Raw genomic sequence first — 57,671 nt, 5'->3', positions numbered from 1 at the left:
CAATCAGTGCACGTTTTTCGGCGCGGTCGCGGTCCTGCTCGATGGCATCATCCACAGCTTTGGCCAGGCCACAGCCTTCCAGCAGACCGACCTCGCCCTGACGCGCCCGAGGGAAACGATTGCCGGTATCGGCAACCACCGCCACAAAGCGCACTGGCTGGTCGCCCAGCAAGCCATCGGCGACCTTGAGCGAGGCAGGCAGACCGTCAACTTGCGTAGCACCTGCGCTCAACGCGTTGAACCAGTGCAAACCCCGTTGTGAATAGCTCATGACCGGGCTCCTTGATAAAGGGTACGTACACTCTGCGGATCGATTTGCGCTTCGGTGTGGAGGCTGGTGAGGCGCTGCAAAAACAGTTCGTACTGGCTGCTGCGATGCGCTGCCGGTACGCCCTGCTTGAGCCAGCCGCTGACCTGCTGCCGGATATCGGCCACATCGTCTGCGGCAAAACCGTCCACCAGATCACTGGCAAACCGCTGCTCGCCACCGGTCAGGCTCCAGATAAACGGGCGGTCACGGGAATCGTATTCTTCTATGCCGGCTTCCTGCTCGATCACCTGCGGGCCGTTCAGGCCCAAGCGGGCTTCCTGGGTCACCAGCAAATAGCTGCACAAGCCCGCAGCAATGGACATCCCGCCAAAACAGCCGACGCTGCCCGCCACTACGCCGATTACCGGCTGGTACTGACGCAAGTCGACCATCGCGGCATGAATCTCGGCAATCGCCGCCAGACCCAGATTGGCTTCCTGCAAACGCACACCACCGGTTTCCAGCAGCACGATGGCTGCGGTGGGAATACCGTTGCGGTTGTCTTCGGCGGCCAGCTCAAGCGCACCGGCCATTTTCGCACCGCCGACTTCGCCCATGCTGCCGCCCTGAAACGAGCCTTCAATGGCCGCAATGACTACCGGCCGCCCGTCAACAGTGCCCTTGGCAACCACCACGCCATCGTCAGCTTGAGGGACAACGCCTTGTCTGGCAAGCCAGGGCGACATGACGCGATCAAACGGGCCAAGCAATTCGCGGAAGCTGTCGGCATCCAGCAGAGCGCGGGCGCGCTGCCGGGCACCGAGCTCGATGAAACTGTGCTGGCTCAGCAAACGTGCGTTATCAGTCATGACCGATCTCCTCGAAGCCCTGATCCAGACGCAAGCGCACCACGCCGGGCGTGGCCCCGAAGTCGTGGATGTCGATGCTCAGCGCAGGCGGGGTCTGGCCGTCGAACATGCGCTCGAAAAGATGTTTCCAACGCAGCGAGGCACCGTTGACCGAGGTCACCACCTGAATTGATAGCTTGCCTGGCGAACCGGGCTCCAGCAGCACTTCCAGATCGCCCGAGCCAACCACACCTACCAGCGCGCGGCCTTTGGGCGGCTGTCCGGCAGGGAATTCAAAAGACAGGGTTTCCATTTCAGACACTCCTCGAAACACGGCCGAGCGCAGGCTCCAGGCCGTCGATAAACAGGCAGGCAGCCAGCAGATCAGCCGCGCCGCCAGGCGAAGCATTCAGCGCCAGCAGTTGCTGATCCAGTTGGTTCAGTGCGCGGCGCCCGGCAAGGCTGGCACTGCCGCCAACGTCCAGCACGTGCTGAGCGCCGCGCTGCATGGTGTGCAAGCCTTCGATACCGGCACGATGCAGCACGCAGGTGTCGGACAGGGTGGTCATGATCGCCAGCAGCGCATCCAGCCGGGCGTTCTGCTCGCCACTGCCCGCCGCGCGACTGCGTTGCAGTTGCGGCAAGGCGAAATCCCTGACTGCCGGGAAGCCTTGCTGCGCCTGTTCCCGGGCGCCCATTACACCGTAACGGCGAACCACTTCATTACCGTGACTGCCTTGCACGAGCACCTGGCGGTCCTTGATCTGCGCCAGGCTGGCAGCCCGCGCGAAGACGGCTTCGGGTGCGCAGTTGCGGGCATCCAGCGCGGCAGCTGTCACCAGCAGGCCCAGCGCCCAGATCGCACCTCGATGAGTATTCACGCCCAGGGTGGTGCGCAGCATCGTCGCTTCACCTTCGCGACCGAGACGGCCGAGCGCCTCACGTAATGGCTGGCCCACTGTGTTGAATTGCCCAGCGGCGTCAGCCATTAACTTGAAGGTCGGCCACAGTGACAGCGCCGAGGAGTGCATCAGGCCCAGGTGCAGGTCGGTGTGTGCGCCGCTGCCACGCCGGTCCACCAGTGCAGGTTTGGGCGACAGGTCGGCTTCGGCGATCAGGGCATCGACGGCCAGATCGGCCAGTCGCTCGGCAAGCGAAGCAGCTAGCGGTGTCAATTGAAGTGCGCTCATCACCAACTCCTGAATTTGGCAGGCGGGCTGTACAAACCACCGGACCACTGAACCAGATCGGCAATGCTCTTGGCCGCAAGCAGTTCACGGCTGGCATCGGTGCGCCGGATGCCGAGGTCTTCCGGCAGCGCGATCAACCCTTCACGACGCATACGTGCGGTGTCTTTCGGGTTATGGCGCAAGCCGATCACGGTCACGCCCGCCACGGCGGCAATCATCGCCTGACGCTCTTCCAGGCTGCGCGCCTTGTAGAGGTAGGCGATGCCTTCTTCGGTCAACAAATGAGTGACGTCGTCGCCGTAGATCATGATCGGTGCCAGCGGCATGCCGCTTTTCTTCGCCACTTCTACAGCGTCCAGCGTTTCAACGAAGGTCGGCTTGCCGCCCTCCTGAAACGTCTCGACCATCTGCACCACGAGCTTTTTGCCGCGCTCCAGATAGGCATCCGGGCCGCTCTCGTTCTGTTGGCGCATGTCCAGCCATGCCGGGGTGGCATGACGTCGGCCGCGCGGATCATGGCCCATGTTCGGTGCGCCGCCAAAACCTGCCAGCCTGCCACGGGTGACGGTCGAGGAATGCCCGTCTCCATCCACCTGCAAAGTCGCGCCGATAAACAGGTCAACGGCATATTGGCCAGCCAGCTGACAGAGTTGGCGATTGGAACGCAGCGAGCCATCGCGCCCGGTGAAGAACACATCCGGGCGCGCAGCAATGTAGTTTTCCATGCCCAGTTCGGTGCCGAAGCAATGCACGCTCTCGACCCAACCGCTTTCGATGGCCGGGATCAGTGTCGGATGCGGGTTAAGCGTCCAGTTACGGCAGATCTTGCCCTTGAGGCCCAGCGACTCGCCGTAAGTCGGCAGAATCAGTTCAATGGCTGCGGTATTGAAGCCAATGCCGTGGTTCAGCGACTGAACGTTGTGTTTTTCGTAGATGCCGCGAATCGCCATCATCGCCATCAATACGTGCACCGGCTTGATGTGGCGTGGGTCGCGGGTGAACAGCGGCTCGATGTAGAACGGCTTGTCGGCCACCACCACAAAATCGACCCACGAGGCCGGAATGTCCACCCGAGGCAGTTCGCTGACGTCATCCACCAATTGATTGACCTGAACGATGACGATGCCATCGCTGAACGCAGCCGGCTCGATCAGCGCGGGGGTGTCTTCGGTGCTCGGGCCGGTGTAGATGTTGCCTGCCCGGTCGGCCATGAAGCCTGCGGCCAGCACCACGTTGGGGATCAGGTCCACCACCAGCCGCGAATACAGTTCGATGTAGGTGTGGATCGCACCGATTTCCAACAGGCCGTCTTCCAGCAGTTGGCTGATGCGCAGGCTTTGTGTGCCGGCAAACGAGAAGTCCAGTTTGCGTGCGATGCCTTGCTCGAAAAGGTCCAGATGCTCGGCGCGGCCAACGCTCGGCATGATCATGTGCAGGTCATGCACCTTGCCCGGATCGACTTTGGCCAGCGCGCGGGACAGGAAGTCCGCCTGCTTCTGGTTGTTGCCCTCAAGCACCACCCGATCACCGGAAACCAGCAAGGCCTCCAGCGCCGCGACAATCTTGTCGGTCGGCAGCACTACGCCATCGGCCAGCGCCCGCACCTGCTCCAGACGCCGCTGCTTCTCGGTGCGACGACGTGTCCAGTGTGCGTCGGGGGAAGTTGTTGTTGTCATGATCGCTCCACGATTTTGCTGTCGTGGGCCACCTTAGGAGCGATAGGGGCACGCATCAATCAAGCAGCGAGGCGAATCGTTACGGCTGGAGTAACGATAGTAAAAGTGTTCGTTTTTTGATCACCTTTATTGGTGCCCGTAACATCCGCGAAACGCCCTGCTGATCTTTGTGTAGGACCGGTCTTTAACAGAACTTCTGCGCACCTGAGTAGCGGTTTTACGCCTAGCCTTCAGGCTTCCAGAACTCAAAGGAAGCACTGCCATGTCGTTCATAGTCAGGGAAGGCGATCTCACCACCACGGGCGGCTTTGTGCTGGCCGCATCGGCAAGCGAGGTCATTGACCTGCGTCGCGTGGCCCGCATGGGCGACCCGGTGTGGTGTCCGGCATGCGGGGAAATTGGTTTCATTGCCCAGGGCAACCCGACATATGTCGACGATCTGGTGGCGGTTGCCACGCAGGGACATGCAGTGGAGTGCGGCTGCAAACCCGGCAGCAACCGCCTGAGCGCCTCGCAGGAACACGTTCAGGCCGACATGGACGCTGCTGTCACCATCTCCACCGAACTGGCCTCGGCCGCGCGGCTGCATGCAGAGCACCTGGCCTGCTCATTGAGAGACGGCAGCTATACGCCCGAGGTGCTCCGGCCACGATGATTTCTGTGTCTGAGCGTTATGCATAAGTCTTGAGATGCTCACAGATTGGCTTCTGCCCGCAGGGCGTGGGAGCGAACTTGTTCGCGAATACGGTAGTTCAGACGATACATTTTCTGTGACTATACCGGCCCTTTCGTGAACAAGTTCACTCCCACGGCCTTCGGCCAGAATCAAAAGCGGACTTGTGTATAACGCTGAGTGCTACGCGCGGTGCATACCCATCACGGATGGGCATTGGTCTCCAGCAAGTGATGCAGGTCAACGAACTGCTGCGTCAGCTTGTGACGGGGGTCCAGGTGGATCAGCAGCAGGCTGGCCTGATGCGACTCACGCATTTTCACCGATGCGCCCAGGTAGACCGGCAACACCGGCAGCCCCTCGGCTATCAGCTCGTCGAGCATCTGCTGCGGCAGGCTGGCTCGGGGCTGGAACTGGTTGACGATGATGCCTTCAACCTGAAGATCTTCGTTGTGATCCTCTTTCAGCTCCTCGATCTCGCGCATCAGTCCGTACAGCGCCTGTCGGGAAAAGCTGTCGCAGTCGAACGGAATCAATACACGATCAGACGCAATAAGCGCCGAAACCGCATAAAAGTTCAGTGCTGGCGGCGTATCCAGATAAATCCGCTCGTAATCCTCACTCAGTTCGTCGAGCAGTTTGCGCAGCTTGTTGATCTTGTGCTTTGCCTCAAGTTTGGGCTGCAAGTCGGCAAGCTCGGCAGTGGCCGTGACCACATGCAGGTTATCGAACGGTGTTTCATAGATATCGACGTGGTTTTTCTTGGCGAACGGTGCTGCTGACAGTGTGTTCTTGAAGAACTCGGCAATACCCATCGGAATATCCTGACCGGTAAGGCCGGTGAGGTACTGAGTCGAGTTGGCTTGGGCATCGAGATCGATCAACAACGTCCGATAGCCTTCGTGAGCGCTGACTGCAGCCAGATTGCAGGCGATGCTCGATTTGCCTACACCGCCCTTCTGATTGAATACCACGCGACGCATGCTTTGGGTTCCTTGACAGATGAAGAAACAGCAGGTGTGGCCGATAACGACCTTAAGAGGTGTAGAGTCTAGGCAGTACATATGACAACAGCGAGCTTATCGCAAAACGGCACGTACCTGCCTGTCATCCTAAAGCCAGACTTGAACTTTAAAATACACGTCTGTAAACGATTTTTATGTAACAAATTTGCTAGTAATGACCCCCATCGGGATAATGCGCGCACTCGGTCAAATTACCGCACCCAGGCTGATATCTACCTGATATCGATGTAGCGAGAAACGAGCCCGCAGGGGCGGGAAGAGAAGTTTTGATCACCTTCAACATTGCACGATGGCATGCCTGGGCTCCGGGCCTGGCGAGCGCGGACGACTGGCTGCAATGGAGCCGCAATCCGACGCTACTGGAAACCAGTGATGCCGCGCCAGACGTGTCTTTCCTGCCTGCCATGCAACGTCGCCGCCTGGGCCGCATGGCCAGAATGGCATTTGCCGTCGGCTGGCCATTGACTGAAGGCTTGGGGCGCGTACCGCTGGTGTTTGTCTCGCGCCACGGAGAAACCCCGAGAACGTTTGAAATTCTGCGCGATCTGGCTGCGAACGAGCCGGTTTCACCGACCCAGTTCAGCCTTTCAGTGCATAACGCAGTGATTGGCCTGTGGTCGATCATGCGCGGTGAAACAAGTGAGATGACAGCCCTGGCCGCCGCAGGCGACGGGCTGGAGTATGGAGCGTTCGAGGCCGCAGCGTTGTTGGCCGAGGGTGCAGAAGCAGTATTGCTTGTGGTGACTGAAGAGCAGCCACCACACGCTTATGCACAATGGATTGATGACGTGCCCTTTCCCTACGCGGTCGGCTTGCTGCTGACGCCCGGCAACGAGTGGGAATTGTCTTTGCACAGCGACACACAAGGGAACCCGCAGACTCGATGGCCCCACGCATTGAATCTGCTGCAAGCCTTGCACACTGATCAATCCGTCTGCCTGCACCCCTGGAATAACCGGTTATGGAACTGGCAACGCAAGAACTGAAAAAACGTCAGGATGCTTATTACTGGCGTTTGCTGGCAACCGCCTTCAGCTTTGCCCTCTTCGGGCTCAGCGGCCTGTGCCTGCGCTTGTTCGTTTTTCCGGTACTGAGTTGCCTGCCCGGCAGTGTAGCCAGTCATCAGCGCCGCGCCAGGCGGACCATCAGCCGCCTGTTCTGGCTGTTCATCCGCATCATGGCGCGCATGGGCGTGTTGACCTACGAGGTACAGGGTGCCGAAAAGCTTGGCCGCCCCGGGCAGATGATCATTGCCAACCACCCGTCATTGATCGACGTGGTGTTCCTGATCGGGCTGGTGCGTGACGCCAATTGCGTGGTCAAGCGCAGCCTGTGGGAAAACTCGTTCACCCGTGGCCCGGTGCGCTCCGCAGGTTACATCAGCAACGACGGCAGCATGGACATGCTCGATGCCGCCGTGGAGCGCCTGCAAAGCGGCCAGACACTGATTATTTTCCCCGAAGGCACCCGCACCCAGCCGGGTCAGCCGCCGGTCTTTCACCGGGGCGCGGCCGCCATTGCACTGCGTGGCGCGAGCATGATCACTCCGGTGACCATCAAGGTCCAGCCGACCACTCTGACCAAGGCCGAGCCCTGGTATCGCATTGCACAACGCCGCGTGCACTTCAGTTTGCGCGTCGGTGCCGATATAGACCCCACCGCCTTCAGTTCGCTGGGTCCGCCGCCCGTGGCGTCCCGCAAGCTCAACGATTACCTGCATGACTATTTCACCAAGGAGCTCGCCTCAGATGAGCGATCTGCACCAGGACATTAAATTGTTGATCATCGATGCCCTGGGCCTCGAAGACATCACTCCGGAAGATATCGGCAACGATATGACGCTATTCGGCGAAGGACTGGGACTGGACTCGGTGGATGCGCTCGAACTGGGCCTGGCCATCCAGAAGCGCTATGGCATCAAGATCGATGCCGATGCAAAGGACACCCGTAACCATTTCGCCAGCGTCGACAGCCTTGCGGCCTTCGTCAGCGCCAGACAACCGGCCTGAGAATTGAACATGCAAACCCGTGAAGACATCTTCGAAATCCTGCGCGCCGCAATGGTGGAACTGTTCGAACTGGAGCCTGAGAGGGTCACACTTGAAGCCAACCTGTATCAGGACCTGGAAATCGACAGCATCGATGCCGTGGACCTGATCGACCACATCAAACGCAAGACCGGCAAGAAGATTGCCGCTGAAGAGTTCAAGTCAGTCAGAACCGTGAACGACGTGGTAGAGGCCGTCTACAAACTGGTCAACACGGCCGAATGAAGCGGCTGATTGGCCTGATTCTGGTGCTGGCCGGTGTGCTGTATCCGTTTGCCGTCTACTGGGGAACCGAACACTTCGCCCCGTGGCAGTTCGCGCTGCTGCTGGGCAGCCTGTGGCTGGCGCGCGCACTGACCGGCGAGCGCAAGCCCGGCAGCCTGGCGATGGCGCTCGTCGCCCTGGTTTTTTGCGTGGCGCTGGGCGTAATCGACAGCCACCTGATGTTGCGCTGGTATCCGGTACTGGTCAGCGCGTTCATGCTCGGCCTGTTCGGTTCAAGCCTGGTCTACGGCCCGCCTATCGTAGAAAGAATGGCGCGCATAAACCGCCCTGAACTGCCCGATTCCGGCATCCGCTACACCCGTAAAGTCACGCAGATCTGGTGCCTGTTCTTCCTCGCCAATGGCCTCACGGCAGCCATACTGACGCTCTGGGCACCGTTGTCCTGGTGGACGCTGTACACCGGCCTGGTTTCCTACGGATTGATGGGCCTGTTGTTCGCTGTTGAATGGATCGTCCGCCCACCCTCTGCGGGCGGCAAATGAAATGGATCGCATGAACTGGTTGAACCTTGAACACCTGCTGCTCGACGCCCTGCCCGACCGGCTGCTGACGCTGGCCCCGACCCTGGATCACACGCAATTTCGTGATCAGGCATTGAGTGTGGCCGCAGGACTGCAAGCCCGCGGTATCAAAAACCTCGCGGTACACCTTGAAGATGCCGCTGACCTGGCTGTCGCCTTGTTCGGTGCCTGGCGCGCCGGTGTGCACGTGTTGCTGCCCGCGGACTTGCAAGGCCAGACCCGCGAGCGCTGGGCCAATCAGGTCGACCTGTGGCTGACCGACCTGACGCAAGACACGCATTTAAGCGATCTGCACGCCGCGCAGTTGGCTCCGGCAGCGCTTGACCTTGACCAGTGCCGGTTGAGCCTGTGCACCTCGGGTTCCAGCGGCGAGCCCAAACTGATTGAAAAACGCCTGCGCCAGCTGGCCAACGAAGTCTGCGGGCTGGAACAGCTGTGGGGCGCGCAGATTGGTTCGACATGCATGATCGGCAGCGTTGCGACGCAACATATTTATGGGCTGCTGTTCCGTTTGCTATGGCCGCTGTGCGCCGCGCGCCCGTTCGTGCGCCGCCAGTTGCCGTTTGCCGAAGACCTGCAACGCGCCAGCCGCGAATACCCGTCCTTTGCCTGGGTCGCCAGCCCGGCACTGCTCAAGCGCATGGGCGACAACCTCGACTGGAGCAGCCTCAGTGCCGTGCGCCGGGTGTTTTCATCCGGCGGCGCATTGCCAGCCGAAGCGGCGCAAAGTCTGCAACAACGTCTTGGCCAGTGGCCGACGGAAATTCTCGGCAGTTCGGAAACCGGTGGCATCGCCTGGCGGCAGGGCGAACAGCACTGGCAAGCCTTCGACGGCGTAGAGCTGAGTCAGAACAACGAAGGGGCGCTGCGCATCAGCTCGCCCTATCTGCCGCCCGGTCACGTAGAGCAGACCGCCGATGCCGTGCAGATTGGCAATGATGGGCGATTCGAACTGCTGGGCAGGCTGGACCGCATCGTCAAACTCGAAGAAAAGCGCGTGTCGTTGCCACTGATCGAGCAGGCCCTTACGACTCACGAGTGGGTAAATGAAGCGCGCCTTGGCGTGGTTCAGGAAAACCGTGCGTCGCTTGGCGCGCTGCTGGTGCTGAGCGATGCGGGCTTGCTGGCCCTGCGTAATCAGGGCCGTCGAGCGCTTACCGAAGCCTTGCGCCAGTATTTGCGACCGCACTGCGAAACCATCGCTCTGCCGCGGCGCTGGCGTCTGCTGCGGCAAATGCCCCTCAATGCCCAGGGCAAACTGGCGCAGATGGACGTGCAGAACCTGCTCATGGCCTCACGCCCCAGGCAACCGCAAGTGCTTGACCAACAGACGGTCGACGGCGAATTGCACCTGCAACTGATGGTCCCGCCAGATCTGGCATTTTTCAGCGGCCACTTTCCCAAGGCACCGGTCTTGCCAGGCGTGGTTCAGGTCGAATGGGCGATCAGTCTGGGGCAGCGCCTGTTGAATCTGCCAACCGACTTTGCCGGCATGGAAGTGCTCAAGTTTCAGCAACTGGTGCGCCCCGGCGACCGCCTGAAACTGACCCTGCGCTTCGATGCCGCTCGCTCAAAGCTGCATTTCGCCTTTCACAACAGCGAAAACGCACCCTGCTCCAGCGGCCGGATTGTGCTGGAGGGAGATCATGCATAAGCCTTGCGTGATCATTCCGGTGTTCGACCACGAACTGGCCGTGCCCAGCGTGGTCAAGGCCGTCCGCAACGCAGGCTTGCCCTGCATATTGGTGGACGATGCCAGCAGCCCGGCTTGCGCCGCAGTGTTACAGCAGCTGGCGCAGGGTGAGGGTATTTACCTGTTGCGCCTGCCGGTCAATCAAGGCAAGGGCGGCGCGGTCATGGCCGGGTTCCGCGAGGCGGCACGCCTGGGTTTCAGCCATGCGTTGCAGGTCGATGCCGATGGTCAGCATGACCTGAACGATATTCCGGTGTTTCTGGAGCAGTCACGCCAGTACCCGCAAGCGTTGATCTGTGGCTATCCGCAGTACGACGAAAGCGTGCCCAAAGGCCGCCTGTACGCCCGTTATCTCACCCACGTCTGGGTATGGATCAACACCCTGTCACTGCATATTCGCGATTCCATGTGCGGCTTTCGGCTCTACCCGCTGGCCCCGGTTCTGGCGCTGATCGACAGCGTGCAGATCGGCAGGCGCATGGACTTCGACTCGGAAATTCTCGTGCGCCTGTCATGGCGTGGCCAGGCGATGCGCTGGCTGCCGACCCGCGTTCACTATCCGCAGGACGGCCTGTCGCATTTCCGCCTGTTTCACGACAACGCCCTGATCTCGAAAATGCACGCCAAGCTGTTCTTCGGCATGCTGATGCGTCTGCCGGTGATCCTCTGGCGGCGGTGGCGCTCATGACCATTGAAAAGTCGCCCAAGGAACATTGGGCCAGTCACGAAGAGCGTGGCAGCTTCCTGCTCATGAAGCTTACCGCCTGGGGCATGCGCGTGCTCGGTCGTCGCCTGCTCAGCCCGGTGCTGTATGGCATCGTTCTATATTTCTTCGCCTTCGGCCGCCGTGCCCGACACAGCATCTGGGAATACCAGCAGCGCCTGGCGGACTGGAGCGCCAGACCCGAACTGCGCCCCAGCCAACGGCGCGTGTTTGGCCAGTTCATGGCCTTCGCCGAGGCACTGCTCGACAAGCTTGATGTGTGGAACGGCAAGCTGGGCATCGAGCAGATCGAGATCATCGACCCAGCCCTGCTGCGCCACAACCTGCGCGGCGAGCGCGGACAAATGCTGGTCGGGGCACATCTGGGCAACCTTGAGGTGTGCCGCGCACTGGCCGAACTCGGCGAAAAAGTTACCATGAACGTGCTGGTGCACACCAAGCACGCCGAACGCTTCAATCGCCTGCTCGGTGAAGCCGGAGCGACCAACCTGCGGCTGATTCAGGTCAGCGAACTGGACCCGGCGATCATGCTGCAACTCAGCCAGCGTCTGGACGAAGGCGAGTGGCTGGCCATCGCCGGTGACCGCGTTGCCCTGCACGGCGGGCGCAATGTGCGGGTCGACTTTCTGGGCAAGCCCGCGACGTTTCCGCAAGGCCCGTGGCTGCTGGCCGGTCTGCTCAAGTGCCCGGTCAATCTGTTTTTCTGCCTTAAAGGCCCGAACGGCTATCGGGTGATTCTCGAACCGTTCTCCGACGCCATCGAATGGCGACGCAGCGACCGAGCCCAGGTCATCGCCCACTGGGCCACGCGTTATGCCGAGCGTCTTGGGCACTACTGCCTGGAAGCCCCGCAGCAGTGGTTCAATTTCTACCCATTCTGGAAGTCCGATGATGATTCAAGCTCCTGACCCGATCATTTTCGGCGAGCGCGCCCTGTGTATCGAAGACGTGCTGGCCCTGGCCAATCGGCAGGCACCGAGTGCGTTGCAAGGCGACGCTGAATTTCGCGCACGCATTGCCAGGGGCGCGCAGTTTCTCGATTCGTTACTGAACAAGGAAGGCGTGATCTACGGCGTCACCACCGGCTACGGCGACTCCTGCGTGGTGGCCGTGCCATTGGAACATGTCGAGGCGCTGCCGCAGCATTTGTACACGTTTCACGGCTGCGGGCTGGGCAAGCTGCTGGACGCCCAGGCCACCCGCGCAGTGCTGGCGGCACGTTTGCAGTCACTGTGTCAGGGCGTTTCCGGGGTGCGCGTCGAACTGCTTGAGCGTTTGCAGGCGTTTATCGATCAGGACGTGCTGCCGCTGATCCCGGAAGAGGGCTCGGTGGGTGCCAGCGGTGATCTGACCCCACTGTCTTACGTGGCCGCGACCCTGTCCGGCGAGCGCGACGTGATGTTCCGTGGCGAGCGCCGTCCGGCCAGCGACGTGCACCGCGAACTGGGCTGGACGCCGCTGGTGCTGCGCCCCAAGGAAGCGCTGGCGCTGATGAGCGGCACCGCCGTCATGACCGGCATCGCGTGCCTGGCGTTCGCCCGCGCCGATTACCTGTTGCAACTGGCGACCCGTATCACCGCCATGAACGTGGTGGCGCTGCAAGGCAACCCGGAGCACTTCGACGAGCGCCTGTTCGCCGCCAAGCCGCATCCGGGCCAGATGCAGGTAGCCGCGTGGTTGCGTCAGGACCTGGCCATCGACGCGCCAACCGCCCCACTGCATCGTTTGCAGGACCGCTATTCGCTGCGCTGCGCACCGCATGTGCTGGGCGTGCTGGCCGACAGCCTGAACTGGCTGCGCTCGTTCATTGAGATCGAGCTGAACAGCGCCAACGACAACCCGATCATCGAGGCCGAAGCAGAGCGCGTGTTGCACGGCGGGCATTTCTACGGCGGGCACATTGCTTTTGCCATGGACAGCCTGAAAACGCTGGTGGCCAATGTCGCAGACCTGCTCGACCGGCAATTGGCGCTGCTGATCGACGAACGTTACAACCACGGCTTGCCGAGCAATCTGTCAGGGGCCAGCGCCGAGCGGGCCATGCTCAATCACGGTTTCAAGGCGGTGCAGATAGGCACCAGCGCATGGACCGCCGAAGCACTGAAAAACACCATGCCGGCCAGCGTATTCTCGCGCTCCACCGAATGCCACAATCAGGACAAGGTGAGCATGGGCACCATCGCTGCGCGTGACGCCATTCGGGTGCTGGAGCTGACCGAGCAGGTTGCCGCCGCCACGCTGATCGCCGCCAACCAAGGTATATGGCTGCGCAGCAAGGCTGCCGATGCGCTCCCGCTGCCACCAGCACTGGCGGCCATGCACCAACAGCTGGGCGAGGACTTTGCCCCTGTCATCGAAGACCGGGCGCTGGAGAATGAACTGCGCCTGCGCCTGAAACATATTGCCAACCGCCGCTGGAGCTTGCATGCGCAGTAAGGGTTTTCTGCACGTCGACACCGAAATCGTGGTGCCGTTTTTCGACGTCGACATGATGAACATCGTCTGGCACGGGCATTACGTCAAATACCTGGAAGTCGCACGCTGCGCATTGCTCGACCACATTGGTCATAACTACATGCAGATGCTCGAATCCGGTTATGGTTGGCCGGTGATCGACCTGCAACTGCGCTACGTGCGCAGCGCGGTGTTCGGCCAGACACTGAACGTACGCGCCAGTCTGGTGGAGTGGGAGAACCGTCTGAAGATCAACTACCTGATCACCGACGCACACACCGGCGAACGCTTGACCCGCGCCAGCACCGTGCAGGTTGCGGTCGACAGCCAGAGCCGGGAAATGCAACTGGCATCGCCCCAGGTCTTTATCGATGCCGTGAAGAGAGCTTTGCCATGAACCGTCCGTTTCGCGCCTTGCTGCTATTGGGGTTGCTGTGCCTGTCTTCACTGGCGCAGGCTTTCGATCTACAACAACTGAGTGATCAGCTCGCTAAACCTGCGGTGGTGCAAGGGCGCTTCATTCAGGAAAAACACCTGCGCGCCCTGCCGCAACCACTGCTCAGCAAAGGCCGCTTCGTGCTCGCCAGGGATTTCGGGCTGCTCTGGCTGCTGGAAACACCGCTGAAACAGGATTACCGCATCAATGCCAGCGGCATTTCCCGCCGCGAAAGCGTGGGCGACATCAGCACCTGGAAGCCCGTACCAAACAAAAATGCCGGGGCCGAGCAGAACCGCTTGTTCCTTGCTGTACTGCAGGGCGACAGCAGCGGCCTGCAACGGGATTTCGACTTGCAGCTCAAGGGCGACGCGAACGCCTGGCAACTCACGCTCACACCGCGCTCGATGCTGCTGCAACAAGTGTTCAAACAGATCAACATCGATGGCGGAGAACTGGTCCAGCGTATCGAGTTGCTGGAAACCCAGGGCGACAGTACCGTCCTGAAAATGCTCGACAGCAGCAGTGCTTCCTCCCTGACCGATGCGCAGCGCAATGACTTCAACGACTGAGCGGCTATTGCCGCGACTGTTCCTGCTGATTCTGGCAAGCGTGCTGGCGCTGGCCGGCTGGCAGTGGCACGACCGCTCGCCGCTGTCGGCCAACCTCATGGAACTGGTGCCGGGCACTGACAACGACGAACTGGTGGTGAGCGCCGAAAAGCGCATGCAGGAACCGCTCAATCGCGAAATGCTCGTGCTGGTGGGTCACACCGACCGCCAGCAGGCTGTGGAACTGGCTCGCACGCTGGCGGAGCAATGGCAAGCGAGCGGCCTGTTCGAGAAGGTTCAGTGGTCGCTGCAAGCCGATCTGCCCGCGTTGCGCACCCAGTTGCTGCAAGGGCGAATCGCGATGTTGCCGGCAGCGGATCGCGCTCTGTTGATCGATGAGCCGAAGACTTTCATCGAGCAGCGTGTACAAACTCTCTTCGACCCGTTTGCCGGGTTCAGCCTGGTGCCGGGTCAGGATGACTGGCTGGGGCTGACCGGACGTATCCAGAACAGCTTGCCGAAACAGGGCTCGGTCGAGGCGGATCTGGCCAGCGGCGCGCTGATCGCCAGCGCCGAGGGCAAAAGCTGGGTACTGCTGCGTTCGCGAACCCGAACCGATGCTTTCGATCTGCACCTGCCCGGTCAGGTCGCCGACCTGCTGGCGCAAGCGCGGGTGCAGGCGCAGCAGGCCGGTGGGCAATTGCTCGCCGCCAGCGGCCTGCTGTACGCCGCCGACGGGCAGAAGCAGGCCAGCCGGGAAATCACCTGGGTCGGCGGGGGCGCCACACTCGGTATTCTGTTGCTGCTGTTGCTGGCATTCCGACGCTGGAGCGTGCTGCTGGCGTTTGTACCGGTGATAGTCGGCATGCTCTTCGGTGCAGTGGCTTGCGTGGCGCTGTTTGGCAGCATGCACGTCATGACGCTGGTGCTGGGTTCCAGCCTGATTGGTGTGGCGGTGGATTACCCACTGCATTACCTGTCCAAGAGCTGGAGCCTGAAACCCTGGCGCAGTTGGCCCGCCTTGCGCCTGACCCTGCCGGGCCTGACGCTGAGCCTGATCACCAGTTGTATCGGCTATCTCGCCCTGGCCTGGACGCCGTTCCCGGCACTGACACAAATTGCCGTGTTCTCCGCTGCGGGCCTGATCGGCGCTTACCTGACTGCGGTGTGTCTGCTGCCCGCGCTGCTTGCAAAGGTCGAGATCAACCCCGCGCAATGGCCGCTGAAACTGGCGAAACTGATGCTCGATTGCCGCGCAGCGCTGTTGCAGCGCATCAGCACGCCGATTCTGCTGGCGCTGCTGCTGGCCTTCTGCGGCGGCGGGCTCTGGCACCTGACCACCAAGAACGATATCCGCCAATGGGTGGCAGCACCTCAGGCGTTGACCGATGAAGCCCAGGCCATCGCACGGATCACCGGTTATCAGCCCACCAGCCAGTTTTTTCTGGTGCGCGGCAAGGACCAACAGCAGTTGCTGGATCGGCAGTCCGAACTGACCCAACGGCTCGACCAACTGGTCAGCATGGACAAGCTGCAGGGTTACATGGCCCTCAACCAGTTGCTGGATTCGCCTGCCGAGCAGCAACTGACCCGTGATGCACTGGGCAAATTGCCGCAACACTGGGAGCCACTGGTACAGCTTGGCGTTCCGGCCAACGCACTGAAAACCGAACTCGCGCAATTGCAGGCACTGCCAACGCAAGACATTGATCAGGCGCTTCAAGGCCCGCTCAGCGAACCGTGGCGCACGCTCTGGCTAGGCGCCAGCGAAGATGCCGAAGGCGACGCTCAGGTAGCCAGCATCGTCAGCCTGCGTGGCATGAACAGCATGGCGTTGCTGCGCGTGCAGGCCATCGGACTGGAGGGCGTGCAACTGGTCGACCGCCTGGGTGAGCTCAACGAGGTGTTTGCCCACACGCAGATCAGCGCAGCGGAATTGAAACTGGCATCGTGCGTACTGATCGTCCTGCTGCTGATCGCTCCGTTTGGCTTCGGCGGTGCGTTGCGCATCGTCGCCCTGCCCCTGCTGGCGGCCCTGTGCAGCCTCGCCAGCCTGGGCTGGCTCGGTCAGCCGCTGACTCTGTTCAGCCTGTTCGGCCTGTTGCTGGTCACGGCGATCAGCGTCGATTACGCCATCCTGATGCGCGAGCAGATAGGCGGCGCGGCGGTCAGCCTGCTGGGCACGCTGCTGGCAGCGGTCACCACGTGGCTGTCGTTCGGCCTGCTGGCTGTTTCCGGCACCCCGGCGATCAGCAATTTCGGCCTGTCGGTCAGCCTGGGGCTGGCCTTCAGCTTTCTTCTGGCACCGTGGGCCAGCCCGCGTAAAGCGCTTCATTCGCCAGCCAATGCTGAAGGGCCACACGCATGAGTCTTGCAGCGTTGTCGTCACTCCCTGCCACCGCCCAATCGGAAAGGAATACCTGTGCCCATCACTGATAGGGAAATTCGTCAGGTCGTCGTCATCGGTGCCGGCCCGGCCGGTTGCATTGCGGCAGCCCTGCTCAAACGCCAGGGCCACGACGTGCTGATTATCGAGCGTCAGCTGTTCCCGCGCTTCTCCATCGGCGAAAGCCTGCTGTGCCATTGCCTGGACTTCGTCGAAGAAGCCGGGATGCTCGACGCCGTGCAGGCCGCCGGTTTCCAGCTCAAGAACGGTGCTGCCTTTGCGCGCGGCGAGCAGTACAGCGATTTCGATTTTGGCGATACCTTCAGCAACGGCAAGCCGACCACCTTTCAGGTGCAACGCAGCGAGTTCGATAAGCTGCTCGCTGATCAGGCCGAGCTGCAGGGTGCGGAAATCCGCTATCAGCAGGAAATCATCAGCGCCGACTTCGACAGCCTGCAGCCGGTATTGCGGGTAAAACGCGAGGACGGCAGCGAATACAGCGTGCAGGCCAGCTTCGTACTCGACGCCAGCGGCTATGGCCGCGTACTGCCGCGCCTGCTGGATCTGGAAGCGCCGTCGGGCTTTCCGGTGCGTCAGGCGGTGTTTACCCATATCGAAGACCATATCGAAAGCCCGCCCTTTGACCGTCAGAAGATCCTGGTCAGCATCCATCCGCAGCACAGCGATGTGTGGTTCTGGTCGATCCCGTTCAGCGAAGGTCGCTGTTCGATAGGCGTCGTGGCCTCGGCCGAGCGCTTCAAAGACAAGCCCGATGACCTGGACGCCTGCCTGCGCGCCTTTATCGATGAAACACCGCAACTGGCCAGCGTGCTGAAAAATGCGGTCTGGGATACACCGGCAAGGACCATCGGCGGCTACTCGGCGAACGTCACAACCCTGCATGGAAAGGGCTTTGCGCTGCTGGGCAATGCGGCGGAATTCCTCGATCCGGTGTTTTCGTCAGGCGTGACCATCGCCATGCGTTCGGCGAGCATGGCCGCTGGCGTGCTGAATCGACAATTGCAGGGTGAGAGCGTGGACTGGGAAACCGAGTTCGCCGTTCCGCTGAAGCGTGGCGTCGATACCTTCCGGGCCTATGTCGAAGGCTGGTACGACGGCTCGTTCCAGAGCGTCATTTTCTACCCGGGAAGCGCGCCGGATATCCGCCGCATGATCAGCGCCATTCTGGCTGGCTATGCCTGGGACGAGCGCAATCCGTTTGTCAGCGAGCCCAAACGCCGCTTGCGCACGCTCTCGGAAATCTGCGCGGACGGTGACTCATGAATCGACCGTTCCTGAGTGACAGCTATGTCGAGGAAACCCGCTTCGGCCTGTGGTTTCTGCGCAGCCATACTTGGCAGTACCGCGTATTGCGTGTGGCGATAGACGATTTGCGCAGCCTGTTCGATAGCGCGCTTCCGGCCGCACCGGTTTTGCTCGACGCCGGTTGCGGGCAGGGCAAGTCGTTTCAGCACCTGAGCAGGGTTTTTCAGCCTTCAAGGCTGATTGGTGTCGATGCCGACCTGCACAGCCTGGAGATGAGCCGTCAGGAGGCGCGCGCCAGAGGCATAGAGGTCGAGCTGATCGGCAGTGACTGCGCGGCGCTGCAAGTGCCGGACGCCAGCGTCGATCTGCTGTTCTGTCACCAGACCTTTCATCATCTGGTCGAGCAGGAACAGGCGCTGGCCGAGTTTTATCGCGTACTCAAGCCAGGCGGTTACCTGCTGTTCGCCGAGTCCACCGAGGCCTACATCGACACCTGGGTGATTCGCTGGCTGTTCCGCCACCCGATGCACGTTCAGAAAAGCGCGGCGCAGTATCTGCATATGATCCGCGACCAGGGTTTCGAGTTCGGCGCACAGCATGTTTCGTACCCTTACCTGTGGTGGAGCCGCGCCAGGGATTTCGGCCTGCTCGAAGCCTTGAAACTGCAAAAACCCAGGCCGTTCGGGCAACGGGAAGAAACGCTGGTCAATGTCGTGGCCCGCAAACCGCTACAAGGTGGCGCATTATGATCCGGGTATTATTTCTGGCCTTTCTGCTGCTGGGCGGCTGCGCTGCACAGGCACCGCTGCCGACTACCGCACCGACGATGCAATTGCCGATGCAGCTGCACATCGAACGCCGACAGGCTGATCAGCGGCAAGACTGGATGCTGGTCATCCAGCGCGAAAACGCCGGGTTGCGCTGGTCGATGATGGACCCGCTGGGTATCCCCCAGGCTCGCCAGTTGCTGATCAACGGACAATGGCAAGCCGACGGTCTGCTGCCCCCCAACCCCGAAGCACGCGAGCTGTTTGCGGCAATAATGTTCGCCATGACCTCGGATCTGGAAATGCATGGCCGCTACCCCACGGCGTACCGCCAGGGCATGCAGCGGCGTCTGGATGATCGCTGGCTGGTCGAATATCAGTCAGCCAACGCCTACACCATCCGTCTCAAGGACGGGTTGAGCTACAGGGTTACACCGCTGAACGACGAGAGCATGCCATGACTGCCTATCTCAATGCGCTGGGCCTGATCTGCTCGCTGGGCGACAGCCGTGAAGAGGTGTCGCGCAGACTGTTCGCAGGCGACAGCTCGGGCATGGTGTTCGAAAGCGGCTGGGTGCCGGAACGCGCATTGCCGGTCGGCGCGGTAAAATCCGCATTGCCGCCCATTCCGCCCGCCATGCAATCGCAGCGCAGCCGCAACAACCAGTTGCTGCTGGCCGCGGCCTTGCAGATCGAAGATGACATTCGTCAGGCTATCGCGCGCTACGGAGCCGGGCGGATTGGCGTGATCGTCGGCACCAGCACCTCGGGTATCGATGAAGCAAGCGAGAGCATGGCAAGCTGGCTGCGTGATAAGACCTTCCCCGACGATTACGATTATCGCCAACAGGAACTGGGCGCACCGGCGAACTTCCTGGCCGGCTGGCTGCAATTGAGCGGCCCGGCCTATGTGATTTCCACAGCCTGCACGTCCAGCGCGCGGGCGCTGCTCAGCGCACGACGGGCGCTGGACATAGGCCTGTGCGATGCGGTGCTGTGCGGCGGCGTCGACAGCCTGTGCAGGTTGACCCTCAATGGGTTCTCGGCGCTTGAAGCCATGTCGCCACAACTGTGCAATCCGTTTTCCACGCACCGCAACGGGATAAACATCGGCGAGGCGGCAGCGCTGTTTCTAATGACCCGCGAAGCTGGCAACAGCCACTCGATTGCCCTGCTGGGCGCGGGTGCCAGTTGCGACGCCCACCACATCTCGGCCCCGGAACCTACCGGCCGAGGTGCGCAGGATGCCATGCTGCAAGCGTTGGGCAGTGCCCGACTCGATGCCGCACAGATCGGTTACCTGAACCTGCATGGCACCGCTACGCCACATAACGATGCGATGGAAAGCCTGGCCGTGCAGGCGGTATTCCCGAACGGTGTGCCTTGCTCGTCGACAAAGCCGCTCAGCGGCCACACGCTGGGTGCCGCGGGAGCGCTGGAAGTGGCGTTTTGCTGGTTGAGCCTGGCACCGGACAACAGCGAACAGGCCCTGCCCCCGCACCTGTGGGACGGCGAAGCTGACCCGCTATTGCCTGCACTGCAATGGACACTGCCAGGTTCGCGCCTGGCACCTGCAAATGCTCGTTACATGATGAGCAATTCGTTTGCCTTCGGTGGCAACAACATCAGCCTGATTATCGGAGATGCCCCATGACCGAGTGGTCGCTCGCCGAACTCATACCCCATGCTGGCGACATGATTCTCATCGATCAGGTGCTGAGTTTTGACCAAGAGCAGATTCAAACCCGCCTGACCGTGCGCGCCGATGGTCTGTTCAACCAGCCGGACGGCAGCCTGCCCGCCTGGCTTGGCATAGAGCTGATGGCCCAGAGCGTCGCGGCCTATGCCGGTTGCCAGGCGCGCACCAAGGGTGAAGCGGTCAAGCTCGGGTTTCTGCTCGGCAGCCGCAAGTTCGAATGCAACGTAGCGCGCTTCCCGCTGGGCAGCGAACTGCATATCCATGCCGTGCGCTCCTTGCAGGACGACAGCGGCATGGGCGTGTTCGAATGCACCCTGACCGGACCGGATATCAAGGCTTTTGCCCGACTCAATGTATATTGCCCGCCCAACACTGCTGACTATCTGGCTGAAGGAGCCCCGGCATGACTGAATCGATACTGGTCACCGGCTCCAGCCGTGGCATCGGCCGCGCCATCGCTCTGCGTCTGGCCCAGGCCGGATACGACCTGATCCTGCATTGCCGCAACGGCCGCAGCGAAGCCGAAGCCGTGCAGGCCGAAGTCGTTGCGCTGGGCCGTCAGGCACGCGTTCTGCAATTCGATGTCTCGGACCGTGCCGCCTGCAAGGCAATTCTGGAACAGGATGTGGAGACGCATGGCGCCTATTACGGCGTGGTACTCAACGCCGGGCTGACCCGCGACGGCGCGTTTCCGGCACTCAGCGATGATGACTGGGATCAGGTGCTGCGCACCAATCTGGACGGTTTTTATAACGTGCTGCACCCGCTGACCATGCCGATGATTCGTCGTCGTGCGGCGGGCCGTATTGTCTGCATCACCTCGGTTTCCGGCCTTATCGGCAACCGTGGCCAGGTCAATTACAGCGCCTCCAAGGCAGGCCTGATCGGTGCCGCCAAGGCCTTGGCCATCGAACTGGGCAAACGCAAAATCACTGTCAACTGCGTCGCTCCGGGGCTGATCGACACCGCAATGCTGGACGAGAACGTGCCAGTCGACGAACTGATGAAGATGATCCCGGCGCAACGCATGGGCACGCCCGAGGAAGTGGCGGGTGCCGTGAATTTTCTGATGTCGGCCGAAGCGAGCTACATCACTCGTCAGGTGCTGGCCGTCAACGGAGGGCTGTGTTGATGAAGCGTGTGGTCGTCACCGGGATGTCCGGCATTACCTCGGTGGGCAGCGACTGGCCGACTATCGATGCGAGCTTCACCGCCAATCGCAGCGGCATTCGCCGAATGGACGAGTGGAACCGTTTCGCCGAACTGAATACCCGACTGGCTGGCCCCATCGACGATTTCGCGGTGCCCGCACACTGGACACGCAAGCAACTGCGCAGCATGGGCCGCGTATCGCGACTGGCAGTGGCTGCTGCGGAACAGGCGTTGATCGACGCCGGGCTGCTGAATGATCCGCTCATTCGCGATGGGCGCATGGGCACCGCCTGCGGCTCGTCAACCGGCAGCACCGACGAGATCAAGGCCTTCGGCAACATGCTGATCAACTCGGTGGCAGTAGGCCTGAACGCCAACTCCTACGTGCGGATGATGCCGCACACCACCGCCGCCAACATCAGCATTTTCTTCGGCCTGACCGGACGCCTGATTCCGACTTCCAGCGCTTGTACCAGTGGCAGCCAAGGCATTGGCTATGCCTACGAGGCGATCAAGTTTGGCCGTCTGCCGCTGATGCTGGCGGGCGGGGCCGAAGAGCTGTGCCCGACCGAGGCCATGGTGTTCGACGCGCTGTACGCCACCAGCCTCAAGAATGACGCGCCACACAGCACGCCACGCCCCTACGACAGCGGGCGAGACGGACTGGTGATCGGTGAAGGCGGCGGCATGCTGGTACTCGAAGAACTTGAGCACGCTCAGGCACGTGGCGCGCACATCTATGCCGAAATCGTCGGCTTCGGCAGCAATGCCGACGGCGCCCACAGCACTCGTCCCGAGCAGGCCACCATGCGTCGCGCCATGGAACTGGCCCTGGAAGATGCCAACCTGTCGCCCGACGCCATCGGTTATGTAAACGGTCACGGCACTGCCACCGAACAGGGCGACATCGCCGAAACCCTGGCCACCAGCAGCCTGTTCGGCTCACGCATGCCACTGAGCTCACAGAAAAGCTTCCTCGGCCACACACTGGGAGCCTGCGGCGCACTGGAGTCATGGTTCAGCATCGAAATGCTCAACAGCGACCGCTATATCCACACGCTAAACCTGGTCGACGTCGACTCACAGTGCGGCGAACTGGACTACATCGTCGGAGAACCCCGGCGGATGAGTAATGAATATGTGATGAACAACAACTTTGCCTTGGGCGGGGTGAATACGTCATTGATATTCAAGCGTTGGGGGTGAGATCACGCACGTCTCAACTCTCTTACGTCGCTCCGCGTCGCATGCCGTTCTGAACGCTCTGCGTCCGGTCTTGAGTCTGCGGCGCGGCGCAGATTTGTGACGCAGAGCGTCACGACAGGCATTCCCACGCAGAGCGTGCGGAACGATAACCTCATCTATCGTGCGGCGCTCCGCGTCGCATGCCGTTCTGGACGCTCTGCGTCCGGTCTTGATTCTGCAGCGCGGCGCAGATTTGTGACGCAGAGCGTCACGACAGGCATTCCCACGCGGAGCGTGCGGAACGATAACCTCAACTATCGTGCGACATTGCGCGTTAAAAGCTCGGTAAACGCCTTGGCCATCGGTGACTGTTCGTCCTTGCGCTGTACCAGCCACACCGCGCTTGTAGCGCCGGGGTCGAGGACATTGCGATAGACCACGCCGTCGATGCGCATTCGGCGGTAGGACGCTGGCAGCACGGTGACGCCCAGTCCAGCCGCCACCAGGCCGATGATGGTCATCACTTCACCCGCTTCCTGAGTGATCAGCGGGCTGAAACCCGCGGCGCGCGCCAGACTCAGAACCTGCGCGTAAATGCCGCTGCCATAAGTGCGCGGGAAGAACACGAACGGCTCAGCGGCCAGGGCCGACATATAGATCCCGTTCTCGCTTTCTGCCGCCAGTGGATGGTCAGCACGCATGATCGCCACCAGTGGCTCGTTCAGCAGTTCAAACACCACCAACGAATCGGGTAACGCCAACGGGCGCATGATGCCGACCTGAATGGTCTTGTCCTCAAGCCCTGCTGCCACTTCCTGGCTGGTGATTTCGGTCAGGGTCAGGTGCACATCCGGATAAGCCTGACGGAAGGCAAAAATCGCCTGTGGAATGCTGGAAGTGAACGGTGCCGACGAAGTAAAGCCAATCTTCAGCTCGCCGATTTCACCCAGTTGCGCACGCCGGGCAACATCAGTGGCTTTATCGACCTGCGCCAGCACCAGACGCGCCTCATCCAGAAACAACCTGCCGGATTCACTCAGCTCGACACGCCGGTTGGTGCGATCAAACAGACGCGTGCCCAGCTCCTGCTCCAGCGTCTGGATCTGCTGACTCAGCGGCGGCTGGGAGATACCTAGCGCCTGTGCCGCACGACCGAAATGCAACTCTTCGGCAACCGCGATGAAGTAACGCAGATGGCGCAATTCCATGCGGCCTCCATTAAGTCGTTTTACCTATCAAACAGGTCGAACAATATATTGGATGGAATGATTGGCGGGCTATATGATTTTTTCATTGCCTGCCCAATCGTGCTCCGAGGTTTCCCTTGAATCCTGCCGTCGCCCCGCCCACCACAGACTTGAATGCCTCCGCTAAACCGTCTGGCGACACTTACATCGAGAAAAACACGCCGCTTTTCAAACGCACCGCATTGGCGCTTTTCGCTGGCGGGTTCTCGACATTCACCCTGCTGTATTGCGTCCAGCCGATGATGCCAACGCTGTCCGGCGAGTTCTCCCTTTCGGCAGCCCAGAGCAGCCTGATTCTGTCCGTCGCCACGGCGATGCTCGCCATCGGCCTACTGATCACTGGACCGATATCCGACCGGCTGGGGCGCAAATCGGTGATGGTCATGGCGCTATTCTGTGCATCGCTGTTCACCATCGCCAGCGCGCTGATGCCCAGCTGGGAAGGCGTACTTATCACACGGGCAATGGTGGGCCTGTCGCTGAGCGGTCTGGCGGCAGTGGCGATGACTTACCTGAGCGAGGAAATCCACCCCACGCATCTGGGCCTGGCAATGGGGCTGTATATCGGCGGCAGCGCGGTCGGCGGGATGAGCGGGCGGCTGATCGTCGGGGTCATGATCGATTACGTAAGCTGGCACGCGGCGATGCTGGTGGTCGGTGGGCTGGCCCTGATCGCAGCCGTGGTGTTCTGGAAGATCCTCCCGGAATCGCGCAACTTCCGCCCCCGCTCACTGCACCCTCGCAGCCTGCTGGACGGCTTTGTGGTGCAGTTCAAAGACGCCGGGTTGCCGCTGCTGTTTCTGGTCGGGTTTCTGCTGATGGGCGCATTCGTCACGCTGTTCAACTACATCGCCTACCGCTTTTTGAGCGCCCCCTACAACCTGAGCCAGGCCGTGGTCGGGGTGTTTTCCGTGGTGTATCTGTCGGGAATTTACAGCTCGGCAAAGATCGGCTCATTGGCCGACCGTCTTGGCCGCCGACGGGTGCTATGGGCCGTGATCGTGATGATGCTGGCTGGCCTGCTGCTGACCCTGTTCACACCGCTGCCACTGGTTATCACAGGCGTACTGATATTCACCTTCGGCTTTTTCGGTGCGCATTCGGTAGCCAGCAGTTGGGTGGGACGCAGAGCAGCAACGGCCAGAGGTCAGGCTGCTTCGCTTTACCTGTTCTGCTATTACGCGGGCTCAAGCGTAGCCGGAACCGGTGGCGGAGTGTTCTGGCATTACGCGGGCTGGAACGGCATCGGGCTGTTTATCGGGGTGTTGCTGTTGATTGCCCTCGGGGTAGCGTTGCGGCTGGCGAGGTTGCAGCCGCTGGGGGCGAAGGTTTAGTCACAGATAGGGCGATGGCGGATAGAGTGAGCCAAGGTACACTGGCGCATCCGCCAGTTCTGGTAAAGGAAACCGACATGCGCCTCGACCACCTCCATCTGCAGAATTTTCGTTGTTACGAAGATGCTCATTTTGATTTCCAGCCGGGGTTCAATTTGGTGGTGGGGGTTAATGGCAGTGGGAAGACGTCGCTGTTGCTGGGTGTCGCGGGATGCTTCGGGAATTTACTTGGAAGCATTGGCGTCCATCAGCCATCGATAGCTGAGTCCGATGTTCGGTTCGCGTTAGTAAAGTTCGAAGACAGGATTCGTTTCGAACGCAGCTATCCTCTTGTATTGACTGCCCAAGGTGGCGCGTTTGAGCGTCAGGAATGGCACGTATCGCTGGAACGCAGCAGTCTTCAGACAAATTTCAGCGCGCTGAACAGTCTCGTATTTTCGGAAAATCTGATTAGCATCGATGTAAGTACCCACGGGGATTTGCCTGTATTCGCCGTCTATCAAGCCAATCGACGCTGGCTGACGATGAGTGTAACCGCTGAGCTTGCTGCACAGAGCAAACCATCAAGACTGGATGCATACACCTCTTGGTTCGATGCCGCCTCCAATTTGAAAAACTTCGAGACCTGGTTCATCGGCAAAACACTGGAGCGCTTTCAAAGACTATCCCGAGCAGGTTCTTCCAGCGTTTTCAACGACGAACTGACCTGGATAAACTCAGCCATCCAATGCGCACTACCCGACGCCAAGGGAATAGAGTACGACATGGAGCTACGTGCGTTGGTAGTCGATATGTATGATCGAAAAATCCCGTTCAACGACCTGAGCGACGGACAACGCGGAATGGTCGCACTCTTCGCCGATATCGCTCGCCGTATCTGCTTGCTCAACCCGCACATGGGGAAGGATGTTCTAAGCAAGACAAACGGCATCATCGTCATCGATGAGCTCGATATCCATCTTCACCCCGGCTGGCAACGCACCATTGCTCCAGCACTGAAAAAAGCATTTCCCAGCATCCAGTTCATCGCCGCCAGCCACTCGCCACAGGTCATCGGCAGCCTGCAACCGGGCGAGGTCATCCTGCTGAATAACCATGACGGCTCTCATCCAAGAGCAACCTATGGCCTGGACTCCAGCACTATTCTGGAAGAAGTCATGGGCGTACTGCAGCGCGAGCCTGAAATTGAAGAACTGCTCGACGAGCTATTCAGCACACTGGAAAACGACGAGCTTGAAAAAGCCAGACTGCAGCTTGATGCGTTAAAACAGAAAGCGCCCGATCTGCCCGAGTTCGCAGGTGCCGAAGCGTTGCTCAAACGCAAGGAGCTCATTGGACGATGAGACGCGTTATCAAGGGAACTGAGCCTGCGTCACTCACCGAATGGAAAGCCAGCGCAAACGAAGACTGGACGCCCACCTATCCAACCCTGCAGAACCCGCAAAAACGCGACTTGCATAATTGCTTGCTGCAAGAGCAGAACTTCTCATGCTGCTATTGCGGCAGGGAAATAGAGCTTGATAGCAGCCACATCGAACATTTCAGACCGCAGGATCATTATCTGCCATTGGCACTGGAATACAGCAATCTTCATGCGTCTTGCCTGCGCGAGACCACACCAGGAAACCCGTTGCACTGCGGCCACTATAAAGGCAACTGGTTCGATGAGGACCTGCACATTTCCCCGACAGAGGACGATTGCGAACAGCGCTTCCGTTATCTGCTAACAGGGAAAATCCAAAGCACGTCCCACACAGATCTTCCCGCCACGACGATGATCGAAAAGCTCGCACTCGATATCGCGTACCTGACAAAAAGACGCCAAGAGGCAATCACGCGCGTGTTTGATGAGCAAATCTTAGCCAGCATCAGCGACACAGAGTTGACACTTTTGGTACAAGGCCTCCGCTCTGGGGATGCCAACAAACAGCTCGCCTTTAGCCACGTTGTCGCCCGCTATGCGGAGCAGTTTCTGGCGTCTTTAAACCCTCCTCCCGAAAAAAGCTCGGTCAAGAATACGTGACACGCGTCGTCCTGCGCACGTACGCGGAAAGAAAATTACTTTCATATATTTGTTTATATTTCATTTTCGTATAATTTATTTTCATCACGAAAACAGAGATAAAAATAATGAATACCTGTGATCGCCTCGAAACCTGCTTCACTCCTTTTCCTGCGTCATCCCTGCCGAGTACTCCCGAGTCGCCTTCCGGCTGACGGCTTCAGCCGTCGGTATTGCGCCCTCGCCTACCCATTCTGCAAGGAACCGCCGCTATGTCGCCGTCACCCGGTATTTCGCTGTTGGTCTACGCCGCTGTCGCAATCATTGCCTTGATCGTTCTGATTGCGCGGTATCGCCTCAATCCGTTTATCGTCATTACGCTGGTGTCGGTCGGTCTGGCGCTGGTTGCCGGGATGCCGGCCAGTGGCGTGGTCGCCTCTTACGAAGCGGGAGTGGGCAAAACGCTGGGGCATATCGCGCTGGTCGTCGCGCTGGGCACCATGCTCGGCAAAATGATGGCCGAGTCCGGTGGTGCCGAGCAGGTGGCGCGCACTTTGATTGACCGCTTTGGCGAACGTAACGCGCACTGGGCCATGGTCTGCATTGCGTTTCTGGTGGGTTTGCCGCTGTTTTTCGAAGTGGGTTTCGTTCTGCTGGTGCCGATTGCCTTTACTGTGGCCCGACGTGTCGGGGTGTCGATCCTGATGGTCGGCCTGCCGATGGTCGCCGGTCTGTCGGTGGTGCACGCGTTGGTGCCGCCACACCCTGCGGCAATGCTCGCCGTTCAGGCTTATCAGGCGTCGGTAGGGCAAACGCTGTTCTATGCCATTCTGATCGGCATCCCTACGGCCATTATCGCCGGTCCGGTGTATGCCAAATTCATCGTGCCGCGTATCCATCTACCGGCTGAAAACCCGTTGGCGAAACAGTTTCTCGACCGCGAACCAAGAGCAAAACTGCCCAGTTTCGGCCTGACCATGGCGACCATTCTGCTGCCGGTGGTGCTGATGTTGCTGGGTGGCTGGGCCAACCTGATCAGTACGCCGGGCAGTGCGTTCAATGGCTTTTTGCTGTTTATCGGCAACTCGGTGATCGCCCTGCTGCTGGCCACCCTGCTGAGTTTCTGGACGCTGGGCATCGCTCAGGGTTTCAATCGCGACTCGATCCTGAAATTCACCAATGAGTGCCTGGCACCGACCGCCAGCATCACGTTGCTGGTCGGTGCCGGTGGCGGTTTGAACCGTATTCTGGTCGACAGCGGCGTCACCAACCAGATCGTTGGTCTGGCGCAGGACTTTCATCTCTCGCCTTTGCTGATGGGCTGGCTGTTCGCGGCGCTGATGCGTGTTGCGACAGGCTCGGCAACGGTGGCTATGACCACCGCATCGGGGATCGTTGCACCAGTGGCGATGGGCCTGGGTTACCCGCACCCCGAGTTGCTGGTGCTGGCGACAGGCGCAGGCTCGGTGATCTTTTCCCACGTCAACGACGGCGGTTTCTGGCTTATCAAGGAATATTTCAACATGACTGTAACGCAAACCTTCAAGACCTGGACGGTACTGGAGACACTGATTTCCATCGTCGCTTTCGCCTTGACGCTGGGCCTGGCGCAGGTGCTCTGAGTGGACATTCTGTACCAGATACGTGCCCGTCAGGATTCACTCAGCGCGGGAGAAGGCCGGATCGCCAGGCTGGTGCTCAGCGATATCGCCTTTGCCGCAAGTGCCAGTCTGGACGAGCTGGCCAGCCGCGCCGGGGTCAGCAGCGCGACGCTGTCACGCTTCGCTCGCAGCATCGGTTGTCGGGACCTGCGCGACTTGCGCCTGCAACTGGCTCAGGCGAGCGGCGTGGGCAGCCGATTTCTCAACCCTGAACCGGCCCCGGAGCAGTCGGCCTTTTTCATCCGGATTGTCGGTGACATAGAAGCCACTCTGCATCAGCACCTGGCCGGGTTTGATGAGTCGCGCTTTGCCGCAGCCGTAGCGTGCCTTAGCGATGCACGCATGATTCATGCGTTCGGCATGGGCGGTTGCTCCAGCCTGTGCAGCGAGGAGCTGCAAACCCGATTGGTACGTTTGGGCTACCCGGTGGCGGCCTGCCGCGACCCGGTGATGATGCGCATGATTGCGGCCACGCTTGGTCCGCAACACAGCCTGATTGCCTGCTCGCTCAGCGGGCGCACGCCGGAGCTGCTCGACGCAGTAACCCTGGCGCGTAGCTATGGCGCGCGCGTGCTGGCCATTACCTTGCCTGACTCCCCTCTGGCGCAACTGGCCGAGGTGGTGTTGCCGTTGCAAATTGCTGAGACCAATTTCATTTATAAACCCACCGCCGCGCGCTACGGCATGCTGCTGACCATTGATGTGCTGGCCACTGAACTGGCGCTGCTGAGCCCTGAAGACAATCAGGAACGGCTGCGTCGGATCAAGCTTGCACTGGATGAATACCGTGGTGGCGAAGACGGCCTGCCGTTGGGAGACTGAAGCATGATTTACGACCTGATCATCCGCGATGCGCTGGTCATCGATGGCAGCGATACGCCCGGAGTGCGCGCCGATGTAGCGATTAGCGACGGGCGCATCCAGCGCATCGGCAACCTGATCGATGCCACTGCGCAGGAAGAGGTCAATGCTGCCGGTCGTGTGCTGGCCCCCGGCTTTATCGACGTCCACACCCATGACGACACGGTAGTGATTCGCAAGCCCGACATGCTGCCCAAGATCAGCCAGGGCGTAACCACGGTTATCGTCGGCAATTGCGGGATCAGCGCATCACCGGTCTCGCTGCGCGGCAATCCGCCAGACCCCATGAACCTGCTGGGCGACGCGGCAGCGTTTGTCTATCCGCGCTTCGCCGACTATCGCGCAGCCGTGGATAACGCCCGGCCCGCCGTGAACGTGGCCGCTTTGATTGGCCATACGGCGCTGCGCAGCAATCACATGGATGATTTGTTTCGCAGCGCCAGCCCGGAAGAGATTGACGCGATGCGCGAGCAGTTGCGCGACAGCCTCGAAGCCGGCGCGCTGGGTTTTTCGACCGGCCTTGCTTACGCTTCGGCCTTCTCGGCCGAGACCAGCGAAGTCAAGCAGCTGGCTGAAGAGCTCAGCGCTTTTGGCGCGATCTACACCACCCACTTGCGCAGCGAATTCGAGCCGGTGCTGGAGGCGATGGCGGAGGCCTTCGACATAGGCCGCCATGCGCGCTCGCCAGTGGTGATTTCCCACATGAAATGCGCTGGCGCGGGTAACTGGGGCCGCAGCCCGCAACTGCTGGCGGCCCTGGAAAAAGCTGCGCAGGACCATCCGGTCGGTTGCGATTGTTACCCTTATGCGGCCAGCTCTTCGACGCTGGACCTGAAACAGGTCACCGACGCATTCCGTATCACCATCACCTGGTCAACGCCGTACCCGGATCAGGGCGGCCGGGATCTAAAGGACATTGCCGCCGACTGGGGGTTGTCATTGCTGGACGCTGCACGCAAGTTGCAGCCTGCGGGCGCGGTGTATTACGGCATGGATGAGGGCGACGTCGAGCGCATCATGTCTCACCCGCTGTCGATGATCGGCTCCGATGGCCTTCCGGAAGATCCGTTTCCGCATCCGCGCTTATGGGGCGCATTCCCCAGAGTGCTCGGCCATTTCAGCCGCGACAAAGGATTGTTTGCGTTGCACACCGCCGTACACAAAATGACCGGGCTTTCGGCAACGCGCTTTGCCTTGCACGAGCGCGGCTTTATTCGCGAGGGCTATTGGGCGGATCTGGTGCTGTTCAACCCGCAAACCGTGCGCGATGTGGCGGATTTCAAAGACCCTCAGCGAGCGGCACAGGGCATTGACGGCGTCTGGGTAAACGGCCGATTGAGCTATGCCGAAGGCAAGCCGCAGGGCGAGCGACAGGGTAGATTCCTGCCGCGCAGCGGTTCGCTGCTGGAGGGCTTTACGGATGGAAAAGCGCCGACGTAAGCGTCGGCGCTGAAAAGAGCCGATGAGCCCTGATGTATCGACGCATCGTCAGCCGGACAATTACTGGTGATACTGCGCCGACAACTCATGTACTGCGTTGATGAACGCACCAGCATTGGCCGGGTCGACTTCAGGGGTGATGCCGTGGCCGAGGTTGAAGACGTGGCCGGTGCCGCTGCCGTAGCTGGCGAGGATGCGTGCAACTTCCTGGCGGATGGCTTCCGGGCGTGCGTAAAGCACGGTCGGGTCCATGTTGCCCTGCAGCGAAACCTTGCTGCCGACACGCTGACGTGCTTCGCCGATGTCGCAGGTCCAGTCCAGGCCCAGAGTATCGGCGCCGATGTCGGCGATGCTTTCCAGCCACAGCCCGCCGCCTTTGGTGAACACGATGACCGGCACCTTGCGCCCGTCGTGCTCGCGAATCAGGCCGTTGACGATCTTGCGCATGTAAGCCAGCGAGAATTCCTGATACGCCGCCGAAGACAGGCTACCGCCCCAGCTGTCGAAGATCTGCACGGCTTGGGCACCGGCCAAAATCTGACCGTTCAGATACGACGTTACCGACTGCGCCAGCTTTTCGAGCAGCAGGTGCATGGCTTGCGGGTTGTCGTAGAGCATGGCCTTGGATTTGCGGAAGTCCTTCGAGGAGCCGCCTTCGACCATATAGGTCGCCAGGGTCCAAGGGCTGCCGGCAAAGCCGATCAGCGGCACACGGCCGTTGAGTTCGCGACGGATGGTGCTGACCGCGTCCATCACATAGCCCAGGTCCTTCTGTGCATCCGGGATGGGCAGTGCTTCGATATCAGCCAGCGTGCTGACGGTTTTCTTGAAGCGCGGGCCTTCGCCGGTCTCGAAGTACAGGCCCAGACCCATCGCGTCGGGAATGGTCAGGATGTCGGAGAACAGAATCGCCGCATCCAGCGGGTAGCGATCCAGTGGCTGCAGCGTGACTTCACAGGCGAACTGCGGGTTCTTGCACAAGCTCATGAAGTCCCCGGCACTGGCGCGGCTGGCGCGGTATTCAGGCAGGTAACGGCCTGCCTGGCGCATCATCCATACCGGCGTGACGTCTACGGGTTGCTTGAGCAAAGCGCGAAGGAAACGGTCGTTCTTCAGGGCAGTCATGTCGGCATCCGCAATAAAAGTGCCGACATTTTCTCAGAGCGCGACGCAAAAGGCACGGCAAGAGCCGTGCCTTTTGTCTATCGTGCCGATTTGCTGTGCCAATACAGCTCCGCGCCCGGCGTAAGACTATGGCGGGCCTGCGCTATTTGTGGGGATCTATGACGTCAAACGCCTTGATAACGCCTTTTTCAGCCGGGGCAAGTATCAGGCGCCAGGCACCTCTGCCGGTACTCCTGCCAATACCGGGAAGGTCCAGCGAGAACTGGCTTTTACCATACTTGTGCAGACTGCCATTGCCATCCAGCACATATCTATCAACTGCTTTTTTGACAGCAGCTTCAAGGTCATCGTTAGGGAGGTCATTTTCCGCATGCCTGAAACGCCGACTTTCAAAAAAGCCATCGATGTCCACTTTGTATCTTTTTATCCGATTGCTATCCGAGGAATCGCCATCACTCCCCGAGCCGTTCGATGGTCTGCCTTTTAATCGTTTGTTGCCGCCGCGCAACCCTGCCGACGCATGTACCCAGACCCCTTGCCTACCAAGTTGAATCGGCAATTGATAATGCGCATCTGGCCGCCGGGGATCGATCACCCTCCATGCTGCGAAATCGGCATCGTATCTGACGGCATAGGTCTTACCTTGTTGCACAGCATAAAAGCGGCTTGGCGCACCTTCCTGGGTCTTTTCATAAACGCCGTTGTCGAGCTGTTTCAATCCACCGGGTGTTTTTGCCACTGCTGTTTTCGGATCAAGGACAGAACGGCCGATTGATGTGGTCGACGATGTCTGAACCCTTCGTGCTCTGGGCAGCGTCAAACCATCAGCCAGCAGCAACGCCGCCTGGACAAAATACAAGGGGGCACCTTGCTCTTCACCGCCAGCTTTTGCGACGCCCTGCCAGATGGCATAAAAGCTGCGCAATGCTGCAATCGGCAGCCTTACCTTGAAAGGCGCGAAGGTGAGCACGATGTCGCCAACGACTTTGGTGATTTCCCAGGCACTTTCCCAATAGGTTTCCCAGTTGGTTTTGGTCTGTTCATCGACAGCAGAAATCACCCTCCCGACTTCAGAGTCATAGACGGCCTCAAGAAAACTTCCAGTGCAGGGCTGCAGTTCCATGAACAGCGTTTCACGGCGGACGGTCAGAATATGCCTGACATCGTCCTGGGAGGCCAAAGGCGCCCTGCCCACCAGATAGTCCAGCAAATCCGGTTCAAGCAGTATCCGCTGCTGAAACTCCTGCGGATCGCTCATTTCCCGGAAGCATATTCCGTCAGGAGCCTGCGGGGTAAAAACCACAAAAGCGGCGACGCTGGAGCGCGACTCTGCGCCGATCACCAGTACACCGCTCAATGACACGTCATTGATGGATAACTGGCTGACCTGAATGCGATGCCCCTCCACCGTTGCACGGTCATCACTGTCAATTGGGTGATCAAGCACGGCAGCAACCCATTTGTAGCCCCTGCTCGCCAGCTCGGGAGGAAGTCCGCCATCGCCCAGAAAGTCACCCGCCATCTTCGCCTCTATCACATCGAGGCGCATTTGCGCGCGCATGACGCGCGCATAACGTTCACGGTGCCATTGCCCTGCCGCCGACGTGGACAGTACTGTGCGGAGGTATCTTGAATAATCTTCGCCAATGTTCAGATCACGAATCAGGCCGAACAGATAACCGGCGTTGAGGAAACTGACCAGTTGCCCCTGATCGTCAAACGCGCGGCTGGTGAGCAGAAAGTTGATATTGGTGAGTGCAATGTTTTCCAGCGACAGATCTGTAAGGCTGCGCTTATGCGTTTCATAATGCGGCTCCAGTTCTGAAGGGCCGATATATTCGTAATCGGTATCAATAATAATGCCTGGATCAATCTCGATGCTGACGGTATGCACGCTGATATGGTCAGGATCCACTGCAATACCGTGGTCGAGCAAAATCCGTTCCTGCAGCTTTTGCCGCGCATATTTGCGCAATTGGTCGGGCTGTCCGTAGCCGGAAGGATCCAGCAGGTCAGGTGCCTGAGCTTCGAGCAAGGCTTGGCTGTAGTCCTGCACCGCCATTTTCCAGCTTTGTTTTTCGGCAGCCGTCGCGTTCGCGAACCAATCAGGCAGAAACCCGCTTTCGATTTCGGTTGGTTTGCCGGGGTCGAACCAGCCGCGATTTTCCTCGATCGCGTGCTGGGTCAGAACATCGCGAAAGCCCTGTACGTCCTGCTCGAATTGCATACCCAGCGATGACCGCTCGTCAGCCTTCAATTGCGAACTGATTGCCAGATAGAAGCTGTCGGCGCCCTGTTTGAATGAAGTTATCTCACCGTTGCCGGTGTCCTTTGCGCTGTAATTTCCGTAGTTGTCATGCAGCAGAATAATACGGTTATCGTCAGTATCTGCCGGGGCGTAATTGCTCGCGCCAGCGTCGAATATCAACACGTCCCGGCCCGATTCGGCCGCCAGTAATTTGCGGACAATACTGCGGGCCAGCTCATCCGTGTACGAATTGAAGCTTCGCGTTCGCGACAGCCCATCGATAGCCAGACTGTTGCTCCACTCATCCAGCGAAATGTTCATTGCCTCGCCAAAAGCGTCCGGCAGAACAAGATTATTCAGGAAATCGGCCTCTTCCTGTTCTGTCAGCGGCATCTGCTGCAACAGCTCTTCGAGACGTCCTGCCGGAACCTCGGGGCATAAGGCGCACAGCGCGCTAAGGGCCGGAGACAGCGGCGTCTGCTGACGAACCCACAGAGGCAGGAAAGGATTGCGCGCGCGGATATCCAGCTGGCCCTTTGAGGTGCCTTCATCAGCTGCCACCAGCGCATCGAACAACAGCGGTCTCTGGTCTTTTGCCAGCCCCGCTATTTGCTCACGCAGGGTAACGATTCGTCCGGCATCACTGCTACTGCCCGGAAAGTTACCCCCCATTCCAACGCTGGAACCTGCCGGCAACTGACTGAACACCCAGCGCAGTAACGGCTCGTCATCGGCGACCTGAACATTGTCCGGGACGATGTAAGCGTCGACATTTTGCGTCAGGACAATGCTGTCTTGAACGACGCTTTCATCACTGCCTTTCAGAAAGACCGCGAGTACTTCATCGTTTTCGTTGTGAATCCTGATGGACAGGTCTGCTGGCCAGTCTGGCAACTGAACCAGCAAGGAGAACAGCGCGTCTTCACCGTCCTCAGGAAAAAAATCCTTTTCTGTAAAGCGCTCGACGAACTGGTCGATTATCCGGTCCGCGCGTTCTCGGGTCCGGTGTTCGCGCACGGCAACCGTGCTGGGCGTGAACCTGTCCGGCCCGAGAGATTTCTGCTCATTGGATCGAGCAAGTTTGCCCATGGGTGCTGCTTTCAACATGGCTATTTCCTTATAGCGACATGGATGGCGGGAGTATCTAAGGCGATGAACTCCCCAAAAGGATCAGGAGCCTAAACCTTTTTAAGAGCAGGTACAGAGGGCGGAAAACAGCTGTAAACAATCGCTTGTCGCAGACGCCGGAACAGGCCTCGATCGGGACCTGGACAAGAGGGTTGAAACCTTGATGCGCCGCCTCTGGCGGGGCGACGCAACTTAATGAAAGGCGGTTGTAATTCCGGGACCGGATTATTTCAAAACGCCACAAAACCGTTTTTCCCGAGCCCCGTCCCCGCCATCCAGGCCTGGCCTGCACCAGACTGGGATAGGGAATCAATCAGCCTGGCTGATACCCGAATGAACCGAAGCTGCCGATGTTGCAAGCGCCTGTTCGAGTGCGTAGGCATAGCTCAGCAAAGCACCTTCATCCCAGGCAGTGGAAAGAAAATACAACCCTCTTGGCAGGCCATTCTCTTCGAGCCCGACAGGCACGGTTATTCCCGGATAACCGGCGATAGCGCCAACCGCTTTGAAAGAAACCTCTGACCAGTCAATGAGCACGTCGAGCGAGTGTTGCTGCAAGAGCCCATCGATCAATTGTCGATGAGCAGCACGCAAGCTGGTTGCAATCGACAGGTAATCCTCCTGATCTACAGACACGCTGGAGGAGTCAATCAATAAATCCTGATCATAAGCTTGCGCCCCAGGAAACGCGGTGTTGAATGCAATGATCTCATCCAGCGTGCTGACACCCAGCCCGGTGCGTGTGCTCAAGTAAGCGTTAAGCTCGCGCTTGAAATCACGCAGCAGCACTAAAAACTCTGAAGTGCTATCAATCGACGGAACATCGACGGGAACCAGTATCGCCCCGGCAGCACTCAGACGACTCTTCACCTTTTGGAATTCAGGATCGTCGTCCATTGGCATGCCGTCATGGGTGTGGTTTGGATAGCCCAGGCGCTTGCCGCTCAAGGCGTCCGTTCTGAGGTGGTCGACATAGTTCACTACATCGGTGGAGGCTCGGGCGGTAGCTTCGTCGAGAGGGTCGTTGCCGCTCATCGCCGTCAGCAGGATCGCGGTATCCGTGACCGTTCGCGCCATTGGGCCGGGGGTGTCCTGACGACTGGAGAGCGGAATCATACCGGTACGACTAAGCAGACCCAGCGTAGGCCTAAGCCCTATGACACCACTCGTGGCGGCAGGTTGAATGATCGAACCATTGGTCTCGGTGCCTACCGCCAAAGGTGAAAATCCAGCTGCAAGACCCACTGCCGAACCTGAGCTGGAGCCAAGCGGATCAGCGCTCAAGTCATAGGGATGACGCGTCTGTCCGCCTCGGCTGCTCCAGCCGCTAGGTACCTCGTACCCACGGAAATGCGCCCATTCGCTGAGATTGGCCTTGCCGATAATGATCGCGCCGGCATCGCGAAGCCGCTGCACCACAAAAGCATCGCGTGGAGCAGGCAATCCGACCATTGAGAGAGCGCCCGCAGTGGTCTGCATCTGATCGCCCGTATCAAGATTGTCTTTTACCAGTATGGGGATGCCATGCAGCGGCCCACGTTTCTCCCCGCGAGAACGCTCCCCGTCCATTTGCGCGGCTATCTGCAGAGCGTCGGGGTTGATTTCAATGACAGCGTTGAGCGCCGGGCCATTTTTGTTCAGCACTTCGATGCGCTGAAGCAAGTCTGTCACCAGCCCGACAGAGGTCAGGTTGCCTGCACTCATGCGTCGCTGAAGCTCGACACCGGATTCAAAGTAAACAGCCTTGTTTTCGATGATCGAACCGAAAACAGGTCCATCGAAGTTGGCGGGTGTCTGGCTGGCAAATGCAAAGAGCGCTATCGAGAGCGCGAGGCAGAAACCAAACTGATTTTTCATGATGTCCTTCCCTGGTTGCTAAAACGCTCGTCTTGATCGAGTTACACCAAGCTTAGGAAGGAGGTGGCAGAGGGGATGTCAGAAAAGTCGGTAAATCACCCGTGGTGGGTAGACGCCTGTTGTCAGAGCGCGCCTCAGTAACGGCGCGCTCTGGCAACACAAGGCTCAGACGCCCAGATAATCCAGAATCCCTTCAGCCGCATTACGGCCTTCGAAGATAGCGGTCACCACCAGGTCAGAGCCGCGCACCATGTCGCCACCGGCGAAGATCTTCGGGTTGCTGGTCTGGTGCTTGTACTGTGCTTGTTCCGGGGCCACGACACGGCCCTGACTGTCAGTACTGATCGTGAACTGCTCGAACCATGGCGCAGGGCTTGGGCGGAAGCCGAATGCGATGACCACGGCTTCTGCCGGGATAATCTCTTCGGAACCCGGAATCGGCTCCGGGCTGCGACGACCACGAGCATCGGGCTCGCCGAGACGCGTCTCGACCACCTTCACGCCTTCAACCTTGCCATCGCCCACGATGGCGATAGGCTGACGGTTGTAGAGAAACTTCACGCCTTCTTCCTTGGCGTTCTTCACTTCCTTGCGCGAGCCTGGCATGTTCTCTTCGTCGCGACGATAAGCGCACGTCACCGACTTGGCACCCTGACGGATCGAGGTGCGGTTGCAGTCCATCGCGGTGTCGCCACCGCCCAGAACCACAACACGCTTGCCTTTCATGTCGACAAAATCTTCCGGGGCCTTTTCAAAGCCCAGGTTGCGGTTGACGTTGGCGATCAGGAAGTCGAGCGCATCGTGCACGCCTGGCAGGTCTTCACCGGGGAAGCCGCCTTTCATGTAGGTGTAGGTGCCCATGCCCATGAATACAGCATCGTATTCTTCGAGCAGTTGATCGATGGTGACGTCCTTGCCGACTTCGGTGTTGAGCCGGAACTCGATGCCCATGCCGGTGAACACTTCACGGCGATGGCTGAGTACGGATTTTTCCAGCTTGAACTCGGGGATGCCGAAGGTCAGCAGACCACCGATTTCCGGATTCTTGTCGAACACCACCGGCGTCACGCCGCCACGCACCAACACGTCGGCACAGCCCAGGCCTGCAGGCCCTGCACCAATGATGGCGACGCGTTTGCCGGTTGGCACGACTCTGGACATGTCCGGACGCCAGCCCATGGCAAACGCGGTGTCGGTGATGTACTTCTCGACCGAACCGATGGTGACCGCGCCGAAACCGTCGTTCAGCGTGCAGGCACCTTCACACAGGCGATCCTGCGGGCACACGCGGCCGCAGACTTCCGGCAGAGTGTTGGTTTGATGAGACAACTCCGCCGCCGCGAGGATGTTGCCCTCGGCGACCAGCTTGAGCCAGTTGGGAATGAAGTTGTGCACCGGGCACTTCCACTCGCAATACGGGTTGCCGCAACCCAGGCAGCGATGCGCCTGATCGGCGGACTGCTGGGGCTTGAACGGTTCGTAGATTTCCACGAACTCCTTCTTGCGTTGACGCAGCAGTTTCTTCTTCGGGTCTTTACGTCCGACGTCGATGAACTGGAAGTCGTTACTGAGACGTTCAGCCATTCTCTGGAGCCTCTTTACGGCAGCTTCAGGTTACAAGCCTGAAGCTGCAAAAAATCGTGATCGCAGGCAATTAGCGCACTGCCGTTGGCTTGCGGTTTGAAGCTCACCGCTAGCAGCTGCTTTTATTGCGGATTCGCCCGAGTGCTGGAGAGCAGCGATTTCAGGTTGGCAGCCTTGGGCTTGACCAGCCAGAAACGACGCAGGTAGTCGTCCAGGTTTTCCGCAAGATTGCGGCCCCATTCGCTGTCGGTTTCAGCCACGTACTCGTTGAGAACGCTCTGCAAGTGTGTGCGATAGGCTTCCATCGACTCGCCGCTGATGCGCTGGATCTCGACCAGCTCATGGTTGACCAGGTCAACGAAGGTGTTGTCCTGGTCGAGCACGTAAGCGAAACCGCCCGTCATACCGGAACCGAAGTTGTAGCCGGTCTTGCCCAGTACGCAGACGAAACCACCGGTCATGTATTCGCAGCAGTGATCACCAGTGCCTTCCACAACGGTGTGGGCACCCGAGTTACGCACCGCGAAACGCTCGCCCGCCGTGCCCGCCGCAAACAGCTTGCCGCCGGTTGCGCCGTACAGGCAGGTGTTGCCGATGATCGCGCTCTCGTTGGTCTTGAACGGGCTGCCCTTTGGCGGCACGATCACCAGCTTGCCAGCGGTCATGCCCTTGCCGACGTAGTCGTTGGCATCGCCTTCCAGATACATGTTCAGGCCACCGGCGTTCCACACTCCGAAGCTCTGACCGGCAGTGCCTTTGAAGCGGAAAGTGATCGGTGCCTTGTTCATGCCCTGGTTGCCGTGCAATCGGGCGATTTCACCGGAAATCCGTGCGCCAATGGAACGGTCGCAGTTGCAGATGTCCAGTTCATACTCGCCACCGCTGAGCGATTCAATGGCCGGCTTGGCCATCTCCACCATCTGCTCGGCCAACAGACCCTTGTCGAACGGCGGGTTGCGATCCACCAGGCTGAACTGAGGCTTGTCAGCCGGAATGTGGTCGCTGCCCAGCAACGGTGTCAGGTCCAGATGCTGCTGCTTCTCGGTTTCGCCCGGCAGGATATCCAGCAGGTCGGTACGGCCGATCAGTTCTTCCAGCGAACGGACACCCAGTCTGGCCAGCCACTCACGGGTTTCTTCAGCCACGTAGGTGAAGAAGTTGATCACCATGTCGACGGTGCCGATGTAGTGGTCCTTGCGCAGCTTTTCGTTCTGAGTGGCAACGCCGGTAGCGCAGTTGTTCAGGTGGCAGATACGCAGGTATTTGCAGCCCAGCGCGATCATCGGCGCGGTGCCGAAACCGAAGCTTTCAGCACCGAGAATGGCCGCCTTGATCACGTCCAGTCCGGTTTTCAGGCCACCGTCGGTCTGCACCCGGACCTTGCCGCGCAGGTCGTTGCCGCGCAGGGTCTGATGAGTTTCGGCCAGACCCAGCTCCCACGGCGCGCCAGCGTACTTGATCGAGGTCAGCGGCGATGCGCCGGTGCCACCGTCGTAACCGGAAATGGTGATCAGGTCGGCATAGGCCTTGGCCACGCCAGCGGCAATGGTGCCAACGCCCGCTTCTGCCACCAGCTTGACCGAAACCAGCGCCGCCGGGTTGACCTGTTTCAAGTCAAAAATCAGCTGCGACAAGTCTTCGATGGAATAGATGTCGTGGTGCGGAGGCGGCGAAATCAGCGTCACGCCCGGTACGGCATAGCGCAGCTTGGCGATCAGGCCATTGACCTTGCCACCCGGCAGCTGCCCGCCCTCGCCTGGCTTGGCACCCTGTGCAACCTTGATTTGCAGCACATCGGCATTGACCAGGTATTCGGGCGTTACACCAAAGCGGCCCGTGGCGATCTGCTTGATCTTGGAGCTGCGGATGGTGCCGTAACGCGCAGGATCTTCGCCGCCTTCACCGGAGTTGGAACGCGCGCCCAGGCGGTTCATTGCCTCAGCCAGCGCTTCGTGAGCCTCCGGCGACAAGGCACCCAGAGAAATACCGGCCGAATCGAAGCGCTTGAGGATTTCGCTCAGCGGCTCGATTTCGTCGATGCTCAGCGGCTGGTCAAGCGTTTTGACCTGTAGCAGGTCGCGAATCATCGACACCGGACGCTGGTCTACCAGCGAGGTGTATTCCTTGAACTTGCTGTAGTCGCCCTGCTGCACGGCGGCTTGCAGGGTGCTGACCACGTCCGGGTTGTAGGCATGGTATTCGCCACCAAACACGAACTTGAGCAGACCGCCTTGCTGGATCGGCTTGCGCGTGCTCCAGGCTTCGGCTGCCAGCGCTTTCTGTTCGGCTTCAATATCGACGAAACGCGCGCCTTTCAGGCGGCTCGGCACACCGCGGAAACTGGTGTCGCAAACCTCCTCGGACAGACCGATGGCTTCAAACAACTGCGCGCCACGGTAGGACGCAACGGTCGAGATACCCATCTTCGACAGGATCTTGAGCAGGCCCTTGGTGATGCCTTTGCGGTAGTTCTTGAAGACTTCGTACAGATCGCCCAGCACTTCGCCAGTACGGATCAGATCGCCCAGCACTTCATAGGCCAGGAACGGATAGACCGCCGACGCGCCGAAGCCGATCAATACGGCGAAATGATGCGGGTCACGCGCGGTTGCGGTTTCGACCAGGATGTTGCTGTCGCAGCGCAGGCCCTGTTCGGTCAGACGGTGGTGAACCGCGCCGACCGCCAGCGAAGCATGCACCGGCAGTTTGCCCGGTGCGATGTGTCGGTCGCTCAGCACGATCAGGGTACGACCGGCACGCACGGCCTCTTCGGCCTGATCGGCAACGCTGCGCACAGCGGCTTCAAGACCCAGGCTTTCATCGTAGTTCAGGTCAATGATGTGGCGTTCGAAGCCCGGACGCTCCAGGTTCATCAGCGAACGCCATTTGGCTGGCGAAATGACCGGCGAACTAAGGATTACGCGTGAGGCGTGCTCTGGCGATTCCTGGAAGATATTGCGCTCGGCACCGAGGCAGATTTCCAGCGACATGACGATGGCTTCACGCAGCGGGTCGATCGGCGGGTTGGTGACCTGCGCGAACTGCTGGCGGAAGTAATCGTAGGGCGAACGCACACGACGCGACAGCACCGCCATCGGCGTGTCGTCACCCATCGAGCCCACAGCTTCCTGTCCCTGTTCACCCAGCGGGCGCAGCACCTGATCGCGTTCTTCGAACGTGACCTGATACATCTTCATGTACTGCTTGAGCTGCTCGCTGTCATAAAAAGCCGAGCCGTGGTCGTTGTCTTCCATGGTGGCCTGAATGCGCAGGGCATTCTTGCGCAGCCATTGCTTGTACGGATGACGCGACTTGAGACGGTTGTCGATGGCGTCGGTGTCGAGGATCTGACCGGTTTCAGTGTCCACGGCAAAGATCTGCCCAGGACCGACGCGGCCCTTGGCGATAACGTCTTCAGGCTTGTAGTCCCACACGCCGATTTCCGACGCCAGGGTGATGTAGCCGTTCTTGGTCGTGACCCAGCGCGCCGGGCGCAGGCCATTGCGGTCGAGCAGGCAGACGGCATGACGACCTTCGGTCATCACGATGCCGGCCGGGCCGTCCCACGGCTCCATGTGCATGGAGTTGTATTCATAGAAGGCGCGTAGATCCGGGTCCATGGTCTCGACGTTCTGCCACGCAGGCGGAATGATCATGCGCACGCCACGGAACAGGTCGATGCCGCCGGTCACCATCAGCTCAAGCATGTTGTCCATGCTCGATGAGTCCGAACCCACGCGGTTGACCAGCGGGCCCAGCTCGTCCAGATCCATCAGATCGTTGGTAAACTTGGTGCGACGCGCCTGTGCCCAGTTGCGGTTGCCGGTGATGGTGTTGATCTCGCCGTTGTGGGCAAGAAAGCGGAACGGCTGCGCCAGCGGCCATTTCGGCAGGGTATTGGTGGAAAAGCGCTGGTGGAACACGCAAATGGCAGTCTGCAGACGCTCGTCGCTCAGGTCCGGGAAGAAGGCCGTGAGATCGGCCGGCATCATCAGGCCTTTATAAATGATGGTCTTGTGCGAAAAGCTGCAGATGTAATGATCGGTATCTGCGGCGTTGGACACTGACGAACGGCGGCGCGCGCTGAACAGCTTGATGGCGAATTCCTGATCGCTCAGGCCTTCACCACCAATGTACACCTGCTCGATTTTCGGCAGGCGCTCCAGTGCCAGACGGCCAAGGACGCTGGTATCGATCGGCACCTGACGCCAGCCGACCAGTTCCAGGCCCTCGGCGAGGATCTCGCGGTTCATGTTTTCGCGTGCGGCGTCCGCCTTGGCGTCGTCCTGATTAAGGAACACCATGCCCACAGCATATTGGCGGGGCAGATCGGCACCGAAGTGCTCTTTGGCCATCGCACGCAAGAAGCCATCGGGCTTCTGAATCAACAGACCGCAACCGTCACCGGTCTTGCCGTCGGCGTTGATGCCGCCACGGTGGGTCATGCAGGTCAGGGCCTGAACGGCCGTCTGCAACAGGTGATGACTGGGCTCGCCCTGCATATGAGCGATCAGGCCGAAGCCGCAGTTATCCTTGAATTCATCTGGTTGGTACAGACCTGCTTTCATAGACACTTTCTCACCAGGCTGCCTCTATGCGAGGCAAATTTCCTTTTAATTCAACCAATTACCTGTCACGCCGAACGTACGCCAGCTTCGGACAGGCAAAACGGAGGTCATTGTACACAGCGACACAAGGGCTAACAAATTTAACGACGACTGGTTGATAATTAATGTCGCAATTATGAAAGTTTTAAAACGGGTCGCTGTGCTAGTCAAAGCATTTCTTCAAGTATCTGACTGACGCGACGGGAGACTGTAAAGCGCTTGTAACGCAGACGCCGCAAGGCGCGCACCAATCAGGTGGCGCGCTTTGCGGGTTAAGTCAGGCTGGCTGGGTGAAGCGGCCCGGATAAGGCCGCTGCGACTTCAGCGACTGGCACCAAGCTCTTGTTGGACGCTGGCGACAGTACGGGGCCAAGGTTTACCAGCCTGAACCTTGGCTGGCAATACTTTGATGGCTGCCAGGGCGGCAGCACGGTCAGGAAAGTTGCCATACGTGATGACGTACAGCGGCTTGCCCTGCAGGGTTTTCTTGAAATAACGGTACTCGCCACCTTGCTCTGCGATGTAGGCCTGAGCGGTCGCTTCGGAGCTGGTGCCCAGAATCTGTACCACATAATGGCCTGGCGCCTGACTGCTGTACCAATTGCTACCGGCAGCCGGTTTGGCGGCTGCTGGCGCAGGTTTTTCCGCAGGCTTGGCAGCCGGGGCCGGAGCTGGCTTGGCTGTGGCGACCTGAGCAGGCGCAGGCGCAGGTGCAGGCGCTGGCTTGGCGGCTGGGGCAGGAATAGACGGGGGTGGCGTCTGGGCGGCAGCCTGACCGGCAGGCACGCCCGCAGGCGGCGCAGTGGTGGTCACGGTCGGCGGCTGGGCAGGAGAACCTGTCGGCACCGCGTCTTCGTCGGAATCACTCGACCCGGCCGCTTCAGCCAGCGGGCCGCGCATCACCGGTTGCGAGTTGCCATTCATCGGCAGCGGCATCGGCTGGGAATTGCCCGCGAACTCGATGGCCGGGCTACCGTTGTTCGATTGCTGAGCAGTTGGCTTGCCCTCGCCCAGCGGCAATTGCGCCTGAGCAGAAGCAGGGGCATTGGCTGGTGTGCCCGTTTTGTCACCGCGACCCGGGATCAGCACTGCTGCTGCCACGGCCACTATGACGACGGCACCCAAGGCCAATACGTGTTTTTTCGGCATGTTGAACCCCACACTTGGACGCTTGACCGCGGAACGACTCGCGATCATCGCCTCGATCATTGAATCGCGGGCTACCTGGTTGATTGCCCCAGGCCAGCCATCGGACTGTTCATGAATATCGGTGATCTGGTCGGCAGTGAACAACGCGATTCCTTGCCCTGCACCCTCCAGACGCTGAGCCAGATACTCTCGGGTTTCCTCTTCCGTATAGGGTTGCAGCTCGATGACGTGAAAGCGTTCGCCTTCGACATCGCCCTGCAGGTCGGCACACATCTGATCGAGACGATCGAGCAGCGATGGCTCTCCGAACAGGAATACATGCGGACGCCCTTCAGGCGTTCCCGCAGCAAGACCCAGCAACGCTTCGAGCGCCGAATCGCCCAGTTGTTCCGCGTCGTCAACCAGCAAGTAGACTTCCTGGCCGGTCAGCCCGAGCTGCACGACCTGCGACAGGATCGCCTGCATTTCAGCCTGGGCAACGCTCAGCGCCTGGGCAACCTGCTGCTGCACACCTGCCGCATCGCCAGCGCCGCGTGCAGAAACCACAACGCTTTGCACAGACTGCTTGTTGGTGCTTGCTACCAGCGCCTGACGCAGCAGGGTCTTGCCGCTGCCCTGCGGCCCGGTCACTGCCAGCAACAACTGGCTGTAACGCGCCAGATGATGAAGCTGACCCAGTACAGGCTTGCGCTGGGCAGGAAAGAATTTGAAGCCAGGTACCCGCGCTGCAAAGGGGTCATGACTCAACTGATAATGGCCGAGGAAGGCCTCGTCGGCATGCAAACTAGTCATGGGTTTTCCGTTAACCTCTAAGCTGATCCACCAGGGCGCGATAGTCCGCAACCAGAGTGGCCTGTAATACTTCTTTTGGATAATCGTCCGTGATAACCGCTTCACCCATCTGGCGCAACAGCACCAGACGCAAGCGACCGTCGATGACTTTCTTGTCGATCGCCATGTGTTCGAGGAAATTGTCTTCCGTCATGTCCTGTGGTGGCACCACCGGCAGCCCGGCGCGCTGAAACAGGCGAATACCGCGATCCCGATCCTGCGTGCTGATCCAGCCCAGACGCGAGGACATTTCCAGCGCCATGACCGTACCGGCAGCTACCGCCTCGCCATGCAGCCAGACACCATAGCCCATATGCGTCTCGATGGCGTGACCGAATGTGTGACCCAGGTTCAATGTGGCGCGAACACCGGACTCACGCTCGTCGGCGCCGACCACCAGCGCCTTGGCCGCACAGGAGCGTTCGATGGCCACGGTCAGCGCCGCCTGATCCAGCCCGCGCAGCGCGTCGACGTGCTCTTCAAGCCAGGTCAGAAACGGCTCGTCGCAGATCAGGCCGTACTTGATGACCTCTGCCAGCCCGGCGGACAGTTCACGCTCGGGCAGGGTGTTGAGCGAGGTGGTATCGATCAGCACGACGCTCGGCTGATAGAAGGCCCCCACCATGTTCTTGCCCAACGGATGATTGATGCCGGTCTTGCCGCCCACCGAGGAGTCCACTTGGGACAGCAACGTGGTGGGGATCTGGATGAAATTCACGCCGCGCTGATAACAGGCGGCAGCAAACCCGGCCATGTCGCCAATCACACCGCCACCCAGGGCGATGACCGTGGTGCGGCGGTCATGACGAGCGGTCAGCAGGCCATCGAAAATGGTCTGCAGGGTTTCCCAGTTCTTGAACGCCTCGCCATCGGGCAGAACAATCGGAAGAACGTTGTAACCGGCCAGGGTCTGCGTCAGACGCTCCAGATACAGAGGTGCCACTGTCGTGTTGGAAACGATAGCCACCTGACGCCCGACGATATGCGGGGTCAGGAGCTCTGGCTGATCCAGAAGGCCTTCGCCAATATGGATCGGGTAGCTACGCTCACCAAGCTCGACCTTAAGTGTCTGCATGTGTCCCCACATTGATTACCGGTTGGACGGTTTGTGCTTCAGCAGGTCATGACGCAAGGCCATGCACCGTCGCTGTTTTGCTGGTCGACGAGAATAGCGCATTTTCGCCTGCGCTTTAACGGGGAGGAAGCTCTGCAAGGCGCGCCAATATCTCGAGAACCACCATTCGGGGTGGCCGCTCATCGGTTTCAATCACCACGTCGGCGATTTCCCGATAAAGCGGGTCGCGGATAGCCAGCAATTCACTGAGCACCCGGGCCGGATCAGCGGTACGCAACAAAGGACGATTTCGGTCACGCGCGGTGCGCCCGACCTGCTGTTCTATGGAAGCATGCAGATACACCACGCGCCCACCGGCACGCAACGCCTGACGGTTTTCACCGCGCATGACCGCACCGCCACCGGTGGCCAGAACCAGGCCATCGGCTTCGCACAGCTCGGCAATCATGGCCTGCTCGCGCTCACGGAAACCCGGCTCGCCTTCCTTGTCGAAGATCCACGGGATATTGGCGCCCGTGCGCAACTCGATTTCCTTGTCGGAATCCTTGAACGGCAGTCGCAACTCTTTGGCAAGCAAACGGCCGATGGTGCTTTTGCCAGCACCCATCGGCCCCACAAGTATTAAATTTCGCACAAAATCAACGACTCACAGAAATCGCCTGGTTGTTCATGATACGCGGAGTCAAAAATACCAACAGCTCGGATTTGGACTCGGATACCACATCGCGCCTGAAAAGCCGGCCAAGATACGGTACATCGCCAAGAAATGGCACTTTATCGACAACTTTACTTTGCGTATTTGAGAACACACCACCAATGACGATGGTTTCGCCATCGGAAATCAGCACTTTGGCGTTGACCTCGTTTTTCTTGATCGGTGGTACACCAAGCAACGCATTCAGGTAGTCCGGCTCATCCTTGGTGACCTTGACCTCCATGATGATGCGGTTATCCGGCGTGATCTGTGGCGTTACCTCAAGCGACAGCGAGGCCTCCTTGAAGCTCACAGTGGTTGCACCGCTGGAGCTGGATTCCTGATACGGAATCTCGGTGCCCTTGAGGATCTTGGCGGTTTCCTTGTCGGAAGTGACTACCTTGGGCTGGGAGACGATTTCACCGTTACCGGTCTTCTCCATCGCGCTCAGCTCAAGGTCCAGCAACGTATTGTTGGTGACGAAGCCCAGGCCAATGCCGGAGGTTGCGCCAGATGCGCCCATATCGACAAACGGCACGTTGGAGGTCACGTTGCTGCCAGTGTTACTTGCCTCATCGCCATTATTATCAAGGCCATAGGTTGTCCATTTTCCATTGCCGCTGGTGTTGGTCGAGCCGCCCCAGCGCACACCCAGTTGCTTGTTGTAATCGACGTTGGCCTCGACGATGCGCGCCTCGATCATCACCTGACGCACCGGAATGTCCAGTTGCGAGACGATGCGACGCAGTTCGTCGAGCCGGTCCTGGGTTTGATAGGCAATGATGTTGTTGGTCCGGTCGTCCACAGTGATCGAGCCACGCTCGTCGGTCTTGGACTCGGCGCTGGTCACCGACTGGAACAGCTTGGCGATATCGGCAGCCTTGGCGTAATTGACCTGCAACAATTCACGACGCAGGGGCGCCAGCTCGGCGATCTGCTTGAGCGATTCAAGCTCCTGACGCTCGCGGGCAGCAATTTCATCGGCGGGCGCGACCAGCAGAACGCTGCCGACCTTGCGCTTGTCCAGGCCCTTGGTTTTCAGCACCAGGTCCAGCGCCTGATCCCATGGCACGTTCTGCAGACGCAGGGTAATACCGCCCTGAACCGTGTCGCTGGCTACCAGATTGAGGTTGGTGAAGTCGGCAATCAGTTGCAGCACCGAGCGTACGTCGATGTCCTGGAAGTTCAGCGACAGCTTTTCACCGGTGTACACCGGTTTGTCAGCGGCGCGGCGGTCCAGATCCTCATTGGTCAACGGCCGTACACTGATGGTCAGCTTGTTTTCGGTCTGGAACGCCGAGTAGTCGAAGGCACCCGACGGTTCGATCAGGATACTGGCCTTGTCGCCCGTAGCCGACGCACTGACAAACTGCACCGGCGTGGCGAAGTCCTTGACGTCCAGCCGCACGCGCAGCGGTTCGGGCAGTTGGGTCTTGGCGAAGTCGACGCGAATCTTGCCGCCCTGCTCCTGAATATCCGGGGCAATGCCGGGGTTGCTCAAATCTATGATCACATTGCCTTCACCCAGCTCGCCGCGCTGGAAATCGACATTCCTGATGGCCTTGACGCCCGCGGGGATAAACGGTCTGGCAGATGCCGGAGTGGGTGGCGGCACCGCTACCCGTTGCGCGCCCATCGCGGTGGTTGGCTGGGAAGCCTGCGCAGCGGCTGCGCCCTGACCGATAACCACGTAAAGGTTGTTGCCGTCGACGCGGGAGCTGTAGGGCGAAAGCGTGGTCAGGTTGATGATTACCCGCGTGCGGTCCTGAGCCTGTACAACGACCACGCTGCGTGCGTTACCGTTACCGAGTTCTCGGCTTTTGGTCGCCAACTGACTGGTCACGCCCGGCAGGTCCAGCGCAATACGCGCAGGTTGCGCCGTGGTGTAACCGCGCGGCGCAGGCACCGGCGAGTCGAATGCCAGCTTGAGCTCGATGCGATCACCCGGCAGGGCGGCGACATCCAGAGTCTTTAGGTTGGCAGCCTGGAGAACCGGCGAAAGCATCGCGATGCATAACGACACGCCGATAATCGAGAAAATCCGGGTCATGATCAATTTCCGTTGAGCGCTACTGTGCATACTTGGTCTTGCCCACTTCATGAGCGTTCTTTGAGGGCGATAGTGCGCGGCCTTTCCAGCCAGGCCCCCTCTCCATCAGGAACAATTTCAATGACATCTACCTGCGCATCACCGATTGACACTACCCGGCCGTTGTTACGGCCCAGGTAATCTCCCACCTTGACGCGATGAACGCCTCCCGCACCGCGCAGCAGGGCAAATGTCCCTGACTCGTTGCCAATCGTGCCGACCATCTCGAACGACTCGATATTGAACCCTTCCAGGAACTGCCTGACCCGGTGCTCGTCCGGTGCTACCAGCCGCGAGCCCTTCTGGCGGTTGAGCAGGTCGATCTTGACCGGAGGCTGAAAAGGACTGCGCAGCGTAGAGGCGTTGTAGGTGAACGCTTCATACGGACGAAACTTCGGCAGGGCCTCGATAGTGCCGCTCGGGCGCGCTCTGGCCTGATCCATGAACGCCGACAGGTCGGCAAAATCATTGTCATTACCGCAACCGGCCAACCCTGTCATAACCACACTGACGCACAGCAATCGCGCCGCCCTCATTTCTTCAGCCCTTCATCGTTGTAGCGGTAGGTCTTGGCCAGAATGCTCATGCGCAACTTGGTCGGCACCTTCGGGTCGACCGGTTTGATCTCGAAATCATGCAGCGTGACGATGCGCGGCAGGCTGGCGACACCGCTGACGAAGGTCGCCAAGTCGTGATAACCACCGACTACCGTGATCTGTATCGGCAGCTCGATGTAGAACTGCTGGACCGCCTCGGGCAGCAGCTTGATTTCCTCGAACTCAAGCCCGCTTCCCAGCCCGGTCCGGGTTATATCCTCAAGCAAGCCAGGCACTTCGGTGTCGCTGGGCAATTGCCGCAGCAGAGCACCGAAGGTGTTTTCCATTTCTTCCATCTGCTTCTTGTAAGGCTCAAGGTTGGCAGCCTGGAAGGCCTTGTTGGAAAACTGCTCCTTGAGCGTCACTTCACTGTTCTGTGCGCTTTCCAGCTGGGTTTCCAGGTCCTGGATAAAGAAGAAGTAGCCCAGTGCGAAAATCAGTACCGCGACCAGCACGCCGGCAATGGCCTTGACCGCTGCGGGCCAGGAACCCAGGTTGTTCAGGTCCAGCTCGCTCAGGTCAACCTTGCGAAGCCCTTCCAGCCATTCAGACATATTCATGGCTTGGCTCCTGTAGCGGGCGTGGTTGCGGCAGGTGCAGCCGCGGCAACCGGCGGCTGGGTCTGACGCACTGTCAACTGAAAGACGTTGGCCTGATCCACAGCCCCTGCAGTCGTGGCCTTCACTTCAGTCAGGCTCGGCGCTTCCAGCCAGTCAGAGGCTTCAAGGTTGCGCATCAGGTCGGAAACCCGGTTATTCGATTCGGCAACGCCACTGATGGCAATCAGCTTGTCGGTCATTTTGACCTGCGAGAAATAAACGCCATCCGGAAGAGTGCGCGCCAGTTGATCGAATACACGCCCCGTGATCGGGCGGTTGCCTTGCAGGTCCTGAATGATCTTCATGCGCTCAAGTAACTGTTTGCGACGCGCCTTCAGGTCGCTGATCTCCTTGATGCGTATATCGAGCTGAGCGATCTGCGTCTGCACAAACGCGTTGCGCGCCATCTGATGCTCAATGGCGTTGCTGACGTAACGATCAATCAGAAACAGAATACCGACTGACACCACCAACACGCCGACCAGTGCGGTCAGGAAGCGTTTTTTTCGTTCTTCGCGAAGCTCTTCGCGCCACGGTAATAAGTTGATCCGCGCCATCAGTCGAAGCTCCTCAACGCCAGACCGCACGCGATCATCAACGCGGGAGCGTCACTGGCCAGCGCCCCGGCATTGACCTTGGAGCTCAGGGCCATGTCGGCAAACGGGTTGGCGACCATCGTCGGGGTGCCAATGCGTCGTTGAATCAAATGCTCCAGCCCTGAAATCGAAGCCGTGCCGCCTGCCAGCATGATGTGATCCACGGAGTTGTATTGACCGGCCGCAAAGAAGAACTGCAAAGAACGAGAGACCTGCTGCACCAACGCATCCTTGAAGGGGTCCAGCACCTCGCTGACATAGTCGTCGGGCAACCCGCCCTGCTTCTTGGCAAGCCCGGCCTCCTCCATGGAAAGCCCATAGCGGCGCTGGATTTCGTCAGTCAGCTGGCGGCCACCAAACAGTTGCTCGCGGGTATAGATGATCCGGCCATGATGCAGCACGCTGAGGGTGGTCATGGTGGCACCGATATCGACCACCGCCACGGTAAGCTCGTCATGACCGTTACCCAGTTGCGCAGCCAGCAGGCCGAACGAGCGCTCCAGGGCATAGGCCTCGACGTCCACCACGCGCGCGGTCAGCCCGGCCAGAGCCAGCGCCGCCTCACGCACTTCGACATTCTCTTTGCGGCAGGCAGCCAGCAATACTTCGACGCGTTCGGGATTGCGCACCGAGTAGCCCTGCACTTCGAAATCGATGGCGACTTCTTCCAGCGGATAAGGGATGTACTGATCAGCCTCAAGCTTGAGCTGGTTTTCCATGTCGTCGTCGGAAAGACCGGCGTCCATTTCAATCGTCTTGGTGATCACGGCGGAACCGGCTACGGCGACCGCCACGATCTTGACGCTGGTCTTGGCCTTGGCGAGCACGCGAGACAGCGCCTGACCAACCCCTTCGAGCTCGGCAATATTCTTTTCGACGACAGCGTTGGCCGGCAACGGCTCGACTGCGTAAGACTCGACCTTGTAACGAGTGCCGGAACGACTCAATTCCAGGAGTTTTACCGAGGTGGAGCTAATATCGATCCCTAGAAGGGTGTTGGCCTTCTTACTGAAGAGTTCGAACACAACCTGATTCCTATGAGTTTCCGCCACTTACGGAGTTATTTCGGGCCAACGTCACTGTCGACAGCCTTGACAGTAGCGCAAATCACGCTCGTAGACGAAAAATGCTTATAATGCCCAGCGATTTTTTCATTTAAGAAAGCCTCAAGGCGTGTTCATTTGTAAATGCCTGCGCTTAACCCATTATTTTTTCTGGAAATCCAAAAGCCTTGATACGCCTGCTGAAGTTTTTCTGGTGGTCCCTCGTCGCGGTATTCTGCTCGCTGTTGCTTGGCCTGAGTGGCGCGTTTCTCTACCTGAGCCCGACCCTGCCATCGGTTGAAGCGCTGCGAAGCATTCAACTGCAAATCCCCCTGCGCGTATTCAGCAGCGACGGCAAGCTGATTGCCGAGTTTGGCGAAATGCGCCGCACGCCGATTCGCTTCGCGGAAATTCCGCCCAACTTCATCAACGCCCTGCTATCGGCCGAAGACGACAACTTCGCCAACCACTATGGCGTCGACCCGAGCAGCCTGATGCGCGCTGCCACACAACTGGTAAAAAGCGGCCATATTCAGTCAGGCGGCAGTACCATCACCATGCAGGTCGCGAAAAACTTCTTCCTGACCAGCGAAAGAAGCTTTTCACGCAAAACCACCGAGATTCTGTTGGCCTTGCAAATCGAGCGCCAACTTACCAAAGACGAGATTCTCGAGCTGTACGTCAACAAGATTTATCTGGGTAACCGCGCCTACGGAATCGAAGCCGCGGCGCAAGTCTACTATGGCAAATCGATTCGCGATGTAAGCCTTGCGCAAATGGCCATGATTGCCGGTCTGCCCAAGGCGCCGTCACGCTTCAACCCGCTGGCCAACCCGACCCGCGCCAAGGAACGCCGCGACTGGATCCTCGGCCGCATGTATCGCCTGGGCAAGATTGACCAGACTGCTTACCAGACAGCCTTGAACGAACCACTCAACGCCAGTTATCACGTGCCAACCCCGGAAGTGAACGCGCCGTACATTGCTGAAATGGCACGCGCCGAAATGGTCGGCCGTTACGGCAGCGAGGCCTATACAGAGGGCTTCCGCGTCACTACCACGGTGCCGAGCGACCTTCAGGAGCACGCCAACAAGTCCATCCAGCAGGGCCTGATCGATTACGACCAGCGCCACGGCTATCGCGGCCCGGAAAGCCGCTTCCCGGGCATGACCCGCGCCAACTGGGTACAGGAACTGACCAAACAACGCATGATCAACGGCCTCGAGCCCGGCATCGTGACCCAGGTCGACAAGACCGGCTTGCGCGTGCTGACCCGCAACGGCGAGAAGGAAGAAACCGTCGACTGGGCCACCATGAAGTGGGCGCGGCCTTACCTGAATACCAACAGTCTGGGGGCAAATCCGAAGCAGCCAGGCGATGTTGCCAAGGTGGGCGACCTTGTTCGCCTGTTGCGCCAGGGCGACGGCTCGCTGAAATTCAGTCAAATTCCCGTCGCGCAGAGCGCCCTGGTCTCGCTTGACCCGCAAAACGGCGCCATTCGTGCGCTGGTCGGCGGCTTCGCTTTCGAGCAGAGCAACTACAACCGCGCCATGCAGGCCAAGCGTCAGCCGGGCTCAAGCTTCAAACCGTTCATCTACAGCGCTGCACTGGATAACGGTTACACCGCCTCCAGTCTGGTGAACGACGCACCTATCGTGTTTGTCGACGAGTATCTGGACAAGGTATGGCGTCCGAAAAATGACACCAACACCTTCCTTGGCCCGATCCGCCTGCGCGAGGCGCTGTACAAGTCTCGCAACCTGGTATCGATCCGCCTGCTCCAGGCCCTCGGTATCGACAGCACCATCGACTACATCACCCGCTTTGGCTTCTCCAAGCAAGACTTGCCGCGCAACCTGTCGCTGGCACTGGGCACGGCTACATTGACCCCGATGGAAATCGCCACTGGCTGGGCCACCTTTGCCAATGGCGGTTACAAGGTCAGTCCTTATCTGATCCAGACCATCGAGAACCGTGACGGGCAGACCCTGTTTGTGGCCAATCCGCCAAGCGTTCCGGCCAACGACGTCAATACTGCGCCCAACACGTCGACCTTTGCCGTGCATGACAGCCCGAGCGTGATCGCAGGCCCATCAGGGACACCGGCCCAGCCGCAAGCGCCCGCCGTTGCAGAGCGCGTTGTGGATGGCCGCACGACCTACATTCTGAACAGCATGCTGCAGGACGTAATCAAGCGCGGCACCGGGCGGCGCGCTCTGTCGATGAACCGGCCGGATATCGCCGGCAAGACCGGTACGACCAACGATTCCAAGGATGCGTGGTTCTCCGGTTACAACGCGGACTATGTGACAACTGTCTGGAGCGGCTTCGATCAGCCTGAAAGCCTTGGTCGTCATGAATTTGGCGGTACGGTCTCCCTGCCGATCTGGATGGACTACATGAGCGCTGCACTCAAGGACAAGCCACCGCATCAGCAGGCAGAACCGCCGGGCATCCTCAGCCTGCGTGTAGACCCGTTGAGCGGGCGCGCTGCCACACCTAGCACGCCGAACGCGTTCTTCGAACTGTTCAAAAGCGAAGACACACCGCCAAGCGTCAACGAACTGGGCGGCAGCAGCGCACCGGGCAGCCCGTTGCCAGCGGATGAGTCAGCACCGATCGATTTGTTCTGATAGCACTGCGCAGGTAGGTGACGCAGAGCGTCACCCAAGGCATTCCCACGCTGGAGCGTGAGGAACGATGATCCCCACTATCGTGCGACGCTCCGCGTCGCATGCCGTTCTGGACGCTCCGCGTCCTCTTTTGATTCAGCGGCGCTGCGCAGATTTGTGATGCAGAGCGTCACCCAGGGCATTCACACGCCGGCGCGTGAGGAACGATAATCTCAATTCCAGGCATAAAAAAACCCCTGCATCGCTGCAGGGGTTTTTTATTGCATCAAGGATCAGCCCTTGAACACATCGTCCACGCTGGTCAGCGGGTAGTGCTTCGGATACGGCAGGGTGGCAACACCGCTCTCGATGGCTGCCTTGGCAACTGCATCGGCGATCAAGCCGAGCAGGCGGGTGTCCATTGGTTTCGGGATGATGTACTCACGACCGAATTCCAGTTTGATGCCGCCGTAGGCATCGCTGACTTCCTGAGGAACAGGCAGTTTGGCCAGTTCGCGCAGGGCGTTGGCTGCAGCGATCTTCATTTCTTCGTTGATACGCTTGGCGCGAACGTCCAGAGCACCGCGGAAGATGAACGGGAAGCCCAGAACGTTGTTGACCTGGTTCGGGTAATCCGAACGGCCGGTCGCCATGATCACATCGCTACGGGTGGCGTGAGCCAGCTCCGGGGAGATCTCCGGGTCCGGGTTCGAGCAGGCGAACACGATCGGGTCCTTGGCCATCAGCTTGAGGTTTTCAGCGCTCAACAGATTAGGACCTGACAGGCCCACGAATACGTCAGCGCCATCCAGCGCATCGGTCAGCGAGCGTTTCTCGGTCGCGTGAGCGAACACAGCCTTGTACTGGTTCAGGTCGGTACGGCCAGAGTGAATGACGCCGGTACGGTCGACCATGAAGATGTTTTCGATCTTCGCGCCCATGCTCACCAGCAGCTTCATGCAGGAGATGGCTGCAGCGCCAGCGCCCAGGCAGACGATCTTCGCGGAATCGAGGGTTTTACCGACAATTTCCAGTGCGTTGATCATGCCGGCAGCAGTCACGATAGCGGTGCCGTGCTGGTCATCGTGGAAAACCGGGATGTCGCACTGTTCGATCAGTGCCTTCTCGATTTCAAAGCATTCAGGTGCCTTGATGTCTTCCAGATTGATACCACCGAAGGTGATGGAGATACGCTTTACGGTGTCGATGAACGCCTGCGGGCTTTCGGAATCGACTTCGATATCGAAAACGTCGATACCGGCGAAACGCTTGAACAGAACCCCTTTACCTTCCATGACCGGCTTGGAGGCCAATGGGCCCAGATCGCCGAGGCCGAGAATAGCGGTGCCATCGGAAATAACTGCTACCAGGTTGCCTTTGCCGGTGTACTTGTAAGCCAGCTCGGGGTCACGGGCAATTTCACGCACGGGTTCAGCAACGCCAGGGCTGTAGGCCAGAGCCAGGTCACGAGCGGTTGCAGTCGGCTTGGTGAGTTCGACGCTCAGCTTCCCCGGACGAGGATTGGCATGGTATTCGAGCGCGGCAGTTTTCAAATCTGACATGTATTGGATTCCGCTTTTTTACTGTGGGACAGACGGACCGCCGAGGATACGCAAGATGCATAGTCCTAACAAGACTGACCAGTCACTGCTGTCAATAGGCACAGGATTAGACTTTACGCTTAGATGCCTGAAACGTGAACAACCGGCCACCCATCACCAGACAACTGGCCAAAAGGCAGTATCTATCGACCTGACGGGCTCAGCATCGCGGGGTGGGTCAGTGGCAACAGCCAGCGTGCCTGCCCTGATTTCAGAGCACCGCGCCGGGACCGATCGACCACCCAGCCGCGCGCCTCGACCTGCCGGCCCTTGAGGCGCTCCAGCATTGCCGTGTCGAATGAGTTCACGTTAGCCGGGGCAACACGCAGGACCAGCGAGCCTTGCAACTCGATCCAGATACCGCCGCGATTGCGCTGCACGCTCTTGACCTGACCGGACACAATCGCAAAGCCGCTTTTGCTCAGCCTGGTCGAGGGCTGAACCGGCGAGTCGCGCCACACACCCAATTGCGCCTGCCGCGCCGCACCTTCGGCAACTTGCTGGCAATCGACCAGCGCAACGTTAGGCGCAACGGCCACCAGATACCCCAGCCCTTCGCTGAGCAACTGCGCCTCAAGGTTTGCCCCCTTGCGATCGTAAACGTTGGCCAGAGTACGACCGTAATGGTCCTTGCCCTGCTGGCCGACACGCAAACCGACCTGACCGCCGCTTTCATCCACCAGTGCCTGCAAACGTCTTTTCGCAGCCTCGGCAAACGGCTCGGCAGACTGGCCTTTCTTGCCGGTTTCAGGCGTGTTGAGCCCAATCATCCGCACGCTGCGGCCATCGCTCAGACGCAGCGTGTCGCCATCAACCACGCGCTGCACCTGTGCAACCGGCAACGAAGCAGGTGCCGGGCAGAA

At 59.7% G+C, this 57,671-nt stretch carries 49 protein-coding genes (2 of these 49 cut by a window edge); 27 read left to right on the top strand and 22 right to left on the bottom strand.

Features of this window, described 5'->3' with window-relative positions; all coding sequences use genetic code 11:
- The 5 genes in view from mdcE to mdcA are tightly spaced (at most 1 nt apart) and all read right to left on the bottom strand, a layout consistent with a single transcriptional unit that may run on beyond the window.
- A protein-coding gene (gene mdcE, locus AC4ANK_RS03175; RefSeq protein ID WP_002551696.1) for a biotin-independent malonate decarboxylase subunit gamma crosses the window boundary here: on the bottom strand, positions 1-271 show its beginning. The gene continues 530 nt to the left of window position 1, outside the view; only the first 271 of its 801 coding nucleotides appear in the window; it begins with the start codon at positions 269-271; the stop codon falls past the left edge of the window.
- Complete coding sequence (locus AC4ANK_RS03170) at positions 268-1,119, bottom strand: biotin-independent malonate decarboxylase subunit beta (protein WP_002551695.1); 852 nt, start codon at positions 1,117-1,119, stop codon at positions 268-270. Before AC4ANK_RS03170 ends, mdcE begins: the two co-directional genes overlap by 4 nt.
- A complete protein-coding gene (locus AC4ANK_RS03165) occupies positions 1,112-1,411 on the bottom strand; it encodes a malonate decarboxylase subunit delta (RefSeq protein WP_002551694.1) in 300 nt (99 codons plus the stop codon). Before AC4ANK_RS03165 ends, AC4ANK_RS03170 begins: the two co-directional genes overlap by 8 nt.
- 1 nt (position 1,412) lies before the next feature.
- Positions 1,413-2,288 carry a triphosphoribosyl-dephospho-CoA synthase gene (locus AC4ANK_RS03160; RefSeq protein WP_002551693.1) on the bottom strand — a complete coding sequence of 292 codons (876 nt, stop codon included), beginning with the start codon at positions 2,286-2,288 and terminating at the stop codon, positions 1,413-1,415.
- Positions 2,288-3,964, bottom strand: a complete 1,677-nt coding sequence (mdcA, locus tag AC4ANK_RS03155; protein ID WP_002551692.1) for a malonate decarboxylase subunit alpha — start codon at positions 3,962-3,964, stop codon at positions 2,288-2,290. Before mdcA ends, AC4ANK_RS03160 begins: the two co-directional genes overlap by 1 nt.
- Before the next feature lie 262 nt (positions 3,965-4,226).
- Here mdcA and AC4ANK_RS03150 point away from each other — a divergent pair, with 262 nt between their 5' ends.
- Complete coding sequence (locus AC4ANK_RS03150) at positions 4,227-4,619, top strand: PAAR domain-containing protein (protein ID WP_002551691.1); 393 nt, start codon at positions 4,227-4,229, stop codon at positions 4,617-4,619.
- Positions 4,620-4,840: 221 nt separating this feature from the next.
- Here the strand turns inward: AC4ANK_RS03150 and AC4ANK_RS03145 are convergent, their stop codons facing one another.
- The gene (locus tag AC4ANK_RS03145) at positions 4,841-5,620 is read right to left on the bottom strand and encodes a ParA family protein (RefSeq protein WP_002551690.1); all 780 of its coding nucleotides are present in this window, start codon (positions 5,618-5,620) and stop codon (positions 4,841-4,843) included.
- Positions 5,621-5,928: 308 nt separating this feature from the next.
- Between AC4ANK_RS03145 and AC4ANK_RS03140 the strand changes: the two genes are divergently transcribed.
- Genes AC4ANK_RS03140 through AC4ANK_RS03050 form a run of 19 tightly spaced genes read left to right on the top strand, consistent with a single transcriptional unit; the run spans position 5,929 to position 22,850 of the window.
- Positions 5,929-6,648, top strand: a complete 720-nt coding sequence (locus tag AC4ANK_RS03140; protein ID WP_002551689.1) for a beta-ketoacyl synthase chain length factor — start codon at positions 5,929-5,931, stop codon at positions 6,646-6,648.
- The gene (locus AC4ANK_RS03135) at positions 6,624-7,436 is read left to right on the top strand and encodes a lysophospholipid acyltransferase family protein (RefSeq protein WP_002551688.1); all 813 of its coding nucleotides are present in this window, start codon (positions 6,624-6,626) and stop codon (positions 7,434-7,436) included. Before AC4ANK_RS03140 ends, AC4ANK_RS03135 begins: the two co-directional genes overlap by 25 nt.
- Complete coding sequence (locus AC4ANK_RS03130; protein WP_002551687.1) at positions 7,411-7,671, top strand: phosphopantetheine-binding protein; 261 nt, start codon at positions 7,411-7,413, stop codon at positions 7,669-7,671. Before AC4ANK_RS03135 ends, AC4ANK_RS03130 begins: the two co-directional genes overlap by 26 nt.
- Positions 7,672-7,680: 9 nt before the next feature.
- Positions 7,681-7,935, top strand: a complete 255-nt coding sequence (locus AC4ANK_RS03125) for an acyl carrier protein (RefSeq protein WP_002551686.1) — start codon at positions 7,681-7,683, stop codon at positions 7,933-7,935.
- Positions 7,932-8,477, top strand: coding sequence for a COG4648 family protein (locus tag AC4ANK_RS03120; protein WP_002551685.1), 546 nt, complete (start codon positions 7,932-7,934; stop codon positions 8,475-8,477). The genes AC4ANK_RS03125 and AC4ANK_RS03120 overlap by 4 nt, the downstream gene beginning before the upstream one ends.
- A 10-nt stretch (positions 8,478-8,487) precedes the next feature.
- Positions 8,488-10,170 carry an ApeI family dehydratase gene (locus AC4ANK_RS03115; RefSeq protein ID WP_460384177.1) on the top strand — a complete coding sequence of 561 codons (1,683 nt, stop codon included), beginning with the start codon at positions 8,488-8,490 and terminating at the stop codon, positions 10,168-10,170.
- Complete coding sequence (locus tag AC4ANK_RS03110; RefSeq protein ID WP_002551683.1) at positions 10,163-10,897, top strand: glycosyltransferase family 2 protein; 735 nt, start codon at positions 10,163-10,165, stop codon at positions 10,895-10,897. The genes AC4ANK_RS03115 and AC4ANK_RS03110 overlap by 8 nt, the downstream gene beginning before the upstream one ends.
- Positions 10,894-11,841, top strand: coding sequence for a lysophospholipid acyltransferase family protein (locus AC4ANK_RS03105; RefSeq protein ID WP_002551682.1), 948 nt, complete (start codon positions 10,894-10,896; stop codon positions 11,839-11,841). The genes AC4ANK_RS03110 and AC4ANK_RS03105 overlap by 4 nt, the downstream gene beginning before the upstream one ends.
- Positions 11,822-13,369 carry an HAL/PAL/TAL family ammonia-lyase gene (locus AC4ANK_RS03100; RefSeq protein ID WP_031594994.1) on the top strand — a complete coding sequence of 516 codons (1,548 nt, stop codon included), beginning with the start codon at positions 11,822-11,824 and terminating at the stop codon, positions 13,367-13,369. The genes AC4ANK_RS03105 and AC4ANK_RS03100 overlap by 20 nt, the downstream gene beginning before the upstream one ends.
- The gene (locus AC4ANK_RS03095; protein WP_002551680.1) at positions 13,359-13,784 is read left to right on the top strand and encodes an acyl-CoA thioesterase; all 426 of its coding nucleotides are present in this window, start codon (positions 13,359-13,361) and stop codon (positions 13,782-13,784) included. The genes AC4ANK_RS03100 and AC4ANK_RS03095 overlap by 11 nt, the downstream gene beginning before the upstream one ends.
- A complete protein-coding gene (locus AC4ANK_RS03090) occupies positions 13,781-14,395 on the top strand; it encodes an outer membrane lipoprotein carrier protein LolA (RefSeq protein ID WP_002551679.1) in 615 nt (204 codons plus the stop codon). Before AC4ANK_RS03095 ends, AC4ANK_RS03090 begins: the two co-directional genes overlap by 4 nt.
- Complete coding sequence (locus AC4ANK_RS03085; protein WP_031594993.1) at positions 14,379-16,742, top strand: MMPL family transporter; 2,364 nt, start codon at positions 14,379-14,381, stop codon at positions 16,740-16,742. Before AC4ANK_RS03090 ends, AC4ANK_RS03085 begins: the two co-directional genes overlap by 17 nt.
- 54 nt (positions 16,743-16,796) lie before the next feature.
- Positions 16,797-18,044, top strand: coding sequence for an NAD(P)/FAD-dependent oxidoreductase (locus tag AC4ANK_RS03080; RefSeq protein WP_002551677.1), 1,248 nt, complete (start codon positions 16,797-16,799; stop codon positions 18,042-18,044).
- Positions 18,041-18,775 (top strand): class I SAM-dependent methyltransferase, encoded by a 735-nt coding sequence (locus tag AC4ANK_RS03075; RefSeq protein ID WP_002551676.1) that lies wholly within the window; start codon positions 18,041-18,043, stop codon positions 18,773-18,775. Before AC4ANK_RS03080 ends, AC4ANK_RS03075 begins: the two co-directional genes overlap by 4 nt.
- The gene (locus AC4ANK_RS03070) at positions 18,772-19,254 is read left to right on the top strand and encodes a hypothetical protein (RefSeq protein WP_002551675.1); all 483 of its coding nucleotides are present in this window, start codon (positions 18,772-18,774) and stop codon (positions 19,252-19,254) included. The genes AC4ANK_RS03075 and AC4ANK_RS03070 overlap by 4 nt, the downstream gene beginning before the upstream one ends.
- Complete coding sequence (locus AC4ANK_RS03065) at positions 19,251-20,447, top strand: beta-ketoacyl-[acyl-carrier-protein] synthase family protein (RefSeq protein ID WP_002551674.1); 1,197 nt, start codon at positions 19,251-19,253, stop codon at positions 20,445-20,447. Before AC4ANK_RS03070 ends, AC4ANK_RS03065 begins: the two co-directional genes overlap by 4 nt.
- Positions 20,444-20,899, top strand: coding sequence for a hotdog family protein (locus AC4ANK_RS03060; RefSeq protein ID WP_002551673.1), 456 nt, complete (start codon positions 20,444-20,446; stop codon positions 20,897-20,899). Before AC4ANK_RS03065 ends, AC4ANK_RS03060 begins: the two co-directional genes overlap by 4 nt.
- Positions 20,896-21,624: a 3-oxoacyl-ACP reductase FabG gene (gene fabG, locus AC4ANK_RS03055; protein ID WP_460384173.1), complete on the top strand. Its 729-nt coding sequence runs from the start codon at positions 20,896-20,898 to the stop codon at positions 21,622-21,624. The genes AC4ANK_RS03060 and fabG overlap by 4 nt, the downstream gene beginning before the upstream one ends.
- Complete coding sequence (locus AC4ANK_RS03050) at positions 21,624-22,850, top strand: beta-ketoacyl-ACP synthase (protein ID WP_460384171.1); 1,227 nt, start codon at positions 21,624-21,626, stop codon at positions 22,848-22,850. Before fabG ends, AC4ANK_RS03050 begins: the two co-directional genes overlap by 1 nt.
- 293 nt (positions 22,851-23,143) lie before the next feature.
- On the opposite strand, the gene AC4ANK_RS03045 is transcribed toward AC4ANK_RS03050, so the two are convergent.
- Entirely contained in the window at positions 23,144-24,037 is an 894-nt protein-coding gene (locus AC4ANK_RS03045) for a LysR family transcriptional regulator (protein ID WP_005731006.1), read from the bottom strand.
- A 116-nt stretch (positions 24,038-24,153) separates the two neighbouring features.
- On the opposite strand from AC4ANK_RS03045, the gene AC4ANK_RS03040 reads away from it, so the two are divergent.
- The 6 genes from AC4ANK_RS03040 (at position 24,154) to AC4ANK_RS03015 (ending at position 31,374) form a co-directional block, all read left to right on the top strand.
- A complete protein-coding gene (locus tag AC4ANK_RS03040) occupies positions 24,154-25,410 on the top strand; it encodes an MFS transporter (RefSeq protein ID WP_002551669.1) in 1,257 nt (418 codons plus the stop codon).
- Positions 25,411-25,487: 77 nt separating this feature from the next.
- Positions 25,488-26,753 carry an AAA family ATPase gene (locus AC4ANK_RS03035; protein WP_002551668.1) on the top strand — a complete coding sequence of 422 codons (1,266 nt, stop codon included), beginning with the start codon at positions 25,488-25,490 and terminating at the stop codon, positions 26,751-26,753.
- The gene (locus tag AC4ANK_RS03030; RefSeq protein ID WP_002551667.1) at positions 26,750-27,433 is read left to right on the top strand and encodes a retron system putative HNH endonuclease; all 684 of its coding nucleotides are present in this window, start codon (positions 26,750-26,752) and stop codon (positions 27,431-27,433) included. Before AC4ANK_RS03035 ends, AC4ANK_RS03030 begins: the two co-directional genes overlap by 4 nt.
- A gap of 251 nt (positions 27,434-27,684) precedes the next feature.
- Positions 27,685-29,034 carry a GntP family permease gene (locus AC4ANK_RS03025; protein WP_002551666.1) on the top strand — a complete coding sequence of 450 codons (1,350 nt, stop codon included), beginning with the start codon at positions 27,685-27,687 and terminating at the stop codon, positions 29,032-29,034.
- On the top strand, positions 29,035-29,895 hold the full coding sequence (locus AC4ANK_RS03020) for a MurR/RpiR family transcriptional regulator (protein WP_031594990.1): 861 nt from the start codon (positions 29,035-29,037) through the stop codon (positions 29,893-29,895). It abuts the gene before it with no gap.
- Between the two features lie 3 nt (positions 29,896-29,898).
- Positions 29,899-31,374, top strand: coding sequence for an N-acyl-D-amino-acid deacylase family protein (locus tag AC4ANK_RS03015; protein ID WP_031594989.1), 1,476 nt, complete (start codon positions 29,899-29,901; stop codon positions 31,372-31,374).
- A 60-nt stretch (positions 31,375-31,434) separates the two neighbouring features.
- Here AC4ANK_RS03015 and hemE read toward each other — a convergent pair whose 3' ends face one another.
- From hemE to AC4ANK_RS02950, 13 genes are all read right to left on the bottom strand, one after another.
- The gene (gene hemE / locus AC4ANK_RS03010; RefSeq protein ID WP_002551663.1) at positions 31,435-32,499 is read right to left on the bottom strand and encodes a uroporphyrinogen decarboxylase; all 1,065 of its coding nucleotides are present in this window, start codon (positions 32,497-32,499) and stop codon (positions 31,435-31,437) included.
- A 142-nt stretch (positions 32,500-32,641) separates the two neighbouring features.
- A complete protein-coding gene (locus tag AC4ANK_RS03005; RefSeq protein WP_058887046.1) occupies positions 32,642-35,854 on the bottom strand; it encodes a dermonecrotic toxin domain-containing protein in 3,213 nt (1,070 codons plus the stop codon).
- 330 nt (positions 35,855-36,184) lie between these two features.
- Entirely contained in the window at positions 36,185-37,732 is a 1,548-nt protein-coding gene (locus AC4ANK_RS03000; RefSeq protein WP_005730997.1) for an amidase family protein, read from the bottom strand.
- Between the two features lie 165 nt (positions 37,733-37,897).
- Entirely contained in the window at positions 37,898-39,316 is a 1,419-nt protein-coding gene (locus tag AC4ANK_RS02995; RefSeq protein ID WP_002551661.1) for an FAD-dependent oxidoreductase, read from the bottom strand.
- A 122-nt stretch (positions 39,317-39,438) separates the two neighbouring features.
- Entirely contained in the window at positions 39,439-43,884 is a 4,446-nt protein-coding gene (gltB, locus tag AC4ANK_RS02990) for a glutamate synthase large subunit (RefSeq protein WP_002551660.1), read from the bottom strand.
- A gap of 360 nt (positions 43,885-44,244) precedes the next feature.
- Complete coding sequence (locus AC4ANK_RS02985; RefSeq protein ID WP_460384166.1) at positions 44,245-45,864, bottom strand: SPOR domain-containing protein; 1,620 nt, start codon at positions 45,862-45,864, stop codon at positions 44,245-44,247.
- A gap of 10 nt (positions 45,865-45,874) precedes the next feature.
- A complete protein-coding gene (aroB, locus tag AC4ANK_RS02980) occupies positions 45,875-46,978 on the bottom strand; it encodes a 3-dehydroquinate synthase (protein ID WP_002551658.1) in 1,104 nt (367 codons plus the stop codon).
- A gap of 115 nt (positions 46,979-47,093) precedes the next feature.
- Positions 47,094-47,612 (bottom strand): shikimate kinase AroK, encoded by a 519-nt coding sequence (gene aroK, locus AC4ANK_RS02975; protein WP_002551657.1) that lies wholly within the window; start codon positions 47,610-47,612, stop codon positions 47,094-47,096.
- A 4-nt stretch (positions 47,613-47,616) separates the two neighbouring features.
- Positions 47,617-49,722 carry a type IV pilus secretin PilQ gene (locus tag AC4ANK_RS02970; RefSeq protein ID WP_002551656.1) on the bottom strand — a complete coding sequence of 702 codons (2,106 nt, stop codon included), beginning with the start codon at positions 49,720-49,722 and terminating at the stop codon, positions 47,617-47,619.
- 47 nt (positions 49,723-49,769) lie between these two features.
- Positions 49,770-50,297 carry a type 4a pilus biogenesis lipoprotein PilP gene (gene pilP / locus AC4ANK_RS02965; RefSeq protein WP_002551655.1) on the bottom strand — a complete coding sequence of 176 codons (528 nt, stop codon included), beginning with the start codon at positions 50,295-50,297 and terminating at the stop codon, positions 49,770-49,772.
- Entirely contained in the window at positions 50,294-50,917 is a 624-nt protein-coding gene (gene pilO / locus AC4ANK_RS02960; RefSeq protein ID WP_002551654.1) for a type 4a pilus biogenesis protein PilO, read from the bottom strand. Before pilO ends, pilP begins: the two co-directional genes overlap by 4 nt.
- Positions 50,914-51,513, bottom strand: a complete 600-nt coding sequence (locus AC4ANK_RS02955) for a PilN domain-containing protein (RefSeq protein ID WP_002551653.1) — start codon at positions 51,511-51,513, stop codon at positions 50,914-50,916. Before AC4ANK_RS02955 ends, pilO begins: the two co-directional genes overlap by 4 nt.
- Entirely contained in the window at positions 51,513-52,577 is a 1,065-nt protein-coding gene (locus AC4ANK_RS02950) for a pilus assembly protein PilM (RefSeq protein ID WP_002551652.1), read from the bottom strand. The genes AC4ANK_RS02955 and AC4ANK_RS02950 overlap by 1 nt, the downstream gene beginning before the upstream one ends.
- A 209-nt stretch (positions 52,578-52,786) precedes the next feature.
- Between AC4ANK_RS02950 and AC4ANK_RS02945 the strand changes: the two genes are divergently transcribed.
- Positions 52,787-55,228, top strand: a complete 2,442-nt coding sequence (locus AC4ANK_RS02945; protein ID WP_460385124.1) for a penicillin-binding protein 1A — start codon at positions 52,787-52,789, stop codon at positions 55,226-55,228.
- A gap of 272 nt (positions 55,229-55,500) precedes the next feature.
- On the opposite strand, the gene AC4ANK_RS02940 is transcribed toward AC4ANK_RS02945, so the two are convergent.
- Positions 55,501-56,769, bottom strand: coding sequence for a malic enzyme-like NAD(P)-binding protein (locus tag AC4ANK_RS02940; protein ID WP_002551650.1), 1,269 nt, complete (start codon positions 56,767-56,769; stop codon positions 55,501-55,503).
- Positions 56,770-56,951: 182 nt separating this feature from the next.
- Positions 56,952-57,671, bottom strand: partial view of a thermonuclease family protein gene (locus AC4ANK_RS02935; RefSeq protein WP_002551649.1) — the 3' portion only. The gene runs 84 nt beyond the window's last position; only the last 720 of its 804 coding nucleotides appear in the window; its start codon lies off the right edge, out of view; the stop codon is at positions 56,952-56,954.

This window comes from Pseudomonas sp. Pmew2 (assembly GCF_058129885.1).
Note: the sequence above shows the minus strand (reverse complement) of the source record. Positions and strands in the feature narration are given on the sequence as shown.

What these genes read in the sequence shown, in the direction of transcription:
- AC4ANK_RS03170 (WP_002551695.1), bottom strand. Translation starts at nt 1,119, where the DNA reads ATGACTGATAACGCACGTTTGCTGAGCCAGCACAGTTTCATCGAGCTC.
- AC4ANK_RS03165 (WP_002551694.1), bottom strand. Translation starts at nt 1,411, where the DNA reads ATGGAAACCCTGTCTTTTGAATTCCCTGCCGGACAGCCGCCCAAAGGC.
- AC4ANK_RS03160 (WP_002551693.1), bottom strand. Translation starts at nt 2,288, where the DNA reads ATGAGCGCACTTCAATTGACACCGCTAGCTGCTTCGCTTGCCGAGCGA.
- mdcA (WP_002551692.1), bottom strand. Translation starts at nt 3,964, where the DNA reads ATGACAACAACAACTTCCCCCGACGCACACTGGACACGTCGTCGCACC.
- AC4ANK_RS03150 (WP_002551691.1), top strand. Translation starts at nt 4,227, where the DNA reads ATGTCGTTCATAGTCAGGGAAGGCGATCTCACCACCACGGGCGGCTTT.
- AC4ANK_RS03145 (WP_002551690.1), bottom strand. Translation starts at nt 5,620, where the DNA reads ATGCGTCGCGTGGTATTCAATCAGAAGGGCGGTGTAGGCAAATCGAGC.
- AC4ANK_RS03135 (WP_002551688.1), top strand. Translation starts at nt 6,624, where the DNA reads ATGGAACTGGCAACGCAAGAACTGAAAAAACGTCAGGATGCTTATTAC.
- AC4ANK_RS03130 (WP_002551687.1), top strand. Translation starts at nt 7,411, where the DNA reads ATGAGCGATCTGCACCAGGACATTAAATTGTTGATCATCGATGCCCTG.
- AC4ANK_RS03125 (WP_002551686.1), top strand. Translation starts at nt 7,681, where the DNA reads ATGCAAACCCGTGAAGACATCTTCGAAATCCTGCGCGCCGCAATGGTG.
- AC4ANK_RS03120 (WP_002551685.1), top strand. Translation starts at nt 7,932, where the DNA reads ATGAAGCGGCTGATTGGCCTGATTCTGGTGCTGGCCGGTGTGCTGTAT.
- AC4ANK_RS03115 (WP_460384177.1), top strand. Translation starts at nt 8,488, where the DNA reads ATGAACTGGTTGAACCTTGAACACCTGCTGCTCGACGCCCTGCCCGAC.
- AC4ANK_RS03110 (WP_002551683.1), top strand. Translation starts at nt 10,163, where the DNA reads ATGCATAAGCCTTGCGTGATCATTCCGGTGTTCGACCACGAACTGGCC.
- AC4ANK_RS03105 (WP_002551682.1), top strand. Translation starts at nt 10,894, where the DNA reads ATGACCATTGAAAAGTCGCCCAAGGAACATTGGGCCAGTCACGAAGAG.
- AC4ANK_RS03100 (WP_031594994.1), top strand. Translation starts at nt 11,822, where the DNA reads ATGATGATTCAAGCTCCTGACCCGATCATTTTCGGCGAGCGCGCCCTG.
- AC4ANK_RS03095 (WP_002551680.1), top strand. Translation starts at nt 13,359, where the DNA reads ATGCGCAGTAAGGGTTTTCTGCACGTCGACACCGAAATCGTGGTGCCG.
- AC4ANK_RS03090 (WP_002551679.1), top strand. Translation starts at nt 13,781, where the DNA reads ATGAACCGTCCGTTTCGCGCCTTGCTGCTATTGGGGTTGCTGTGCCTG.
- AC4ANK_RS03085 (WP_031594993.1), top strand. Translation starts at nt 14,379, where the DNA reads ATGACTTCAACGACTGAGCGGCTATTGCCGCGACTGTTCCTGCTGATT.
- AC4ANK_RS03075 (WP_002551676.1), top strand. Translation starts at nt 18,041, where the DNA reads ATGAATCGACCGTTCCTGAGTGACAGCTATGTCGAGGAAACCCGCTTC.
- AC4ANK_RS03070 (WP_002551675.1), top strand. Translation starts at nt 18,772, where the DNA reads ATGATCCGGGTATTATTTCTGGCCTTTCTGCTGCTGGGCGGCTGCGCT.
- AC4ANK_RS03065 (WP_002551674.1), top strand. Translation starts at nt 19,251, where the DNA reads ATGACTGCCTATCTCAATGCGCTGGGCCTGATCTGCTCGCTGGGCGAC.
- AC4ANK_RS03060 (WP_002551673.1), top strand. Translation starts at nt 20,444, where the DNA reads ATGACCGAGTGGTCGCTCGCCGAACTCATACCCCATGCTGGCGACATG.
- fabG (WP_460384173.1), top strand. Translation starts at nt 20,896, where the DNA reads ATGACTGAATCGATACTGGTCACCGGCTCCAGCCGTGGCATCGGCCGC.
- AC4ANK_RS03050 (WP_460384171.1), top strand. Translation starts at nt 21,624, where the DNA reads ATGAAGCGTGTGGTCGTCACCGGGATGTCCGGCATTACCTCGGTGGGC.
- AC4ANK_RS03045 (WP_005731006.1), bottom strand. Translation starts at nt 24,037, where the DNA reads ATGGAATTGCGCCATCTGCGTTACTTCATCGCGGTTGCCGAAGAGTTG.
- AC4ANK_RS03035 (WP_002551668.1), top strand. Translation starts at nt 25,488, where the DNA reads ATGCGCCTCGACCACCTCCATCTGCAGAATTTTCGTTGTTACGAAGAT.
- AC4ANK_RS03030 (WP_002551667.1), top strand. Translation starts at nt 26,750, where the DNA reads ATGAGACGCGTTATCAAGGGAACTGAGCCTGCGTCACTCACCGAATGG.
- AC4ANK_RS03025 (WP_002551666.1), top strand. Translation starts at nt 27,685, where the DNA reads ATGTCGCCGTCACCCGGTATTTCGCTGTTGGTCTACGCCGCTGTCGCA.
- AC4ANK_RS03015 (WP_031594989.1), top strand. Translation starts at nt 29,899, where the DNA reads ATGATTTACGACCTGATCATCCGCGATGCGCTGGTCATCGATGGCAGC.
- hemE (WP_002551663.1), bottom strand. Translation starts at nt 32,499, where the DNA reads ATGACTGCCCTGAAGAACGACCGTTTCCTTCGCGCTTTGCTCAAGCAA.
- AC4ANK_RS03005 (WP_058887046.1), bottom strand. Translation starts at nt 35,854, where the DNA reads ATGTTGAAAGCAGCACCCATGGGCAAACTTGCTCGATCCAATGAGCAG.
- AC4ANK_RS03000 (WP_005730997.1), bottom strand. Translation starts at nt 37,732, where the DNA reads ATGAAAAATCAGTTTGGTTTCTGCCTCGCGCTCTCGATAGCGCTCTTT.
- AC4ANK_RS02995 (WP_002551661.1), bottom strand. Translation starts at nt 39,316, where the DNA reads ATGGCTGAACGTCTCAGTAACGACTTCCAGTTCATCGACGTCGGACGT.
- gltB (WP_002551660.1), bottom strand. Translation starts at nt 43,884, where the DNA reads ATGAAAGCAGGTCTGTACCAACCAGATGAATTCAAGGATAACTGCGGC.
- AC4ANK_RS02985 (WP_460384166.1), bottom strand. Translation starts at nt 45,864, where the DNA reads ATGACTAGTTTGCATGCCGACGAGGCCTTCCTCGGCCATTATCAGTTG.
- aroB (WP_002551658.1), bottom strand. Translation starts at nt 46,978, where the DNA reads ATGCAGACACTTAAGGTCGAGCTTGGTGAGCGTAGCTACCCGATCCAT.
- AC4ANK_RS02970 (WP_002551656.1), bottom strand. Translation starts at nt 49,722, where the DNA reads ATGACCCGGATTTTCTCGATTATCGGCGTGTCGTTATGCATCGCGATG.
- pilP (WP_002551655.1), bottom strand. Translation starts at nt 50,297, where the DNA reads ATGAGGGCGGCGCGATTGCTGTGCGTCAGTGTGGTTATGACAGGGTTG.
- pilO (WP_002551654.1), bottom strand. Translation starts at nt 50,917, where the DNA reads ATGAATATGTCTGAATGGCTGGAAGGGCTTCGCAAGGTTGACCTGAGC.
- AC4ANK_RS02955 (WP_002551653.1), bottom strand. Translation starts at nt 51,513, where the DNA reads ATGGCGCGGATCAACTTATTACCGTGGCGCGAAGAGCTTCGCGAAGAA.
- AC4ANK_RS02940 (WP_002551650.1), bottom strand. Translation starts at nt 56,769, where the DNA reads ATGTCAGATTTGAAAACTGCCGCGCTCGAATACCATGCCAATCCTCGT.